General features: G+C 38.1%; 54 protein-coding genes and 1 pseudogene (1 of these 55 running past the window's edge). 28 read left to right on the forward strand and 27 right to left on the reverse strand.

The window, feature by feature from the left end; translation table 11 throughout:
• On the forward strand, positions 1-287 hold a 287-nt coding region (locus EYS08_RS25840), incomplete at its 5' end, for a hypothetical protein (protein WP_208745908.1).
• A 52-nt stretch (positions 288-339) separates the two neighbouring features.
• Here EYS08_RS25840 and EYS08_RS19045 read toward each other — a convergent pair.
• A complete protein-coding gene (locus EYS08_RS19045; protein ID WP_165456513.1) occupies positions 340-861 on the reverse strand; it encodes a 5' nucleotidase, NT5C type in 522 nt (173 codons plus the stop codon).
• A gap of 143 nt (positions 862-1004) precedes the next feature.
• Here EYS08_RS19045 and EYS08_RS19050 point away from each other — a divergent pair, with 143 nt between their 5' ends.
• From EYS08_RS19050 to EYS08_RS19100, 11 genes are all read left to right on the forward strand, one after another.
• Positions 1005-1577, forward strand: a complete 573-nt coding sequence (locus tag EYS08_RS19050; RefSeq protein ID WP_029274896.1) for a 30S ribosomal protein S16 — start codon at positions 1005-1007, stop codon at positions 1575-1577.
• A gap of 139 nt (positions 1578-1716) precedes the next feature.
• Positions 1717-2244 carry a ribosome maturation factor RimM gene (rimM, locus tag EYS08_RS19055; protein WP_131031609.1) on the forward strand — a complete coding sequence of 176 codons (528 nt, stop codon included), beginning with the start codon at positions 1717-1719 and terminating at the stop codon, positions 2242-2244.
• Positions 2245-2290: 46 nt separating this feature from the next.
• Positions 2291-2902 (forward strand): hypothetical protein, encoded by a 612-nt coding sequence (locus EYS08_RS19060; protein WP_131031610.1) that lies wholly within the window; start codon positions 2291-2293, stop codon positions 2900-2902.
• A 58-nt stretch (positions 2903-2960) separates the two neighbouring features.
• Entirely contained in the window at positions 2961-3635 is a 675-nt protein-coding gene (gene trmD, locus EYS08_RS19065) for a tRNA (guanosine(37)-N1)-methyltransferase TrmD (RefSeq protein WP_131031611.1), read from the forward strand.
• Positions 3636-3698: 63 nt separating this feature from the next.
• Positions 3699-4334: a response regulator gene (locus tag EYS08_RS19070; protein ID WP_131031612.1), complete on the forward strand. Its 636-nt coding sequence runs from the start codon at positions 3699-3701 to the stop codon at positions 4332-4334.
• Positions 4312-6093 (forward strand): sensor histidine kinase, encoded by a 1782-nt coding sequence (locus EYS08_RS19075; protein ID WP_131031613.1) that lies wholly within the window; start codon positions 4312-4314, stop codon positions 6091-6093. The genes EYS08_RS19070 and EYS08_RS19075 overlap by 23 nt, the downstream gene beginning before the upstream one ends.
• A gap of 119 nt (positions 6094-6212) precedes the next feature.
• Positions 6213-7061 carry a WG repeat-containing protein gene (locus EYS08_RS19080; RefSeq protein WP_165456514.1) on the forward strand — a complete coding sequence of 283 codons (849 nt, stop codon included), beginning with the start codon at positions 6213-6215 and terminating at the stop codon, positions 7059-7061.
• 12 nt (positions 7062-7073) lie between these two features.
• Positions 7074-7547 (forward strand): hypothetical protein, encoded by a 474-nt coding sequence (locus tag EYS08_RS19085; protein WP_131031615.1) that lies wholly within the window; start codon positions 7074-7076, stop codon positions 7545-7547.
• Positions 7548-7585: 38 nt separating this feature from the next.
• Positions 7586-8074, forward strand: a complete 489-nt coding sequence (locus EYS08_RS19090) for a hypothetical protein (RefSeq protein ID WP_131031616.1) — start codon at positions 7586-7588, stop codon at positions 8072-8074.
• 231 nt (positions 8075-8305) lie between these two features.
• Complete coding sequence (rplS, locus tag EYS08_RS19095; RefSeq protein WP_029274890.1) at positions 8306-8653, forward strand: 50S ribosomal protein L19; 348 nt, start codon at positions 8306-8308, stop codon at positions 8651-8653.
• A gap of 70 nt (positions 8654-8723) precedes the next feature.
• On the forward strand, positions 8724-9899 hold the full coding sequence (locus EYS08_RS19100; protein WP_131031617.1) for a mechanosensitive ion channel family protein: 1176 nt from the start codon (positions 8724-8726) through the stop codon (positions 9897-9899).
• 449 nt (positions 9900-10348) lie between these two features.
• On the opposite strand, the gene EYS08_RS19105 is transcribed toward EYS08_RS19100, so the two are convergent.
• The 3 genes from EYS08_RS19105 to EYS08_RS19115 form a co-directional block, all read right to left on the reverse strand.
• On the reverse strand, positions 10349-11008 hold the full coding sequence (locus tag EYS08_RS19105; RefSeq protein ID WP_086548430.1) for a phosphatidylserine decarboxylase family protein: 660 nt from the start codon (positions 11006-11008) through the stop codon (positions 10349-10351).
• A 55-nt stretch (positions 11009-11063) separates the two neighbouring features.
• Positions 11064-11606: a hypoxanthine phosphoribosyltransferase gene (gene hpt, locus EYS08_RS19110; RefSeq protein ID WP_131031618.1), complete on the reverse strand. Its 543-nt coding sequence runs from the start codon at positions 11604-11606 to the stop codon at positions 11064-11066.
• 229 nt (positions 11607-11835) lie between these two features.
• Positions 11836-13992: a transglycosylase domain-containing protein gene (locus EYS08_RS19115; RefSeq protein ID WP_131031619.1), complete on the reverse strand. Its 2157-nt coding sequence runs from the start codon at positions 13990-13992 to the stop codon at positions 11836-11838.
• Positions 13993-14123: 131 nt separating this feature from the next.
• Here EYS08_RS19115 and EYS08_RS19120 point away from each other — a divergent pair, with 131 nt between their 5' ends.
• The 3 genes from EYS08_RS19120 to EYS08_RS19130 are packed head-to-tail and all read left to right on the forward strand — an operon-like array spanning position 14124 to position 16169.
• Complete coding sequence (locus EYS08_RS19120) at positions 14124-15200, forward strand: Mrp/NBP35 family ATP-binding protein (RefSeq protein WP_131031620.1); 1077 nt, start codon at positions 14124-14126, stop codon at positions 15198-15200.
• A 34-nt stretch (positions 15201-15234) separates the two neighbouring features.
• Positions 15235-15480 (forward strand): NifU family protein, encoded by a 246-nt coding sequence (locus tag EYS08_RS19125; RefSeq protein WP_025141622.1) that lies wholly within the window; start codon positions 15235-15237, stop codon positions 15478-15480.
• Between the two features lie 53 nt (positions 15481-15533).
• Positions 15534-16169, forward strand: coding sequence for a peptidase associated/transthyretin-like domain-containing protein (locus EYS08_RS19130; protein WP_057930958.1), 636 nt, complete (start codon positions 15534-15536; stop codon positions 16167-16169).
• Positions 16170-16350: 181 nt separating this feature from the next.
• Here EYS08_RS19130 and def read toward each other — a convergent pair whose 3' ends face one another.
• From def to EYS08_RS19150, 4 genes are all read right to left on the reverse strand, one after another.
• Positions 16351-16911, reverse strand: coding sequence for a peptide deformylase (gene def / locus EYS08_RS19135; protein ID WP_029274882.1), 561 nt, complete (start codon positions 16909-16911; stop codon positions 16351-16353).
• Between the two features lie 188 nt (positions 16912-17099).
• On the reverse strand, positions 17100-18332 hold the full coding sequence (locus tag EYS08_RS19140; protein ID WP_131031621.1) for a M16 family metallopeptidase: 1233 nt from the start codon (positions 18330-18332) through the stop codon (positions 17100-17102).
• 26 nt (positions 18333-18358) lie between these two features.
• Positions 18359-18607, reverse strand: coding sequence for a hypothetical protein (locus tag EYS08_RS19145; protein ID WP_131031622.1), 249 nt, complete (start codon positions 18605-18607; stop codon positions 18359-18361).
• 318 nt (positions 18608-18925) lie between these two features.
• Entirely contained in the window at positions 18926-21076 is a 2151-nt protein-coding gene (locus tag EYS08_RS19150) for a S9 family peptidase (protein ID WP_131031623.1), read from the reverse strand.
• Positions 21077-21430: 354 nt separating this feature from the next.
• On the opposite strand from EYS08_RS19150, the gene proB reads away from it, so the two are divergent.
• Both proB and EYS08_RS19160 read left to right on the forward strand, forming a co-directional pair.
• On the forward strand, positions 21431-22510 hold the full coding sequence (proB, locus tag EYS08_RS19155; protein WP_131031624.1) for a glutamate 5-kinase: 1080 nt from the start codon (positions 21431-21433) through the stop codon (positions 22508-22510).
• A 113-nt stretch (positions 22511-22623) separates the two neighbouring features.
• Complete coding sequence (locus tag EYS08_RS19160; RefSeq protein WP_131031625.1) at positions 22624-23871, forward strand: glutamate-5-semialdehyde dehydrogenase; 1248 nt, start codon at positions 22624-22626, stop codon at positions 23869-23871.
• Positions 23872-24011: 140 nt separating this feature from the next.
• Here the strand turns inward: EYS08_RS19160 and EYS08_RS19165 are convergent, their stop codons facing one another.
• On the reverse strand, positions 24012-25394 hold the full coding sequence (locus tag EYS08_RS19165) for an MBL fold metallo-hydrolase RNA specificity domain-containing protein (protein ID WP_131031626.1): 1383 nt from the start codon (positions 25392-25394) through the stop codon (positions 24012-24014).
• Between the two features lie 193 nt (positions 25395-25587).
• A complete protein-coding gene (locus tag EYS08_RS19170) occupies positions 25588-25938 on the reverse strand; it encodes a hypothetical protein (RefSeq protein WP_131031627.1) in 351 nt (116 codons plus the stop codon).
• 74 nt (positions 25939-26012) lie between these two features.
• Here EYS08_RS19170 and EYS08_RS19175 point away from each other — a divergent pair, with 74 nt between their 5' ends.
• A complete protein-coding gene (locus EYS08_RS19175) occupies positions 26013-26282 on the forward strand; it encodes a hypothetical protein (protein WP_394343125.1) in 270 nt (89 codons plus the stop codon).
• A 53-nt stretch (positions 26283-26335) separates the two neighbouring features.
• On the opposite strand, the gene EYS08_RS19180 is transcribed toward EYS08_RS19175, so the two are convergent.
• From EYS08_RS19180 to EYS08_RS19200, 5 genes and pseudogenes are all read right to left on the reverse strand, one after another.
• Entirely contained in the window at positions 26336-27016 is a 681-nt protein-coding gene (locus EYS08_RS19180) for a type 1 glutamine amidotransferase domain-containing protein (protein ID WP_131031629.1), read from the reverse strand.
• 84 nt (positions 27017-27100) lie between these two features.
• Positions 27101-27670 carry a Crp/Fnr family transcriptional regulator gene (locus EYS08_RS19185; protein WP_131031630.1) on the reverse strand — a complete coding sequence of 190 codons (570 nt, stop codon included), beginning with the start codon at positions 27668-27670 and terminating at the stop codon, positions 27101-27103.
• Between the two features lie 116 nt (positions 27671-27786).
• Positions 27787-28158 (reverse strand): hypothetical protein, encoded by a 372-nt coding sequence (locus EYS08_RS19190; RefSeq protein WP_131031631.1) that lies wholly within the window; start codon positions 28156-28158, stop codon positions 27787-27789.
• A 346-nt stretch (positions 28159-28504) separates the two neighbouring features.
• Complete coding sequence (locus EYS08_RS19195) at positions 28505-29161, reverse strand: SanA/YdcF family protein (RefSeq protein WP_131031632.1); 657 nt, start codon at positions 29159-29161, stop codon at positions 28505-28507.
• A 101-nt stretch (positions 29162-29262) separates the two neighbouring features.
• A pseudogene (locus EYS08_RS19200) lies at positions 29263-29732 on the reverse strand (magnesium chelatase subunit ChlI family protein); the annotation flags it as partial.
• 47 nt (positions 29733-29779) lie between these two features.
• Here EYS08_RS19200 and EYS08_RS19205 point away from each other — a divergent pair.
• Complete coding sequence (locus EYS08_RS19205) at positions 29780-30160, forward strand: helix-turn-helix transcriptional regulator (RefSeq protein ID WP_165456515.1); 381 nt, start codon at positions 29780-29782, stop codon at positions 30158-30160.
• A gap of 205 nt (positions 30161-30365) precedes the next feature.
• On the opposite strand, the gene EYS08_RS19210 is transcribed toward EYS08_RS19205, so the two are convergent.
• Positions 30366-31196, reverse strand: a complete 831-nt coding sequence (locus tag EYS08_RS19210) for an alpha/beta fold hydrolase (protein ID WP_165456516.1) — start codon at positions 31194-31196, stop codon at positions 30366-30368.
• A gap of 52 nt (positions 31197-31248) precedes the next feature.
• On the reverse strand, positions 31249-32403 hold the full coding sequence (locus EYS08_RS19215) for a TlpA family protein disulfide reductase (RefSeq protein ID WP_131031634.1): 1155 nt from the start codon (positions 32401-32403) through the stop codon (positions 31249-31251).
• 294 nt (positions 32404-32697) lie between these two features.
• On the opposite strand from EYS08_RS19215, the gene EYS08_RS19220 reads away from it, so the two are divergent.
• A complete protein-coding gene (locus EYS08_RS19220; RefSeq protein ID WP_131031635.1) occupies positions 32698-33585 on the forward strand; it encodes a DUF2268 domain-containing putative Zn-dependent protease in 888 nt (295 codons plus the stop codon).
• 663 nt (positions 33586-34248) lie between these two features.
• Here the strand turns inward: EYS08_RS19220 and ffh are convergent.
• Positions 34249-35586 carry a signal recognition particle protein gene (ffh, locus tag EYS08_RS19230; RefSeq protein WP_131031637.1) on the reverse strand — a complete coding sequence of 446 codons (1338 nt, stop codon included), beginning with the start codon at positions 35584-35586 and terminating at the stop codon, positions 34249-34251.
• 192 nt (positions 35587-35778) lie between these two features.
• Between ffh and EYS08_RS19235 the strand changes: the two genes are divergently transcribed.
• Positions 35779-38202, forward strand: a complete 2424-nt coding sequence (locus tag EYS08_RS19235; RefSeq protein WP_131031638.1) for a DUF5916 domain-containing protein — start codon at positions 35779-35781, stop codon at positions 38200-38202.
• An 83-nt stretch (positions 38203-38285) separates the two neighbouring features.
• Here EYS08_RS19235 and EYS08_RS19240 read toward each other — a convergent pair whose 3' ends face one another.
• Positions 38286-39275 (reverse strand): helix-turn-helix transcriptional regulator, encoded by a 990-nt coding sequence (locus EYS08_RS19240; RefSeq protein WP_131031639.1) that lies wholly within the window; start codon positions 39273-39275, stop codon positions 38286-38288.
• 96 nt (positions 39276-39371) lie between these two features.
• Between EYS08_RS19240 and EYS08_RS19245 the strand changes: the two genes are divergently transcribed.
• The gene (locus tag EYS08_RS19245) at positions 39372-40103 is read left to right on the forward strand and encodes an SIP domain-containing protein (protein WP_131031640.1); all 732 of its coding nucleotides are present in this window, start codon (positions 39372-39374) and stop codon (positions 40101-40103) included.
• Positions 40104-40105: 2 nt separating this feature from the next.
• Here EYS08_RS19245 and EYS08_RS19250 read toward each other — a convergent pair whose 3' ends face one another.
• The 7 genes from EYS08_RS19250 to ruvX all read right to left on the reverse strand — a co-directional run bounded on the left by EYS08_RS19250 (position 40106) and on the right by ruvX (position 45090).
• Positions 40106-41131 (reverse strand): DUF3078 domain-containing protein, encoded by a 1026-nt coding sequence (locus EYS08_RS19250; RefSeq protein WP_131031641.1) that lies wholly within the window; start codon positions 41129-41131, stop codon positions 40106-40108.
• A gap of 94 nt (positions 41132-41225) precedes the next feature.
• Positions 41226-41549, reverse strand: a complete 324-nt coding sequence (locus EYS08_RS19255) for a hypothetical protein (protein WP_208745909.1) — start codon at positions 41547-41549, stop codon at positions 41226-41228.
• The gene (locus EYS08_RS19260; protein WP_131031642.1) at positions 41546-42298 is read right to left on the reverse strand and encodes a hypothetical protein; all 753 of its coding nucleotides are present in this window, start codon (positions 42296-42298) and stop codon (positions 41546-41548) included. The genes EYS08_RS19255 and EYS08_RS19260 overlap by 4 nt, the downstream gene beginning before the upstream one ends.
• A 48-nt stretch (positions 42299-42346) precedes the next feature.
• On the reverse strand, positions 42347-43189 hold the full coding sequence (locus EYS08_RS19265) for a glucosaminidase domain-containing protein (RefSeq protein ID WP_131031643.1): 843 nt from the start codon (positions 43187-43189) through the stop codon (positions 42347-42349).
• A gap of 82 nt (positions 43190-43271) precedes the next feature.
• Positions 43272-43949 (reverse strand): glucosaminidase domain and LysM peptidoglycan-binding domain-containing protein, encoded by a 678-nt coding sequence (locus EYS08_RS19270; protein WP_131031644.1) that lies wholly within the window; start codon positions 43947-43949, stop codon positions 43272-43274.
• A 78-nt stretch (positions 43950-44027) separates the two neighbouring features.
• Positions 44028-44666: an O-methyltransferase gene (locus tag EYS08_RS19275; RefSeq protein ID WP_131031645.1), complete on the reverse strand. Its 639-nt coding sequence runs from the start codon at positions 44664-44666 to the stop codon at positions 44028-44030.
• A 7-nt stretch (positions 44667-44673) separates the two neighbouring features.
• Positions 44674-45090, reverse strand: coding sequence for a Holliday junction resolvase RuvX (gene ruvX / locus EYS08_RS19280; protein ID WP_057930933.1), 417 nt, complete (start codon positions 45088-45090; stop codon positions 44674-44676).
• Between the two features lie 563 nt (positions 45091-45653).
• Between ruvX and EYS08_RS19285 the strand changes: the two genes are divergently transcribed.
• The 4 genes from EYS08_RS19285 (at position 45654) to EYS08_RS19300 (ending at position 51817) form a co-directional block, all read left to right on the forward strand.
• Positions 45654-46802 (forward strand): DNA polymerase III subunit, encoded by a 1149-nt coding sequence (locus EYS08_RS19285; protein ID WP_131031646.1) that lies wholly within the window; start codon positions 45654-45656, stop codon positions 46800-46802.
• A 1-nt stretch (position 46803) separates the two neighbouring features.
• Complete coding sequence (ricT, locus tag EYS08_RS19290; protein ID WP_131031647.1) at positions 46804-48345, forward strand: PSP1 domain-containing protein; 1542 nt, start codon at positions 46804-46806, stop codon at positions 48343-48345.
• A complete protein-coding gene (locus EYS08_RS19295) occupies positions 48314-48805 on the forward strand; it encodes a gliding motility lipoprotein GldH (RefSeq protein WP_131031648.1) in 492 nt (163 codons plus the stop codon). Before ricT ends, EYS08_RS19295 begins: the two co-directional genes overlap by 32 nt.
• Positions 48806-48958: 153 nt before the next feature.
• Positions 48959-51817: a TonB-dependent receptor gene (locus EYS08_RS19300; RefSeq protein WP_131031649.1), complete on the forward strand. Its 2859-nt coding sequence runs from the start codon at positions 48959-48961 to the stop codon at positions 51815-51817.
• Positions 51818-52031: 214 nt separating this feature from the next.
• Here EYS08_RS19300 and EYS08_RS19305 read toward each other — a convergent pair whose 3' ends face one another.
• On the reverse strand, positions 52032-53333 hold the full coding sequence (locus tag EYS08_RS19305) for a UDP-N-acetylmuramoyl-tripeptide--D-alanyl-D-alanine ligase (RefSeq protein WP_208745910.1): 1302 nt from the start codon (positions 53331-53333) through the stop codon (positions 52032-52034).
• Positions 53334-53417: 84 nt separating this feature from the next.
• Between EYS08_RS19305 and EYS08_RS19310 the strand changes: the two genes are divergently transcribed.
• Entirely contained in the window at positions 53418-55913 is a 2496-nt protein-coding gene (locus EYS08_RS19310; protein ID WP_131031650.1) for a M14 family metallopeptidase, read from the forward strand.
• 429 nt (positions 55914-56342) lie between these two features.
• A protein-coding gene (locus EYS08_RS19315; protein WP_131031651.1) for a SusC/RagA family TonB-linked outer membrane protein crosses the window boundary here: on the forward strand, positions 56343-57671 show its 5' end (the start). 1842 nt of this gene lie beyond the right edge of the window; the window shows 1329 of its 3171 coding nt (coding positions 1-1329); the start codon lies at positions 56343-56345; its stop codon lies off the right edge, out of view.

The raw sequence follows: 57671 nt of genomic DNA on the forward strand, positions 1-57671 counted from the left end.
TGGAAAAAGTACCCGCGTTTATTTCAGCCTGCTATGGGATGATGCTATTGGCAGCGCACGAAACCAACCTGGCCGAAAAGGTTTCTCTGCCTGGAACAAAATGGTATAAGAATGCGTTGAGGACAAGAACAACAACAGGCGATATACTAAACAGATTCAGAGCAGAAAAATGGCTGGAAAGTATCAGAATCAATTTTTCCGACTTCGTGAACATAGAGAAAAAAATGGCAAAGTTGGAAAAATTAGCCAATCCTATCCTGTCTTCACTTTTTTACATGAGAAATTAGCCAAACTCAAGATTCATGGGCGTCGACTTAAGTCGACGCCCATGAATTAATATTATAGTAATAAGCCCGCTACTTCTTCCCAGGTATTTACACGTTCATATTCTGTTACAAGTAAATTGTGGGGTGAAGAAAATAATAACGGACGGCCGGCAAAATTCACAAAGTTTTTAATACGGTCGTCGATTATAATATCAACATTCACAATTTTATTTCCGCAAAACATAATGTGTTGCCAATCGATGAAAGGAAAATGTTCGGTCATCCAATCGTACTTATCAATTAATGAATTTCGGAACTCCATCGCCGCCGAAACGATATAAACATCATATTTCTCCTGTAAGGCCTTAATTACCCGTTGGCTATCTGCAATAACCTCAAGATCGCGAAAAAAACCCGGTTCATTTATATATTCGAACCATTTCTGGTTAACATCTTGCGGAACATGGTGGTAGATTTCGTTTCCAGCGTCAATTTTTAAATCTAAAGGAACGTTAAAATCTCTGTTATAGAGTTTAATAAATTTTCCAAGGGCATCGGCAATTACCTCGTCCATATCAATCGCAATTCTTTCCATTTATACCTGTAAATATTTCGGCGCAAATATCCTGAAAACAAAGAAATTAAAGTATGTTTTTAATTTACAGTATTTTAGTTATCTTTGCAGCCCCGCAGCATGAAGCTCCGGGAACTATGTTGAATACATAAATACAAAAAGAAATGGCAACTAAAATCAGATTGCAAAGATTCGGTAAAAAAGGAAAACCTTTTTTCCACGTTGTGGTAGCAGATTCTCGCTCTCCACGTGATGGTAAATTTATTGAGCGTTTAGGTTCTTACAACCCAAACACCAATCCTGCAACCATCGAAATTAACTTCGAAAAAACTTTAGCTTGGGTAAACAGTGGTGCACAACCAACTGATACTGCTCGCGCTATCCTTTCTTACAAAGGCGTTTTGTACAAAAAACACTTAGAAGGTGGTGTTAAAAAAGGAGCTTTAACCCAAGAACAAGCAGATGAAAAATTTGCAGCTTGGTTAGATGCTAAAGCAGGTAAAATTTCTGGTAAATCAGAAGGTTTAGCCACTTCTAAAGCAGATGCGCGTAAAGCGGCATTAGCAGCAGAAGCTAAGAAAAAAGAGGATAAAGCAGCAGCTATCGCAGCTAAAAATGCACCAGTTGCAGAAGAAGTTGTTGAGGAAGAAGTTACTGAAGAAGCACCAGCTGTTGAAGCTGAAGCAACTGAAGAGGCTCCTGCAGCAGAAGCTACTAAAGAAGAAGGAGCAGAATAATTTTAATTATTTTGTCTCATAAAATAGCGTTCCGAATTTCGGAACGCTATTTTTTTAACTAAAAATGTCATCCTGAGGCACGAAGGATCTGCCTTATTGTTGTAGATCCTTCGTGCCCCAGGGTGACAAATGCAATTATATGAAACACGAAGAAGCATTTTATATAGGTTACGTTACCAAAACGAGGGGTTTAAAGGGAGAAGTTCAGGTATTTTTCGAATTTGATGAATACGAACAACTCGAATTTGATGTGGTATTTGCTGATATGAACGGTAAGCTTGTGCCGTATTTTGTGGCTTCGGCAAAATTGCAGGCCAATAAAACAGGCTATTTTAACTTTGATGATGCTGATCATATCGATAAAGTGCAGCCGCTATTAAAAAAGAAATTATACCTGCCCCTATCGCAAATGCCAGAACGAGAAGAAGGAGAATTTTTCTATACCGATTTTAAAGGCTATTTAGCTATAGATGAAACTTTGGGCGAATTGGGCGAAATTTTGGAAGTAAACGAATATCCACAACAATTTGTGGCTACAGTGATGTATAAAGAAACCGAAATCCTATTCCCGCTAAATGAAGATTTTATTGTGGAATATGACGAGGATGAAAAAACACTTACCCTCGATTTACCTGAAGGTTTGCTAGATATTTATTTAGCGCAATAGTAGCTTTAACCAGAAACTTTTTTTCTGGTTTTTCGTTCTACCTGTTATGAGGTATTTACTTATCATCGCAGTAGTTCTTTTTTCTGGCTGCAATCAAGCCGAACAAAGTGATCAGGCCGGAAATAAAACCGCTTTAAATAAAGTACGAAAGATAACCCAAAAGGATTCGATCCAAAAAGTTGCTTCCGTAGCATTAAAGGCGTTAAAGGCGAAAGATTACAATCGTTTTGCCTCCTGCTTTCACCCTGTTGAAGGCGTGCGCTTTTCTCCTTACGGTTTTATAGACTTTACGCATAAACAAATCCTGGCCAAAGATTTTTTAGAAGCCATTGATAAACATTGGATATTGACCTGGGGACATTACGATGGATCGGGCGAAGCCATTAAGCTAAGGGTTAAACCTTACATCGATCGCTATATTTACAATGCCGATTATGTGGCCGCCGAGAAAGAAGACTACGATTCTTTTATCGGTAATGGCAATTCTATCAATAACCTCAAAGAAATTTATCCTCAGCTCCACTTTACTGAATATTATTTTAGTGGTTTTGATCAAAAATATAACGGTTTAGACTGGAGCAGTTTGAGGCTTGTTTTTAAAAAATATCAGAACGATTATTATTTAGTTGCTGTTATACACGATCAATGGACAACTTAGTAGCAGCAAAATTCTCCTTCAGACTAAAGACTTCAGACTAAAGGCTTACCTTTGCACTATGCGTTTCGATATTATAACAGTTTTGCCCGCTTTATTAGAAAGTCCGTTTGCTCATTCTATTTTGCAACGTGCGCAAAAAAAAGGCATAGCCGAAATTGTTGTTCATAACCTGAGGGATTATGCCACCAACAAACAAAAAAGTGTAGACGATTACCAATATGGCGGTGGGAGCGGTATGGTAATGAGTATTGAGCCTTTTGCAGCCTGTATCGAAATGCTTCAGGCAGAAAGAGAATACGATGAAATTATTTTCATGAGCCCAGATGGTGTTACTTTAAACCAGAGCACAGCTAACGAATTATCGATTAAAAAGAATATCATTATTTTGTGCGGACACTACAAGGGCATTGATCAGCGTATACGCGATATCTTTGTAACAAGGGAGATCTCGGTTGGTGATTATGTTTTAAGCGGTGGCGAGCTTCCTGCAGCGATTGTGGTAGATGCTGTTGTACGTTTAATCCCGGGTGTTTTAAATGATGAGACCTCTGCATTATCTGATAGTTTTCAGGGGGAACTGCTTGATGCACCGGTTTATACGCGTCCTGCAGACTGGCGTGGACATAAAGTACCCGATGTTTTATTAAGCGGTCATGAAGCTAAGGTAAATGAATGGAGGCACGAACAGGCATTGGAGCGAACTAAAACACGCCGTCCTGACCTTTTGGAATAAAATTCCTTGTAAATTATAAAGGTAAATTCTATTTTAGGAGAAACGCTTCTAGTTCCCGATAATATGCCCAAACAGATCGTTATTTGTGATGACCATTTACTTTTTTTAAACGGCATTTCCGAACTACTTAAAAATACCGGGAATAACTATGGCATTTTTAAATTCAGCGATGTACATTCCTGCAGAAACCATTTAATGCATAACATTGCTGATGTTTTCATCTGTGATTTAAATATTAACCACTTTGATGGGTTTGTATTGATTGAAGAACTCAGATCCCAACTAAAAAATACCAAAATAATTGTTCTCACTGCTTATTACGAAGATTTTCTGATTCAAAAGGCAAAGAAACTGGGTGTGAATGCTTTCCTGAAAAAAGAAACACCTGCCGAAGAGCTTATCAGTATTATCGAATCAAATAAAGACACAACGTTTTATACCAATAAGAGTTATAAAAAAGGCGAGAGTGTATATAGTGCCATTGATGGTTCAATCGTCAATAAATTCCGGATATCCAGACAGGAAAAAGAGATTATTAAATTAATCATCAAAGGATTAACCAGTAAAGAAATTGCTGAAGTACTATTTATCAGCATAACAACCGTAACTACCCACAGGAAGAACATCCACCGGAAGTTGGAAATCAATAACAGTAGTTCGCTCATTAAGTTTGCTCATGAGAATAATCTACTTGATTAGCTTTCTGCTATTCCCGCTATTCTCTTGTGCACAAACCACAAACAAATCAATATCGGTAGTATCCAGCTATGCTGTAGACCAAAATTCATCGTGGACGAGCGGGGTGCTCCAACGACAAAAATTTAAGCCGTTTAAGCAGAATAGCAAGGTTAATATTGGCTATAACAAAGATGCGGCGGTATGGTGCAGATTTATTGTAAAAAACATAAACACTTCACAAAGCACTAAAACATGGTTATGTTTTAACAATAACCATATCGATAGCCTTAGCCTTTATGATGGTGAAGTAATTAAAACCATTGGCGATAGAACTGTTGGCCAGAGTCCGTTTATTGAAACCCTGGCATTTGAACTTAATCTGCAGCCTGGCGAAGAAAAATTACTTTGGCTGCGGGTTAAAAAAGAGACTTCCTTTTTAGATTTTTCTTATAGTTTGGAAGATCAGGCTTATTTAGAAAGCAAATCATCTCAAAAAACAGCACTGACTTCTTTTTTTATCGGTATGGTGTTTTTGTTGCTTATGATCAATGGGATATTGTTTTTCATGACCAAAAACAGGTTATATGTTTATTACATTGGCTATTCTATACTAACTGCGTTTTACACGGCAATTACAACCAATTTTGCAAAGCATGTTTTATTTCCTGAGTTTAGGTTTTTTAGCGAAGGCCGGGTTTACACCGGAGCACTATGGTATATTGCCTTGAGTATTTTTCTTGGGCATTTTTTAAAATTAAAAGAGAACCAGCCCGTTAAGCATAAATTAATTATAACCCTGGGAGGCATAAACTTTTTGCTGATTTTAATTTCGATTTCCTTATTAGTGTTTTATAAGGACTTTGAATTTCGCTACTTTTTTGTGTTAGGCTACATCGTATTCCTGGCTTCTATCGTCGTACTTTTCTGGGCGGCTTTAACACATCTAAAAATTGAAAAAACCCAGGCTATTTATGCGCTTCTTGCCTTTGCTCCACAGTTTGTATGGGGCGCTTGCTTAATTTTAAAGACATTTGAAATTATTCCAAAATCACTGGGCGATAATTGGATGTTGTTTATCGGCCTTTATGAAGTGTTTTTGTTCGGATACGTTTTATCAAGAAATTATATCGATATCTTTTTGAAGAACAACGAGCTGATGCAGCAGGTTATTTTTGAAAAAGAAAGTTCGTTGAGGGCCATTAGTGAAGTTCAGCTACGTGAGCGGAGAAACATCGCTAACATTATTCACGACAATGTAGGGAGCAAAATTGCCCATATTATTCATCTTTTTGACATGAAGAATGCCGAGCTTGCCAAGCAAACCATAAACGAACTGGCTGAGGATATTAGAGAGATCTCTCACAAAATACTGCCAAAAGCACTTGATGAAGGCGCTTTGATATCTAGCCTGCAAAGTCAGATCTCAAGCCTGAACGCAGGTTTAACAGATGCAAAAATTGAGCTTTTCTGTTATGATTTTCCTGATAAAATTGATGAAAAATGGATTTATGACTTATATCTTATCGCACTTGAGGTTATAAACAATGCCATTAAGCATGGTAACGCTGAGTTAATTACCATCGAACTTTACAAATATCCCAAAAATTACCATTTTCAATTTACAGATGATGGGCTTGGCTTCGATCTGCAGAAAACAAGCAAGGGCTTTGGGCTCGAAAACATCGAAAAGAGAGCAAAGTACTACAAAGGTAATTTCGAAATCAGTAGTGTTAAAAACGAAGGCACTATTATTCAGATCAATATCCCATCCAATCGCTAGTCTGTAACTGTTTTGTGAATTCTGTACATGTAAATATACCCTTTATTGGGTATTTCTGCCAGGGTATCTTTAGTATACTTTAGCTTAATAAAAGCAATACACCCTTTAAATTGATGGAAATGAAACAATTACTTACGGCAGTACTAAGTGTGCTGGCTATTGCGGGTTATGCGCAAGACTTAAGTCCAAAAAAGAACGAAAGTGGAAAATACGGATTTGTAAACAAGGCGGGAAAAGAAGTGATTCCTTTTAAGTATGAAAAGACTGGATACAGTTTCCATGAAGGATTAATTGCGGTTAAATTAGATGGAAAATACGGATTTATAGATGAAACAGGAAAGGTGGTTATCCCATTCAAATATGATGATGCCATTTACTTTAAAGATGGCTTTGCACAGGTTGAGCTAAATAAGAAATCGGGTTATATCGATAAAAAGGGCAAGGAAATCACAGCCCTAAAATACGATGTTGCCTTTGATTTTTATGAAGGTATTGCCAAGGTGAGACTAGATGAGAAGTATGGTTTTATTGATGTTAGTGGCAGAGAAATTACTCCTTTAAAGTATGAAGACGGAAATAACTTTAAAAATGGTTATGCAAGTGTGAAACTAAAGAACAAATGGGGTTTCATCGATAAAACGGGCAAAGAATTTACAAAGTTTAAATACGATTACGCAAAAGATTTTAATGATGGGGTTGCTCCTGTTGAAAAGAATAAGCTCTATGGCGCCATTGATAAAAACGGAAATGAAATCATCCCTTTCAAGTATAGGTTCATTGCTGATTTTGAGGATGGTTTAGCTAAAGTTGGGCTTAATGGAAGAGAGGGCTTTATAAACAGAACAGGCGAAGAAGTTATACCGATTAAATACGATGCGGTTGGCAGCTTTGAGAATGGAGTGGCCAGGTTTAGATTAAACGGCAGATGGGGAGCAATGGATAAAACAGGTAAAGAAATTACACGATAAATAAACATTGACATGAAAAAAGTAACAGTATTGTTTTTTTTACTTTACGGATCTTTCGCCTTTGGCCAGGAGACTTATGAGAACAAGAAATTAGCCTTGATTAATGATATTTTTTATAAAACAACAAGGCAAAACATCAACTCCTTTATGAAGGATAAAGGTTTTGAAAAAGGTGATGTTGAAGAAGGGGAAGATGAGGTTAAAGAAATATTGGCCTTCGACTCCAAATTTGATATGATGGAGGTGTCTTATGCGAAAAATGATAAAATTTCGACTATAGTTTGCATTTTTTCAGGTGCGATTAATGTGGCATTTATCGACATGGAGCTGAAAAACAAGGGATATACAGCTAAAGTTGTTAAACAATCTATAGATGGACAGCCGGTTAATAAAAGTATCTGGAGTAAATCCGGAACGAAGTACAATTTTGTTACCTATGCCGATGAAAAGGAAAAAATAGGCGTTTTAGGCTATGGGGTATATTAGGAATTGTTGTTAAAACCGGATCGGGTTACTTGAATAAAATGAAACTCAAAGGCGCAGAAAAACAGTTTTGGTGGCATTTTGGACATATTACCGAAGCTAAAAACATCCCTACAGAACTGCCTGGTTTTGCCAGCATCGATTCGTTGGTTGATGATGAGTATTTAGCCATGCTTTTTGCAAAAGTTTCGGTTATGGGGAGTATTTATTTGAAAGAAACAAGGATAACAGATGAAGGGGTGAAATTGATCAGCAATGTCAGGCAACTTAAAGATTTAACCCTGATGAAGCATGAAAATATTACCAAAGCGTGTTTGCCTTATCTGAACAAACTAACCGATTTGGAATACCTCGATATTTGGAAAACTAAAATCAGGTTAGAAGATATAACGGTTTTAAAAGATTTAAAGAACCTTAAAGAGCTGCATATATCGCCTAACGATGAAGGTGTAGAAGAAAGTTGGGATGCTATTTTGGAAAAGATAATTAAAGCGGAAGAAACGTTGCCCAATTGTATTATTCACACTTGATATCATCAATTGTTAAATAATTTAGCTCAGAATATTGAATGCTGAATTTCGTGATATATTCGCGAATAGTGCCCTCCTGACCTTTTGGAATAGAAGCATTTAACGCAATAGAATGTGGAATTCGTAAAGATTGTGGAAAAAATTAAAATAGGTTTTTTTTTCTCAAAAATAATCCCTAATATTGCAATCCGATTTTCACGGGATGAAATATCGATTTAATAGCTTAAAATCATGGATTTAGTAAAATTTGTTGAAGAGCAGGCCATCGCAAAAAAAGATTTTCCTGCGTTCAAGTCTGGCGATACAGTGAGCGTACACTATAAAATTCGCGAAGGTAATAAGGAACGTATCCAAATTTACCAAGGTGTTGTAATACAACGTAACAGTGCAGGTGCTAATGAAACCTTCACCGTTCGTAAAATGAGCAACGGCGTTGGTGTTGAGCGTATTTTCCCTTTTAGTTCTCCAAATATTGAGAAAGTAGAAGTGAATAGCTATGGGAAAGTTCGTAGAGCGAAATTGTTCTATTTACGTGCTTTAACTGGTAAAGCTGCTCGTATCAAATCTTTGAGAAAATAATATTCTTTATTATAAGATATAGCCTTCACGATTAATTTCGTGGAGGTTTTTTTGTTTGTACCTTTGTTAAATGTTAGATTCTGCTTTTTTCGACCAAGTGTTTTGGGGTAATACCGTAAAAGCCTATTTCCTTTTCGGAGGCATACTTTTTTTAGGCTTAGTTTTTAAGAACATTGTTTCTAAGCTGTTAAGTAGGTTACTGTTTAAGCTTTTCAGAAACTTTTCAAATCAATCGCATAACGATGCTTTTGTTGCTTTACTGGTAAAACCCATCGAGGTTTTTATTCTGTTAACCACACTTTATCTATCCATCAACCAGTTAAAACACCCGCTGGAGGTAGCTGTATTCCATTACAGCAAATTAATAGGTAAGGTTAAAGAGTTAATACCCGTAACAATTGGAGATTGTATTGACCGGATATTTTTGTTTGGGATCATCCTATCTATTTTTTGGATTATTTTAAGGATCATCGACTTCATTAGCCACGTTTTGCTATTTAAAGCCTCACTTACCAATAACAAATCAGACGATCAATTGGTTCCTTTCTTGAAGGAGCTGTTTAAAACGATCGTAATCTTTATCGGTTTTTTCACTTTGTTGGGTTTTGTTTTTGAGGTTAATGTATTAACGCTGATTACAGGATTGGGTATTGGTGGTATTGCCATTGCTTTGGCGGCTAAAGAGAGCTTAGAGAACTTAATAGGTTCATTCACCATCTTTTTAGATAAACCATTTACGGTTGGCGATCTGGTAAAGGTTGATGGTGTTGAAGGAACGGTTGAAAAAGTTGGTTTCAGGAGCACAAGGATCAGAACATCAGAAAAAACCATGGCTACGATACCCAATAGAGGTATGATTGATGGTGTTTTAGAAAACCTGTCGCTGAGGAATTCGCGCAAGGTATCTTTTATTATCGGGCTTACCTACGAAACCAATTCAGCATCACTCAGAGAAATCATTAGCGAAATAGAAAGTTACATCAACAACCATCAAGGTACCAGCGACGATGGAAATGCCTCTTTTAAAAGCTTCGGCGATTCGGGTTTGAATGTAGAGGTTAATTATTTTGTAACCGTGCTGGAATATGCCGAATTCCTTAAAATCAGGCAGGAAATCAATCTCGAAATTATGGATATCGTTATCCGCAACAAATCAGATTTTGCTTATCCTACGCAGCGTTTAATTAGCGATAGGCCAGCTCCTGCAGGTAATAATGAAGAGGTAGGTAATGATGCTATGGATTAAATAGCGGCAGATTTAGTGGTCTGTGTAACTAAATGCTATTATTTAGTAGAAAAACAAAAAGGATGTCATCCTGAGCCTGTCGAAGGACAATCTTTTTTAGGTTTTTCGCATTTAAGGTCTTCGACAAGCTCAGACTGACAACGAGTGGATGTTTAATTTAATAACATTGGTGTCTCACAGATAATAGGAATATGTAATTATTTTTCTTTTTTGGAAAGCAAGGGCATAGCTACTATTGAGGTTTGTTCCTGCTATTCACTTCAAGTCTCCACTGCGTTTCGAGCTTTCCGTTACTATCAGGTTTATGTGGCAGCCTTTGTATTTCAAATCTTTTCAAATGCTCTGGTCTGTGTCCCCACAGACCAGAGGGTTAATTCTTGTTTGTGATATAACAAAAAAGCCGTCCGATTTTACATCGGGACGGCTTTTCTATATTTATATATACGACTTTAGCTTAAGGTAGCTAGGGTAGTTATTCCACCCTTTACAACCTGGTTAAGTTCTACGTTAACCTTTGTCCCTACGGGTAAAAATACATCAACTCTTGAGCCGAATTTGATGAAACCAAATTGTTCGGCTTGTACCACCTGATCTCCTTCTTTAACATACCACACAATCCTGCGGGCCAATGCACCAGCAATTTGACGGAATAGTACAGGAGTACCGTTTTTATGCTCTACAACAGTTGTAGTACGTTCATTCTCTGTTGATGATTTTGGATTCCATGCAGCAAGGTATTTTCCTGGGTGATATTTGAAGAACTTCACCACGCCCGAAATCGGATTACGGTTAATGTGAACATTTATTGGCGACATAAAAATCGAAACCTGTAAACGTTTATCTTTAAAATATTCACCTTCTTCTGTTTCTTCAATTACCACTACTTTGCCATCTGCCGGGCAGATAACCAGATTTTCGCCCGAAGAAAAGCTGCGGCTTGGGTTGCGGAAAAACTGCAATACAATGATAAATAATGCAGCTGAAAAGATATAAATGAACCAGCGCAACCAGGTTATGTCGTGATATTTATAATCAACTACCGCATTGATTACGAAGATAAACAATATGCTTAAGGCAATGGTGGTGTAGCCTTCTTTATGTATGGTCATTGTTTTAGAAATTATTGGGCAAAGGTGCGAAAAATAAATTAATCCAATCTAAAAATTATGCCTCTGTTGCTCTGTAAATATCGGTCAGGTTTCTGCCAAGGCCATTATAATCTAATCCGTAACCCACCACAAATTCGTTAGGTATTTCAAAACCAACGTATTCTAGCTCTTCAATTTCATATTTTAAAGCACTTGGTTTAAGCAAAAGAGACGCTACTTTAATTGAAGCAGGATTTTTTTCTTTTATTGTTTTTAAAATATGCGTTAAGGTTAAGCCTGTATCGACAATATCTTCCACAATGATAATATCTCTGCCCTCGATGTTATCCGGCAGTCCGATTAATTCTTTTACGTTTCCCGAACTCGACGTTCCTTCGTAAGATGCTACGCGCATAAAAGCGACTTCGCAAGGCACGTTAATTTCTTTGATTAAATCGGCCATAAACAAAAAACTACCACTTAATACGCCAATAAATAGCGGGCATTTACCCTCATAATCAACATTGATCTGGATGCCCAGTAAACGGATCCGTTTGTTTAAGGTATCGTTTTCTAAAAATATCTCGAACTCTTTATCCTCTACTTTTATTTTGTGCATGCTGCTGTTGAAAGGTTATTGTTGGTTAATTGCATAAATCGGTTAACTGGTTAATCGTGGGTTTTAACTAAGAACTGTAAACTACCAATTGCAAACTTGGTCATGGTTAATTGTTTAAATCTGCTAATCATCTCCAAACGCCCAACGCTAAACTCCAAACTAATTTTGGTTAATTGTTTAATCGTGTGGCTCAACGGGTAAATGCCAATTGGCAACTGCAAACTGATTACTATTGAGCCTTTTCCAGTTCCTTTTGCCTTCTTCGTTCTTCTCTTCGCTCTTGTCTAAGCTGTTTTTTGGTTTTACCAGTATCGGCAGGATTGGTTATCTGTTTGCTTGAAGTATCTTTTTTAGCTCCTCCGCCAAAAATACGATCGAATAAACTTTTGTTTTTATCCTGTACAATTATGGGTGGCAACCCGTCTTCATCATCATCAAATATGGTTGTGTCAATGACCGCGGTATCAGGTGCTAAATATTGGCGGAGACCCTCTCTTAAACGTACGTTATAGAAACCATAACCAGAAGTATCGCTCGCCACTAAACCTCTTCTCGCCATAATATTTCCCATAAACCTAAAATAGTTGAACATATAAGGTTTTAAACTACCATCAGCCATGAATTTATACATCGATGCCTTTGGTTTAGGAACAATACTCGCCAGGAACAATCCATCACCGATGGTTAAATCGGCAGGTTGTTTTCCAAAATAATAGCGCGAAGCCTCACCTATTCCATAAATATTTTGGCCTAGTTCCATAATGTTGAAATATACCTCGAGCATCCGTTGTTTGCTTACCAGATGGTTATGCTCAATAAGCCAAACAATTAATATCTCCTCGGCTTTACGGGCCAAGGTTTTTTGACGGCTTAAATAAACATTTTTAACCAGCTGCATACTGATGGTACTGCCACCGCGTTTAAATTTCTTTTCTTTAAAGTTTACTGCGATTGATTTACGGATCGATTCTTCAACAAAGCCGTTGTGCGTAAAAAATGATGGATCTTCTGCCGTTAAAACCGCATTGATAAAGTTTTTTGATATTGACGATAAAGGTGTAAAATTTGGGTTTGATGGGCCTATGGTAATATCACGCATCGGTTTGCCATACTCATAAGGCGTATAAACAAATGGGCTGTTGATTTTTTGCAGATTGGTTTTGCCCCATTGTACAATTTTGAAATCTACCGGGGTTAAGGTAGAGCTAAAGCGCACACTGTCTGGCACTTTAGTGTCTAAATAAAAATTTAGGTTATACTTCACCTTGCCCTGTACTTTTAATCCTTCCAGCGATTCGAACAAGCCTTGCGGAAAAGCATCTAAAACCCCTTGTGCATCCTGTTCTTCGGCGTTTAGTTTTAACTCATATATTTTGTTCTTTCCTAAAGTATATTTAACAAAAGGGCGGATCTGTGCATTTTTTAGGTAGGCTGTTGAAGTGCTGTCTAAAGCAATGAAATTAGGTCCAACTAAAATATCGGCATCCAGTTTGGCGCTTTGTACTATGATATCGTTTGAAGCAATGCGTGGCTGGTTAATTAGCATGTTTTTTACCGACCAGGAGCCAGATATTTTATAATCTTCGCCGCTGTATTTTGCATTTTTAAGTTCGGTTTGTAAGGTATCAAAACTGATTTTTGCATGTAGCTTGTTGTTTAAGTAAGGTAATTCCAGTTTTTTTCCATCGGCATAAGCGGTAAAGCTCAATTCTTTGCTGCCTGGGTTTACATAACCATTTACATGCCAGGTAGATTCGTTATTGTTTACATCAATGGTTGATTTTAAATCACCACCATCAATTGTAGCGGTTGTTGCAAAACTTAACTTGGCTGTATCGTGATCGTTTAATTTAAAAACCATGTTCTTCACATCCATATCGTCAGGGATTTTGTATAAAACCTGATTTAAGATGTTACTGGCTATTTCTGGTAAGTTGGCTTTTCCATTGGTTTGTGTGCTATCTTTTTTCTTGCGTTTTAAGATGAAATCGATATTTGTGGTCGAATCTTTAAGTACAACACTTACAAAACCATTGTTCAATTTTACTTCTGAGAGTTTTACTTTACCAAAAATGAGTGGGAAAAGTTTAACACCAACACTGAGTTCGCCAATATTAGAAAGCGTATCCCTATCTTTAGGAACAACAGAAATATTGGTCATTTTTACGGTGCTAAGCCCTGTAAAACCGGTCGATCCGATTTTAACTTCCAAACCATAATCCTTGTCGGCCTTGGCAATTGCTTTGGCCACCATTTTTTTAAGAAGCGCTTCCCTTTTGCTATAGGCTACCGCGCCCAATGCAATACAAACAACTAAAAAAACACCTAAAACCCAGGCTCCGATTTTTAAATATTTTTTGGGGATCTTAATTTTTGGTATTCGCATATAGTCGTTAAAATGGTTAATTGCTTAAACGTAACAATTAAATGTTTATTTCGTGTTAAAATTACAGTTAAAAAGCCTAAATAAAAGTATTTATGGCTATGTTTTGTTAATTTTGAATTTAAATTAATACAATGCAGATTAGCCCGCAACAAGTTTTAGATGCACTTAAAAATGTTGAAGATCCCGATCTTAAAAAAGATCTGGTTACTTTAAACATGATTAAAGATTTACAGATAACAGATAACCAGGTCAATTTTACATTAGAGCTTACTACGCCGGCATGTCCAATGAAAGAGATGCTAAAAAATGCCTGTACAAATGCCATCAAGCATTTTGTATCGCCAACGGCAGAGGTAATCATCAATGTAACTTCGAGGGTTACCCAACCAAGCAATTCCTCCTCGTTAGATAACATCAAAAACATCATTTTGGTTTCATCCGGAAAAGGAGGAGTTGGTAAATCTACCGTAGCAAGTAACCTGGCGGTTGTATTGGCTAAAGATGGTGCCAAAGTTGGCCTCATCGATGCCGATATTTACGGCCCATCGGTACCCACCATGTTCGATCTGGTTGACGCTAAACCGGGCGCTGAAGAAACTACCGATGGTAAAACCAAAATTTTACCGATCGAAAAATACGGGATCAAATTATTGTCGTTAGGCTTTTTTGCGGATCCTGGTCAACCGGTGCCGTGGCGCGGACCAATGGCATCGAATGCTGTAAAACAATTGTTTAACGATACCAACTGGGGAGAACTGGATTATCTGATTGTAGACCTTCCTCCGGGAACTGGCGATATTCACATCACCATTACGCAGAGTTTCCCGATTTCGGGGGCGGTGGTAGTTACAACACCTCAACAGGTTGCTCTGGCCGATACGCACAAAGGTTTGGCGATGTTCAGGATGCCAGGAATTAATATCCCAATTTTAGGCGTTATAGAAAACATGTCGTATTTTACACCTGCAGAACTGCCAGACAATAAATATTATATCTTCGGAAAAGGTGGCGGTACCGAACTTGCAGCACGTTTTGATGTACCGTTTTTAGGCGAAATTCCAATTATCCAGAGTATTTCGGAGGCTGGAGATAAAGGGAAGCCGGTTGCATTAAACGAGAATCCTTTACTGGATGTTATATTTGGAGATATTGCAAGTAAAATTGCACAACAGATATCCATCAACAATGCGCAAATGGTGAATTGCTAAAAAATTACTATTTTTATAAATTAAAATATATATAATGAATTTAACAGAACAAGTAGAACAGGCATTGGAAACTATCAGGCCATATTTAAAGGCTGATGGAGGTGATGTTTCTGTTGAAGAAATTACATCTGAAGGAACGGTAAAGCTTAAGCTTTTAGGCAACTGCGGTTCTTGCCCGATGAGTTTCATGACTATGAAATCTGGTATCGAACAGGCAATTATGAAAGCTGTTCCTCAGATCACGTCAGTAGTTGCCGTTAACATGGCCGAGCAAGAATAAGCTTTAACACTATTTAACAAGGAAGTTTTATTAATAAAATTACTTTTGTCTTAATGAGATATTGTGTTGCCCTAATTTGCCTTATTTTTTCTGTAACCGCTTTTGCACAACAAAAGCCGGCACAGGATAAACTCATCCAATTTTCAGGGATTATTACCGATATCGATAGCTCAAATGTGATACCTTACGTTACCATCACCAATCTTTCTGCGAAGAGTAAAAGGGTTGGTGCTGATTATAGAGGATATTTTACCTTCATTGTAAATCCTGGCGATACCATCTTGTTCACCGCCATTGGTTACAAGAAATTTTCTACGGTAATTCCAGAAAGTACACCAGATAGCAAGTACACCATTATGGTTAAACTGAAAGCCAATGTGATCGATTTACCATCGGTGCGTGTTTTTCCATGGGCAACAACAGAAGAATTTACCCGCGAGTTTTTATCAATGAAACTGGCGGATGATGATATGGCCATAGCCAAAAAGAATCTCTCACGTTCCTCAATTGATGGCTTGATTCAAACGCTACCGCGTGATGGACAGGAAATCGGAAGTCAGAATTACCGATATAATTTTGATAGGATGGTCAATAAAAACATGGTGCAAACCAATCCCCTTCTTAATCCTTTCGCCTGGGGCAAGCTGATGCAGCAGATTTTTGATGGGGATAAGAGTAGGACGAATTAGTTTGGAGTCTTGAGTTCGGAGTCCTGAGTCTTGGATGCAGAACAGTTTCTTTCAGTAAACAAATTAGTCTCATGGGGTCGTCATCTCCGATAGCTATCATCGGATGAAGCGAAGCGAAAATTGCGGGGAATAAAAAAAGGGAAAACGTTTCCATTTTCCCTCCGACATCTTACATCAAAACTTATCTTTTTTTGCTTTTATTCGGAAACTTCATTTTGTAATCTGTTTTGATATTTCCTTTCGAAATCGCATCCAGTTTGCTTTTAAGCATGGTTTTACGGAGCACACTTACTTTGTCGGTGAATAATTTTCCTTCGATATGATCGTATTCATGTTGGATTACACGTGCTGGCATTCCGTCTACATCTTCAGTATGCTCTACCCAATTTTCATCGAAATAAGTGATTTTGACATTAGGCTTGCGCATGATGTTTTCACGGATATCAGGAATACTTAAGCAGCCTTCGTTAAAACTCCAGGCTTCGCCCGTTTCTTCCAAAATTTCGGCATTGATAAATACCTTTTTGTAGCCGGGTGTGCCATCTTCATCTTCACCTGTATCAACAATAAACAAACGGATAGGCAAACCAATTTGAGGGGCAGCTAAGCCTACACCATTTGCGTAATACATGGTGTCGAACATGTCGCTGATTAATTGTTTTAATCCTGGATAATCTTTATCGATATCGGTTCCTACCTTTTTTAAAACAGGATCGCCGTAAGCTACTATTGGTAATTTCATTGTATTATATTTTTTCAGATCTCAATCTGAGCTTGTTAATCGCAAAATTGTCATTCTGAGTGCAATGAAGAATCTCTAACATCTTAATTACTGTCCAAACAAGTTGCTACTATGTTTAATTGAACTGCTCATCGGTTTGAGATACTGCGTGCCTCAGTATGATAGCAAGTTTTGTACAAAAATAAGAATTATTCCTCTATTGGGCAGAAAGTAAAGATATTCAGTTGTTCAATATCTAAAATCTCGTTGGCAACATCTGCCATTTGCTTGGTAGTAACGGCATTTATTTTCTCAAAAACAGTTTCCAGAGAATCGATTTTGTTGTGATCGATCAGGCTTTTGGCCATCGAAATGATTAAACCGATCCTGTTTTCCTCGCCTAAGGCAATCTGTCCGATAAATTTGTTCTTGGCTTTTTGTAACTGCAGTTCATTTAAAGGATGTTCTCTGAGCTTTTTGATCTCCTTAAAGATTAAAGAGAGTGCTTTGGCTTGTTTTTCTTTATCTGTTCCGAAATAAATGGAAAAAATACCTGTATCGCTTAATGGAGAAAAATTGGACTCGATGGTATAGGCAATCCCATATTTTTCCCTGATCTGTAGATTTAATACCGAACTCATTCCATTGCCGCCAAAGTAATTATTCAACAGCATTAAAGGCACCTTTTGCGATTGGTGTGTAGAATATGCCTGCCTGCCTAAAATACAGTGTGCCTGCATAATCGGCTTGTAGATAGTAGTATTGTTTTGTGGAAGTGTACCTGGTTTAATCCTTTCTTTGTTTGGATTATTCTCTTCAACATCAGCAAAATGTTTGCTCCCTTTATTAACAACACTGTTTAAGGTGTAATTACCTAAAACGGCCACCACAATTTCGTTTGTGCGGTAATTGGCCTTTCTGAAATTGATTACATCCTCGCGGGTAAAATGCTGAACGGATTCAGTTGTGCCCAAAATGTTGTTGCCCAGTGCATGGCCAGCGAAAAGCATATCCTCAAAGTCATCATTAATGGCCTCTTCCGGTTGATCTAAATAAGAAGAAATTTCATCCAGGATTACACTTTTTTCTTTATCCATTTCCTCTTCAGGAAAGGTGGAGTGGAACAGAATGTCGTTGAAAAGATCTAATGTTCTATCTAAATATGGATTTAAAAAAGAAGCGTGGACGCAGGTGTATTCTTTTGTAGTATAGGCATTTAAGTCTGCTCCAACACTCTCCAAGCGGTTTAAAATCTGGTTGGTGCTGCGTTTTTCGGTACGCTTGAAAATCAGATGCTCAATAAAATGCGCTAAACCCGCTTTGTTTTCAGGCTCGTCGCGCGATCCTGTGTTGACGATGATGCATGCGTGAGAGATGGCAGAGGGCGAGGGCACATGCAATAAGCGTATGCCGTTTGGCAAAGTGTGAACATTGTATTCCATTGGGGGGCAAAGATAAGGCTAATTGCTTACAAAGCCTCGGTATCTGGATATTGCAATTGTAAAGCGGAAATCAATTTATTCTTGTTAGGCCTTTTGAGTATCAAAAAAATAAAATTAGCTGCACCGAATATCAAAAAGAATGAATTATGCGTCATAAAAAACCCAACTATATTGAAAAGAGCACCCCCTTCCAGCATTGCCGAACTGATGATAAACGCACTTTGATACATATTAATCTTTGTATCGGCAGGAGCATTTTTGTCGATTTTTGCCATTAAGTTTCTGTAAAAAAAGATGCTCGCTGAGATGGTGATCAATCCCATAATCGGAAATATTGGGTTAAAAGGTGAAGTGGTTTTAGGGTTCGCATCAAAAAACATCATCTCGCGGTTGAGAAATATGGTTACTAATGCAAAGAGGAAAACACCAGCGCATAAAGCAAGGTGAATAGTTTGGAGTGTTTTTAGTTTGGTATTCATTTCAAGTTTTAAGATAATACTTTATGGTTGGTTTAAAGAGATTGTCATGTTGAGCTTATCGAAACACTATCGAAATGTTCTTCGACAAGCTCAGAATGACAAAGCAACTAAAAATTATTTCGTAATCCCCTCCAACGAGAATAAAAACGCCCAGCGTAACGAAACATCTTTTAAATAATCGAAACGGCCTGATGCGCCGCCATGGCCAAATTCCATATTGGTTTTAAGCAGTAATACATTCTTATCAGTTTTGGTTGCCCTTAATTTGGCAACCCATTTGGCTGGCTCGAAATATTGAACCTGGCTATCGTGTAAGCCCGTAGTAACCAGCATATTCGGGTAAGCTTTTTTCTCTACATTTTCATATGGAGAATAGCTTTTCATATAATCGTAAGCTGCTTTTTGTTTCGGATTTCCCCACTCGTCGAACTCATTCGTGGTTAATGGAATGCTTTCATCTAGCATGGTATTAATTACATCTACAAAAGGAACATCAGCAATAATACCATTCCATAAATCGGGAGCCATATTAGCCACAGCGCCCATTAATAAACCGCCAGCACTTCCGCCATGTGCATACAAATGGCCTTTTGAAGTATATTTCTGATCAACAAGATATTCTCCTGCTGAAATAAAATCGGTAAAAGTGTTTTTCTTTTTCATCAATTTACCATCTTCATACCATTGGCGACCCATTTCCTGTCCACCGCGGATGTTGGCAATGGCGAAAACAAAGCCACGGTTTAACAAGCTTAATCTTGGTGAAGAGAAGTTTGCATCAGTGCTCGATCCATAAGATCCATACGCATAGAGCAGTAAGGGTGCATGCCCATTTTTTTCGAAGCCTTTTTTGTGAACCAAAGCGATTGGGATTTTTGTGCCATCTTTTGCTGTAGCGAAAACGCGCTCCGTTACATAATCTCTAGGATCGTAACCGCCAACAACCTCCTGTTGTTTCATCAGTTTTTTATCCTTTTTCTCGAGATCGTAATCGTAAACTGAGTTTGGTGTGGTTAAAGAGGTGTAAGAATAACGCAGTGTTTTGCTGTTATATTCTGGATTTGCTCCAACACCAGCAGCGTAAACAGGTTCATCAAACTTGATATAATAATCGCTACCATCCTTTTTCAGTACGCGTAACTCGGTCAGACCATTTTTACGTTCTGATAACACCAGATGGTCTTTAAATTCTTCTCCATATTCCAATAATACATCTTTACGGTTTGGAATAACCTCTTTCCAGTTTTCTTTTTCTGTTTTATCCAAAGGGCATTGCATCAAACGGAAATTTTTAGCGTTCCAATTGGTTATGATGTAAAACTTATCATCTACGGTTAAAATATCGTATAAAACATCTTTTGAGCGTGGTGAAAATACTTTAAACGCTGCTTCCGGATGATCGGCATCAATCATTCTATATTCGGTAGTTAGTGTTCCCTGCGACGCAATGAAAATAAAACGGCCATTTTTCGATTTCATTACACCAATATAATTGCTATTGTCTTTTTCATCATAAACTACGGCATCTGTTTTAGCATCGGTACCAAGGGTGTGCTTTTTGATTTTTTCGCTTAATAGTGTAACGGGATTTTTCGAAGTATAGAAAAGTGTTTTATTGTCATTCGCCCATGCTACCCCGCCTTCAGTGTTGGTAATGGCATCCTTTAACATTTCGCCAGTTTCTAAATTTTTAACATTGATGGTGTATTGGCGGCGCGAAACCTGATCTACGCCAAAAGCTAAAAGTTTATTATCGGGACTAACACTAAATCCGGTTGCGCTGTAATAGGCATGGCCCTTTGCCAGCTTATCCACATCCAAGAGTATTTCCTCTGTGGCTGACAAGCTCCCTTTTTTACGGCAATACTTAAAATATTGCTGCCCATCTTCGGTTCTGGTGTAATAGAAATAGCCATTTTTGAAAACAGGAACAGTTTCGTCTTTTTCTTTAATCCTACCTTTCATTTCTTTAAACAGATCAGCCTGAAATTGATCTGTACTTTTCATCATCGTGTTGAGGTAGGTGTTTTCGGCTTTTAAATAATCGACAACTTTTGTACTATCAGGGCCTTTTTTAAAGTAATCAATCATCCAATAGTAGTTATCTACCACGGTATCGCCGTGTATAACTCTTTGGTGCGGAATAATTTCTGCTACTGGAGCTTTGGCATCGGGCCACTTAATCGCTTTCATTTCTTTCTTTTGAGGGTTATTGCAAGCCGTAAATGCACTAAGTACGATTAGGGCAGGTAAGATACGTTTCATAGTGGTTTGAATTTAGGTTGAATGCAATTTAATAATTTAGTTCAATAGTTCAGTTGCCATTAGTTCATTAGTGGCATGGAGGTTAACTGGTTAATCGCTTAAATCGGTTAACTTGTAATAACCAAGCGGTACTTCTGACCTTCGTCACCAAACTTCGGACTTATAAAATAGTTCATTTGTGATTGGTTAGCGGCATGGAGGTTAATTGTTTAAATCGGTTAATCGACTCCAAACGCCAAACTCCCAACCCCAAACTAATTACCATTTTTGTAAAAATCCATTATGCCTATAGATAATCATCTGAATTAGAAAAATTGATGGTAAATTGCCACATCAAATTGCTTGAAAATAATAATGAAATTAGGGTACAAAAAAATAGTTGTTAAAGTTGGTTCGAATGTAATTACACAGGCGAATGGTTTGCCCGATGAAGCAAGAATTAAACACCTTGTGAATCAACTGGCCGATATAAAAAAACTTGGTATTGAAGTTATTTTGGTTTCTTCAGGTGCGGTAGCATCAGGCAGAAGTTTGATCAAGGTATCTGAAAAACAAGACGCCGTAACTACCCGACAGCTATTGGCTGCCATTGGTCAGGTTAAACTGATTAATACCTATGCTAATTTTTTTGCAGCGCATGAAATTCAGTGTGCACAGGTTTTGGTTACCAAGGAAGATTTCCGCGACCGGGCACATTATTTAAACATGAAAAACTGCTTACAGATTTTGCTTCAAAATGAGGTAATCCCTGTGGTGAATGAAAATGATGTAGTTTCGGTTACTGAACTGATGTTTACCGATAATGATGAATTGGCTGGATTAATTGCTTCGATGTTAAATGCCGATGCCTTAATTATCCTGTCGAATGTAAACGGCATCTACAACGGCGATCCGAAAATTGAAGGATCGGCTGTTATTGAGGAAATTAATGGTTCGGTTGCTAACCTGGCTTCTTTTATACAAACGGGCAAATCCCAATTTGGCCGTGGTGGAATGATCACCAAATCGACCATGGCACAGAAAGTAGCAAAACTGGGCATCACAGTCCATATTGCCAACGGAACGCAAGATGATGTGCTCACTTCTTTGCTAAACAACGAACTGGTGCATACACGCTTTGTTCCCGAAAAAAGCAAATCAGGCAAGAAAAAATGGATTGCTCACTCCGAAACTGCCGCAACAGGCGTGGTGAAATTAAATGATGGGGCAAAAACGGTATTAACATCTGGTAAAGCCACCAGTTTATTGCCCGTAGGGATCGTCGAGATACAAACGGACTTTTTAAAAGGTGATATTATTAAAATCATAGACGAAAAAAACAATCTCATAGGGCTCGGGATAGCAGAATATGGATCAGATAAAGCCAGAGAACGTATCGGGCAAAAGAAACAGAAAGCGCTGGTGCATTACGATTATTTTTACTCGGCGATTTAAAGGTTTAACCACAGAACACACAGAGAAAATCACGGAGTGATACAGAGTTAAGCAAATTCTCTCTTTTTCCTCTGTGTAAAACTCGGTAACCTCTGTGGTAGAAAAACAAAACAATGGATTACAAACAATACTTCGAAAAAACAAAACAAGCAAGTCGTACCTTGGTTAGCCTTGGTAAAGAAACGACAGATGCAGTTCTAACAGATCTGGCTGCGGCTTTAGTTGCAAATATAGATGAGATTCTTGCCGAGAACGTCAAAGATTTAGCTAAGATGCCGATCGAAGATCCCAAATACGACAGGTTGAAGTTGAGTGCAGCACGTATTGCTGATATTGCGAATGATCTTAAAAATGTTGCTGGCTTAAGCAGTCCGTTGGGTAAAATTCTCTCAGATAAAACGCTGGAAAACCAGCTTCATATCCAAAAAGTTAGTGTGCCTTTAGGTGTTGTAGGTGTGATTTACGAAGCGCGCCCAAATGTTACTGCTGATGTATTTTCACTCTGTTTTAAAACCGGAAATGTTGCTGTGCTAAAAGGAGGCAGTGATGCTGAATTTTCGAATCTGGCTATTGCAAAAGTGATACACGAGGTTTTGGATAAGTATAAAATCAATCGCCATGTTTTAACCCTATTGCCAGCCGAAAGAGCCGCAACCGAAGCTTTATTGAACGCAAGAGGTTTTGTCGATGTGCTGATCCCGAGAGGAAGTCAATCGTTAATTAATTACGTTCGCGAAAACAGTAAAATCCCCGTTATTGAAACCGGAGCTGGGATAGTACATACTTATTTTGATGAATCTGGAGATTTAGAGAAAGGGAAAGCAATTATTTTTAATGCAAAAACCAGAAGGGTAAGTGTTTGTAATTCGCTTGACTGTGTACTAATTAATCAAAATCGGCTTAATGATCTGGCTGCGCTTTTATCTCCCCTGGCTGATGGCGATGTTGAGTTATATGCTGATGAAAAAAGTTTTGAGTTATTAAAAGCTTCTTTTCCTGAGCAATTGTTAAATCAGGCTAAACCTGAACATTTTGGTACAGAGTTTTTATCTTTAAAGTTAGCTGTTAAAGTAGTGGCTGATTTAGCTGAAGCTTTGAACCACATTGCCGATTATGGCTCTAAACATAGCGAAGCCATTATTTCTGAAGATGCTGCGAATATTGCCCAATTTTTAAACGAAGTAGATGCTGCTGCGGTTTATGCCAATGCCTCCACTGGATTTACGGATGGTGCACAGTTTGGTCTAGGTGCTGAAATTGGTATCAGCACACAAAAACTCCACGCCCGTGGACCAATGGGTTTAGAGGAATTAACCAGTTATAAATGGGTGGTGAGAGGTGATGGGCAAGTACGTGGATGATAGATTTATTGTCATTCTGAGCGTAGCGAAGAATCTGCATACGATAGAAAACAATCATTAGATTTGTCGCCTTCAGCAAATGTTAGCGCAGTGTAACTTACTTAAAGATTCTTCGCTACGCTCAGAATGACAGCATAATGTTATAATTCAAAAAACTCTCCTCTTTCAGGTACGGCTACGTTAAAACCATCTTCTTGCAAAGCTAAAGAAAGACTTTGTAGACTTTTATCTTCACCGTGAACCAAGAAAACTTTTTTAGGCTGTCCTGTCTGTTTAATTGTCTTCACTAAATCGTTATGATCGCCGTGGCCACTGAGCAGATCGGTTTGGTGTATTGTGGCGTAGACCATCATTTCCCGGTCTTTAATGCGGACAATAGGTGCTCCGCTTAGTAGCTTGTAACCGAGTGTTCCTTTGGCACAATAACCAATAAAAAGAATGGTGCAATAATAGTTCTGAATGTTGTAGTACAAGTGATCCTGAATCCGCCCGCCTTCTAACATGCCTGCCGATGAAATGATAATACAAGGATCAAAATAATTAGAAACGTCTTTACTTTCTTTCATCGTTTGAACATAAGCAAGATGCTCAAATTCAAACTCATCACCCATGGTCTGGTAAAAATCTTTTGCTTCCTGATTCACCAGGTTGTGGTGTTTGCGGTAAACCTCCGTGGCTTGAATCGCCATTGGGCTATCTACAAAAATCTGAACAGGTGGCAGCAGTTTTTTGGTAAATATCTGGTTTAAGGCAAATACCAGAGATTGTGTACGACCAATACTAAAGGCCGGAATAATCAACCGTCCAGGACTTTTGATACAGGCTTCTGTAATTTCCTGAACTAATCTTTCTTCCAGTGTCTGATCTTTGGTGTGCACTCTGCCTCCATAAGTGGCTTCACTTATCAGATAGTCAACCTCTGGTAAGGGCTCTGGATCAACCAAAACCGGGTAGTTCTCTCTGCCGATATCGCCTGTAAAGGCAATTTTCTTCTCTATGCCATTATCATTTATGGTTAAAATGGCAGCAGCAGCGCCAAGTAGATGGCCAACCGGCACAAAGGTTAGGCTAATATCACCGTTGATCTTAAAAGCTTTATTAAAAGCAATGGTTACAAAACGATCGATTGTATCCATTACATGTTTGTGCAGGTACAACGGTTTGGGTCCACTGAAGTTACCACGTTTAGTTCTGGGTTTGCGACTTGCCTTTCTTAAGAAAAGTTCAACGGAATCGAATAATAATATCGAAGTAAGATCTGCTGTGGGCGGTGTACAAAGCACCTGGCCCTCAAAACCAAATCGAACCAATGTTGGCAAATTACCTGAGTGATCGATATGCGCATGAGTTAAAATTACCAGGTTTATACTCGCCGGATCGAAGGGGAATTGTTGGTTTTCTTCCTGGTAGGTTTCCTTCTCGTAATCTAATCCACAATCTATCAGTATTTTATAATGCCCAATTTCGAGCAGGTGCATACTTCCTGTTACTTGTTGTGCTGCGCCCCAAAACGTTAACTTCATCTTCTTATCTATCGCGTAAAATCTTTAGCCGTAAAGTAGTATAAATGATGGGATTTTTAAACAATCATGCGTAATTTTTTAATTATCATTTACCATAGGGGTCACAGAGAAAAACCACAGCGCACACTGAATTGATAGTAATTCCTTTACGATGTTAAAATCATGCCTCTACCTTTCCTGAATTTGGCCTTATTTATAGTTGATTAACTTCTCTGAATTTAAGGCTCTTTGATATTTCACTTTTTGCCTCTTCCGAAAAATCTTCTAAATCAGCTGTAGTAATGGTTTTATCTACAAGCATAGCAATCACCGTATCAAAAAACCATGAATTTCTAAGTCCGTCGTATCTTCTGGCAATGTGTTTATCAAAATCTGTTACTGCAGTAAAAATTTTATAATAATCGGCTTTGTTGTCTTGAGGTTGTTGTGTTTTCCATTGGTCTAAAATTTCAGAAAATGCCTGCATTTCTTTTTTTAGTTCCCGTTGTAAAGCTACCTCGAATAATTTTCGGGCAACTTTGTTGTCTGCTTTTGAAAAATCCATATGTAAACTTATACCATAAAGATAAGGATGTCATCATATATAACTGGCTTAACCCCAAGAAAGATTTTTTATCTTTGAAGAAAATATCCGCTATGCAAGAACCTTTTGATATAGAAATAGGACCAATTAATTATTCAGTTTTCCCGGAGGGAAATGATTCGTATACCATTTTTAAAGATGGAAGAGAATACATTCAGATTCAAAAAGATACTTCATCTATCTGGTTAAAAATGGATTACAAAACAGAACTTCCCATTTTTGAGGAAGATGAAGAGGTGAATGCAATTGGCCAGGCGATTGAAAAATATGTACCTGAAGAAGATAATGAAGAAGACGAGCTATAACGAGAAATCCTCAACAAGGTTTGGCTAAACCAATCCGTGTTGAGGATTTAAATTTAGGCAAGGAGCTTTAATAATTCTTCTGCAACTTTTTCTGATGAGGCAGGATTTTGTCCGGTAATCAATAAGCCGTCAACTACAGCATAGGGACTCCAATCAGCTATCTTGCTGTAATACCCACCATTTTTTATCAACATATCCTCTACTAAGAAAGGCACTACGTTTGTTAATTGTACAGCTTCTTCTTCAGTATTGGTAAATCCGGTTACATTTTTTCCGTTCACCAGGTATTCACCATTTATCTTTACATCCTTAAGCACTCCCGGAGCATGACATACAAAAGCAACAGGCTTTTTGGCAGTATAGAATTCGATAATGAGCTGTTGTGAAGTTGCGCTTTCTGCTAAATCCCAAAGTGGTCCATGGCCACCAGGATAAAAAACTGCATCATAATCATCCATTATTATATCGGTCAATGGAATGGTATTTTTTAATTTGGCCAAAAGAGCAGTGTCTTTGTCCATTCTTTTCGTCGTTTCGGTTTGAAAGGAAGGATCTTCACTTTTAGGGTCAATTGGTGGCTGACCACCTTTTGGTGAGGCCAATACAATATCAATACCTTTGTCGGCTAAGGCATAATATGGCGCTGCCAATTCTTCTGACCAAAAACCTGTTTTTAAACCTGTATTTCCTAATTCGTCGTGGCTTGTAAGCACGAATAAAACTTTCTTATTCATATTTTTATGTTAAGTGTATCACAAAATTAGTGCTCTTGAATAGGGCAGCAAAGGACTTCAATCACAAATTTAATGTGCGCAAAATCACACTTTTGCGGAAAGCCTGCTTAAGGTTTCTCTAGAAATGCCCAAGTACGCTGCGATTATTGTTTTAGAAACCCGTTGCATCAATTGCGGATACTGTTGAGCGAGTTGTTCAAAACGCTCTTTCGGGCTGGTAGTTAAAAGTGATAAAATCCTTTGCTGCAAAGCAACATAACCCAAACTGTTTTTTATCCTGAAAAAATGCTCCATTTTATGGCTTTCGCGGCAAAGCTGATCTAAATCATCTTTGCTGATGGAGAGTAGTTCGGAGTTTTCTAAGCAACTGATGTTGGTAATGGATTTAACATGACCATAAAAAGCCCTAAAATCGGAAAGCCACCAGTTTTCCATCGCAAACTGGATAATATACGCTTTACCATTGGCATCTGTAAATGTAGCCTTTAGTAAACCTTTAACTACAAAATAAATGTGATTGACAAATTCGTCTTCCTGGATCAGGTACTGGTGTTTTTTAAGTGTTTTAGGTTTGAAATGTGCTGCTATATGCTCAAACTCCTGATCGGTGAGGGAAATGATTTCTTCGAGGTGTGTTTTTAATTCAAAACTCATGCTATAAATTTAAATAAATTAAGCATGAAACTCATTTTATTGATTTTTGGAATGAGGTAAGGCGAAAAAATAAGGCCCGATTTTTTACTGATCGGGCCTTCTGTCTTTTAAATGGTTTATCTTGTGCAATTTGCTGTCCAGGTACCTTTCGAATTGGTTACCAAAATTTTTAATGTACTTGCGTTAACGCTTATGCCAGTTAATCCGTCGCCAATACTGGTATAAGTATCACCCGAACCCTGGAATTTTACGCCTGTAATATCAGGGATACCCGTACCAAAAATAAAATTATAGGTATCGCCGGCTTTAACTACCCTTACCTTGCCATCATCATCGCTAATGTCTTTGGAGCCATCGTTATAAGTAATGGTTCCGGAATAAGTACCCACGAAGAAATCCCTATCTGCAGGATCGGTATCTTTTTTACACGATACCATTACGGTTAATGCTATTAAAAGCATGCTGAAAATTTGAACTGTCTTTTTCATCTCTTTCACTTTTTTATTTTAAATAGGTAATAAATGTAACATGACTATGACAATGACTATGCCAAACGAGTCATTTGTACCTAAAAAACAGTGAGATAACAAAATGAAAACAACAAAATATTCTTATTTAAAATGCTGTTTAATAGTTCTTTATGGGTGTGTATAGTCGCATTTTTCATTCGTGCTGGCCATAACAGATTTTTTACAGGTGCTAGCGCTCATAAACAAATAAAACTGTTCAGTTTAGAAGAACATCGCTTATTTATTGAAATTGAAATAGAGTGATATTTGAAGAAAAAAGAAATTTTTTACCGCTGCAAGCAATCGAAAATCGATATATTTCACATTATTCTTTGGTATAATTTGAAGATCCGTTAATGTCTACTGTTTTGCCCAAAAAGTGCGGTTTTCTGCCAATTAAAATATCAATTGTAGATTTTACAACGGCAAAATACTCTCTAAAAGAAGCATATTTGTAACCCTGATACGTTCCTTGATCGGCAGCAAAGCCATATGATTTAATGCCCAATTTATTCCCGATATTGATACACCGGTTTAAATGATATTTTTGTGAAACCAGAATGGCTGTATCAATATTAAAGATATATTTAGATCTATATAAGGTAGAGTAGCTATCAAAGCCGGCATAATCAAGATAAATCTTATTGGTATCAACACCGTGCTGATAACAGTAAAGTTTCATCACCGTTAACTCGTCATGCTCATCGCTACCGTTATCGCCAGATAACAGAATTTTATCAATTTTATTGTTTTTATAAAGTTCGATGCCAGCATCAAGCCTATCTTTTAAATATTTGCTAGGTTTATTATTGTTAATGCCTGCTCCGAAAATAATACCTACTTTGGTTTCTGGTGTGTCTTTTTCTTTTGAAAAAATTACCGGCTCGGTTTGAGATTTTACAAATAAATTTATACCCAACACTACTATAACGCCCAATAAGGAGGCATAGATTAACAATTTTATGATTTTTTTAGTCTTCATGGATTAAACGGTAGTAATTATTTATCTCTTAAAGATAGTTAAAGGCAAAACGGATTATCACAGGTATTTAAAAATTGATTTTCTGCAAATCGTTTTACCCCGCCCAGCCATTCCCTATCCAAACTCCTATAATTAATCGATTCGGCCAAATGCTCGAGCTCTACATTTTCACTTCCGGCTAAATCGGCAATGGTTCTGGCTACTTTTAAAATCCTATCGTAAGCACGTGCAGATAAGCCTAACCTTTCCATTGCAGTTTTTAATAAATAGTGCCTGCTTCGCTGATCTGACATACTTTACGCACCATTTTCGGGCTCATTTGGGCATTGCAGTGCAGTTCTTCTTTATCAAGAAAACGTTTGTCCTGAATTTCCCTGGCTTTAATTACACGTTCCCTAATGAGATTGTTTCTTTCTGTGGAGGCTAATTCTGTAAAATTAACCAGCGTTACTTCTACATGAAGATCAATCCGGTCTAGAAGTGGTCCAGATATTTTATTCAGGTACTTTTGAACCACGCCCGGTGCGCAAACACAATCTTTCTCCGGATGGTTGTAAAAACCACATGGGCATTCCTGCGTTGCCTTGTTTGCGTTTTGAAAGCCAAACCTGAAAACCAATGCCTATTTCCTATACTGAAAACCCTGTATCTATAGGTGATCATATAAGAAAGAAAAGAATGGAACTAAAGTTACGTCAAACAGAGCTGGCAGTGATTTGTGGAGTTAGTGAAGATTGCGTTAGAAATTGGGAAAAAAACAGGAGTACTCCTCAAATTCAATTTTTTCCTCGCGTTATAAATTTTTTGAATTACATACCATTTGAGGTTAATTTGACTACTCTTTCAGGGAAACTAAAAGCACATAGGCACATTAATGGGCTTAGCCAAAAACAATTTGGAAAAATTCTTGGAGTTGATGGAGCTACAGTTTGTAGCTGGGAATTAGAAGAAAACAAACCGCATAAGGAAATAATGGAAAAGCTAGATTCGATGTTGTAATCACTATCATTATTCCACCGTTTAATGATAATCATAGGACCGGTCTAATAATTCTATAACGTCTTTCGTAAACCTTGCAGGATGCGCATAATGGATATTGTGTTAGGATAAACTTTATAAGTTATGTAGTCTGGATGGATATTTTTCAATACTTCATTCTCTTTTTCGAATGGCATCGGATCATCTTGACTAACAGGGTCAAGAATCAAAACCGTATGTGGAGATTCCGGAAAATAATCTCGAGTTCCATTGTTACCATAGATCTGGCAAAAAGCGGCACTTTTGATGTACGTAAGACCAAATCAGTAAATTGCCCGCTGTTTTCAAGATTAAAGAGTTTCATCATATCTGAATAATTGATTCCCCAATCTCCAGTTTTGTTTTCTTTTAATAAGGCAAAAATTGGAAATTGATTACTTACTTCGGTAGAATCGTACAGTGAGTTAAATGCTTCAAGTTGTGTGGGGTAAGTTTTATCCCAGGGAGTAGCTTGTTTTAAATCAAACTTCTTTGATATCTGTTCTAGTTTGTTGGTGTCTAACTTATGATAGTATGTATTAGCGGCAACTGAGCCTCCATCCTCAAGTATCAAACCCAATACATTTTCAGGATATGAATTATAAAATGCTGTGGCAACATATCCTCCCCTGGAGAAACCACCAACGAAAGCTTTTTCGATTGAAAGTTTATCCATTAGGAATTTGATGTCATCAGCTATATGGTAAATAGATCCTTCATGATCATCAGGCATGGCGATTTGACCGTGTCCATAATAATCAATGTCGATTACATGATATCCAGCCTTGACAAGGCTATCAGCTATATCCAAAAGTTCGTACCCATTATTTAAGCTCCCATGGGCCCAAATTATAAAAGGGTTGTCAGGATTTCCCCAACTTAAATAATGCATGTTTACATTTCTAGTTTGTACAAATGCGCCATGGCTTTGTTCGAAAGATAAAAACTCTTTCGTCGCATTATTATAAATCTGAATAGTCGAACTTTCTTTTTTAGATTGGGCATTTACTGGTGCCAATTGCGAGAGGAATGTGATTAAGAGTAGAAGACGTCCTATAGAAAACATAAACTTATAACTTCAGTGAAAATAGTTTTTTTTGATTTTCCAAATCCCGAACATCCATCCTTTCCATGCGACCATCAGGATAAACTAATATAGTCAACGGGATGCCATCTATAGAGAATAGATCTGTAACCCTATCTAGATCCTTATATGCATATAAGGTTCGCCATGTAATTTCATTCTTACTTAGAAGGTTTTGGAACGCCTTTACTTTTGTTTCATAATCCATGGAAATGGTTGTGAAATTTATCCTTCCTTTTAGCTGCTGATGAAGTTTGTTAAGAAGAGGCATTTCCTCAATACATGGTCCGCACCAAGAAGCACTAAATATTAATAAACTGTGTTTGGATGAATCTTGAACAAGCTCTTCAGCCTTTTTCGAATTTAAGTTAATAAGCTTTACATCTTTAAAATTAGAAATATATTGTTCAATCCTTCTGGCCCATTTCGATTTTTTAAATCTGTCTGATAATTTTTCATAAATCTTTTTTACATCCACTCTCGTTTCGAATTTGAGCAGATTTTGTGACAGGTAGGTCATCAAGTACCTTGAATCGGGGTACTTTACAGCTAAATTGATGTAGAATTGTAAGTTGTCTTTATAAGACAGATTGTTATCTCCCTTATCAAACCAAGTGTAATATGAATCTTGAGAACGCACTGTAATATCAGAACTATCATTTTTTACAAGCAACTCAAAATCATCTAGAATCAAAGTACCGTATACAACGGAATCGGCTAACCCTAAGATGTACGCCACATTTTCGTTTTCGATAGATTTGCTCTCTCTATATTTGGCCTCTATGTAATTATTTTCATCCTGAATACCAATATTGGTGATTGAAGTATTTGTATTTCCATGCGCTCGAATAAAACGCACCTGACGATAACCGTTTGCAGCTGTGTCTTTATCCGGAATAATTAGCTCCATAAATTCAGAATTAACAGCAATAGAATCTGGAATCTTAAAGTGCCATTTGAATTCTCCCACGTGCTCGCCCTTGATGATCAGGCTGTGCGAGTCTCTGTAGTCCCTAAGTGCTAAATTCTTAAATGGAGCATTATGTAAGGTTACCGAAAGAGTATAATTCTGGGAATTGACTTGAGGGTAAAGATGTTGAGATAAAACTAAGAATATAATGGTGAATAAAAGCTTCTGCATATTTCAGAAATTAATGTATATATCTGACCGTGCTGACAAGTTAGGTTTTTAAACATAACCTTAAAGCCCATAAAAGTTTTGTAAACTGTTAATTACCTAGATATGACACGAGTGGCTCTTTAGGATTCAAAAAGACTGCTGGATCCAGAATCGCGATAGTCACCTAATTTGCTATCGTTATTTCATCGTTTAACGATAGTATGGCTGTATTGCAATACCAGTATGTTTAGTGATCATTGCAACCTATTTTAGGTTTATATCGTCTTATCTTAGATTAAGATTTACTCAATTAATATGAAAAATGCTTTATTAACACTTTTTGCCATCATCATTCTTTTCGATTTTTCCTCTGCGCAATCTGTTTCTGATCCGCTGAAGGCATCATTTGTAACAAGGGATATAACTAACTTTTGGAAAGCATTTGATAAGATTGATGCAGAGCCGCAGACTAACCCTTTTGAAAATATCTATCTAAAACCAGGCTCCACTGGTGTGCAAGCATTTACAAAAGGCAGAATAGAAAATGCAACTTCTCTGCTTAGCACAGTTCGGGAACGGAAGAATGACTATGAAAAAGCCAGGCTAAATAGCCTAAGAATGTTGGACAATGAGAAGCAATGCCGGGCGGCATTCATGGCGTTAAAATATCTTTATCCTATAGCAGTCTACCCTAATGTATATTTTGTGATTGGTAGATTTAATTCTGGAGGGCACTCCAATCCAAAAGGCTTAATCATAGGAGCCGAAATGATTCAATCAGCAGCAGTTCCCTATATGGTTGCTCATGAACTTATCCACTATCAACAGGATAGTATTCCGAAGAAAAGCCTAGATCTACTCGCTGCTTGTATTAATGAAGGTAGTGCTGATTTTATAGGGGAGCTTATTTCTGGTGGAGGTCCAAATAAACAAACACATAGCTATGGCAATGCTAATGAAGCTAAATTGTGGTTGGAGTTCAAGGAAATCATGGACGATAGGGAGGATAGCCATGATTGGATGTATAATTACAAACCTAAAAATGGATATCCACCTGATCTAGGTTATTGGATTGGATATAAAATTACAGAAGCCTATTATGAAAAGGCAACTGATAAGAAAAAAGCTATATCAGATATCCTTCACATAAGAGACTTTAGAAAGTTCTTATACGAAAGTGGATATGCGTCAAAGTTTAGATAGGTTATATATTCAAAATCCCCTTGTTTCTCAATAATTAAGTTGGATCAATACCAGTACGCTGTACAATCAAACCTATTCCCCATTAACTCTGGAATATCTTTTTTCTTTTAGTTGATTATCATAAACTCATTCCATTATTCAAATCGAAATTTTAGGTTTTGATGATGAGTTTTTGATAATTTGCATTACAGAACATATACTGTTAATTGTTGTCTCAGAATAGCCACAATTAAAGACAGGCTGGCCTACCATATAGTATTTTGTACCCGTGCTAATATTCACTTCGATTGTTATGGTAAGTGCATTTACGCCATAAACAGCACTCCCGTATGTTTTTACAAGCATTGATTTTAATTAAAATAAATTCGGATGTAAATTATTTGGGATGAATATTGATTCTAATATACAGATTATTTAAAAAAGATCAAGTTTTAGTATCTATTAGCGAGTCGGTTTCACCAACCGCTGTTAAATAAACTGATTGGACGAATGCCGATTCCTTCTATCGGCAGCAGGGAAAGCAGGGCTGAACCCTCCTATGAAATACTGAGCCCGCATTTCCAAAATCTATAAAACAAAAATCCCAACCATTACTGATCGGGATTATATTTTCATGAGGTAACTGGCCTTACGCCCTAAACCCTCTACCCTAAACCTTCTAAATTATCTGCCAAATGGCATTTTAGGCATACCTTTCATCATTGCTGCTGCTGCTGCCGGATTAGAAAACTGCTTCATCATTTTACGCATATCTTCAAACTGTTTAATTAGCTTGGTTACTTCTTCTACCTTGCTTCCCGATCCTTTTGCAATACGTAAGCGGCGGCTTTGCTGGATGCTATCTGGGTTTTCTTTCTCAAACGGGGTCATCGAATTGATGATGGCTTCGATTGATTTGAAAGCATCATCCTGAATATCTACATTCTTCATCATTTTGCCTACACCCGGAATCATACCCATCAAATCTTTCATGTTACCCATTTTTTTGATCTGCTGAATCTGGTTGTAGAAATCGTTGAAATCGAATTTATTCTTGCGGATTTTTTTCTGAAGTTCTGCTGCTTCTTTCTCGTCGAACTGCATTTGTGCACGTTCAACAAGCGAAACCACGTCACCCATGCCCAAAATACGCGATGCCATACGGTCTGGATAGAATACATCAAGCGCTTCCATTTTCTCGCCGGTACCGATAAATTTAATCGGCTTGTTTACTACCGATTTAATTGAAAGCGCTGCCCCACCGCGGGTATCGCCATCTAATTTGGTTAAAACAACGCCCGTAAAATCAAGTCTGTCATTAAATACTTTGGCTGTATTTACCGCATCCTGACCGGTCATCGAATCCACCACGAATAAAATCTCGTGTGGCTGGGTTTTGGCCTTAACTTCAGATATTTCGTTCATTAAAGATTCGTCGATCGCTAAACGACCTGCGGTATCGATAATGATTACGTTATTTCCATTTTGTTTACCGTGTTCAATACCTTCTAAAGCTATGCCAACAGGATCGTTTGATGCGCGGTTAGCATAAACTGAAACACCAACCGAGGTTCCTAAAACCTCTAATTGATCTACAGCCGCCGGGCGGTACATATCGCCGGCAACCAATAAAGGTTTTTTCCCCTTGCCTTTTAAATGCAAAGCCAGTTTACCTGCGAAAGTAGTTTTACCCGCACCGTTTAAACCAGCAATTAAGATAATGGTAGGGTTTGCTTTAGTATCTAACTCTGTAACTTCGCCACCCATTAAGGCTGCAAGTTCATCGTTCATTATTTTGGTAAGCAATTGACCTGGAGAAACGGCTGTAAGCACGTTTTGCCCCAAAGCTTTTTGCCTCACATCATCGGTAAATGCTTTTGCTGTTTTATAGTTAACATCGGCATCTAATAATGCTTTACGGATCTCTTTCATGGTTTCTGCCACGTTGATTTCCGTAATGCTGCCTTGTCCTTTTAGTACTTTAAATGCTCTGTCTAGCTTGTCCTGTAAATTATCAAACATCTTTTTTTAAGCTAAAAGCTTCATGCCGAAAGGCAAAAAGCTAGTTGTTTTTAATAAAAGGCAAATGTATCAAATTTTGCTTGTAAATCTTAGCAACTCAAAGTCAAAACTTTAGGAAGATGAATATTAAATTTTTCTTTTGGTGCAACATTTTGTTTAAGGCATGGTCTTATACCTAACTAACCTAAACAAATGAAACGCTGTATCCTCCTTTTTTTTATATTTATTTGTGCTTTTTCCCAAGCTCAGGATATTTCGAAACAGCGCCAGCTGGAAGCAAAAAGAACGCTGCAAAGCCCCAAGATAGACGGTATTTTAGATGATGAGTGTTGGAATAATGTTCCAATCGCTACTGATTTTATTCAGATCAGGCCAAATCCGGGAAAGATAGAAACTCATGACCGGCGCACCGAAATGAAAGTGCTTTATGATGATGTTGCGATTTATGTTTATGCCCGGATGTACGATCACCCCGACAGTGTTTCGCACGAATTGGTTTCGAGGGATAATATTGGCAACGCCGATTTCATTTCGATTATTGTCGATCCCTTTTACGATAAAATGAACGGAAATGGCTTTTTTGTTACGGCTGCAGGTGTTCAGTTTGATGCCAAATACTCGCAGGTTGGTGATGAAGATGCAAATTGGAACGCGGTGTGGGAAAGTGCTGTTAAAATTGATGATAAAGGCTGGACCTGCGAGATGAAAATCCCTTATTCGGCCCTGCGTTTCTCTGGTAAGGATATCCAGAACTGGGGTTTGAATTTTAGCCGCAGGATACAGCGGAGCAATACGCAGACATTTTGGAATTTTGTAGATCCTAAAGTAAACGGCTTTATCAATCAGGAAGGGTTGTGGATGGGCATAAAAGATGTTAAACCTCCGTTAAGATTATCTTTTTCGCCATATATTTCGGCCTACGTAAATCATTATCCGGTTAATTTACCAGGTGTAAAAAATACAACCTCGCGGTTTAATGGGGGGATGGATGTTAAATACGGAATCAACAACAGTTTTACGCTGGATATGACCTTAGTGCCCGATTTTGGGCAGGTACAATCCGATAACCGGATATTAAACCTCACTCCTTTTGAAGTGAAATTTAATGAAAACCGACAATTTTTTACCGAAGGAACAGAATTGTTTAACAAAGGCGATTTGTTTTATTCGAAGCGGATCGGTTCTATTCCATCCTATTATAATTACAGCGGGGTGGGCAGCAGTGATAAAATTGTAAAAGATCAAACTGAAGCCAAGGTATTAAACGCCACAAAAATTTCAGGACGGACAGCCAAAGGTCTCGGTATTGGTGTTTTTAATGCAATTACCAATAGCATGGAAACCGAAGTAGAAGATGCTCAGGGTAACCTTCGTATGGTTGAAACTCAGCCGCTCACTAATTATAATATTTTGGTTTTCGATCAGTCGTTAAAAAATAACAGTTCGGCTACGTTTATCAACACAAATGTACTTAGGCAAGGTTCTGCTTACGATGCTAATGTAAGTGCCCTGCTTTTCAATTTAAACAATAAAGGCAATAAATATTTCGTAAATGGCGGGGGCAAAATGAGCTATTTACAGGGTGAAGAATCGAGCATGGGTTATAGCTACACCTTACGGTTTGGAAAACAGAGTGGCAATTTTACCTGGAGCTATAATCAGGCATATGCAGATGATAAATTTGATCCATCAGATATGGGTTTCTTTACCAATAACAACTTTTTAGATCAGCGGATTGGTATTGGTTATAATGTATACAAGCCAAGCAAATGGTATAATCAATTTGAAAGTTGGCTTAATCTAAATTATTCCCGCAGGGCAATACCGAGTGCTTATCAAAAAATAGGTACGAATGTAGGGTATTGGGTTCAATTTAAAAATCAATGGTCGGCAGAGTTTGATTTAAGTGTAGATAGAAAAGGGAACGACTTTTACGAAGCCCGAAATGGACAAATGTATCATGCGCCAGGAAATTTTGGTGTTGCCTTGTATATAAATCCCAACCGTGCTAAAGCCTATAATTTTGGTGGAAATGTGCGCTATTTTGAGCAAAAACTTTTCGGTGGCAAACAGTACAACTTTTACTTTTTCCAGAACCTGAGGTTGAATGATAAGATTGCTTTTGGTTTAGACCTGAACTTTAACCCGAACTACGATTATGTAAACTGGGTGACCGCACAAGGTGATCGAGCTATTTTCTCTAAATACGACCGCAGAACGGTAGAAAACTCATTTGATGCTAAATACACCTTTACCAACTTAATGGGACTAACCATTGTACTAAGACATTATTGGAGTGATAGAAGAAATAAAGAATTTTATCTGCTTCAGTCTGATGGACATTTAACCGATTATCAAGGACCAACATTAACCGGGATGGATAGAAACTATAATGTGTTTAATATTGATTTGATTTATACCTGGCAATTTGCACCAGGTAGCACCCTTTCTGTTTCATACAAGGATGCGGCCGAAACTTATGATACTTTTTATACGCAGCGTTACAACAGAAACCTAAGCGGAATTTTAAATGCTCCTCAGAATAACAGCCTTTCGGTAAAGGTTTTATATTATGTTGATTATCTCGATTTAAAGAAGAAAAGGAAAAAGGTTTAAGTTTTATCGTTCCTAGCCTTGGGTTTAAACCCAAGGCCAGGAAATGTGCACCTAAGACTAAAGACTGTGAACTAAGGACTAGCCTACCTTGCTTTACCAGGGCTTACGCCGAATTTTTTACTAAAAGCACTGCTGAAATGCTGTACCGAAGAATAGCCCAATTCTTCGGAAATATTCTTGATATTTTTGCTGCTATCGGCCAGGAGTTCTTTGGCACGCATCAGTTTGTAATCGCTTAAATAGCCAAAAACGGTATTCTGGAAAACCTCTTTAAAGCCTTGTTTCAGTTTAAATTCGTTTATGCCTGCAACCTTTGCCAGTTCGGTTAAACATGGGGGATGGCTGGCATTGGCTAACAAATATTCGCGTGCATAATAAATGCGGTCTTTATCGTAGGCCGATTTAATGGTAGGGGTGTCGGTTTTTTTTGCTGCAAGTTCAAAAGCCTGGGCTTGTAATGCCAAAAGTTCAAGGCATTTAGACTGAAGGAACAAGAGCTTTAATCCACCGGTAAAATGACAGTTCATAATATCGCTGATGCAGCTGTGCATTGCCAGACTGATAGGCAAGTTTTCTGATGAAAGCTCTACCGAACGGTTGTTCATGATTTTTTCGGCAAAGTTTTTTAGTAAAGTGCTGCTTTCACCAGTTAAATCAACAAAACGTGATCTTTCGAAATTTACCTCGAAAAATTTATGCGGACCCCCTACCGAAAATTCTGCCATCCCATCAAAATCAGGGCTATAAATAATATTGTGCTGATTGGCTTTGATATCCAGGCGTTTGTTGGTGAGGTAATTTTCCATAATGCCGCCGCCTGTAATTGAAAAATGAAGCTCAACCATATCGGGCTCATCAAAAGATTTAATGCGCAGGCGGCTCTTTTTCACGAGCATATCGCCGTAAACAATGTAAATACCCGAAAAAGCGATCTCCACAATCTCTGCATCACCAAAGGGGAAGCTGTATTTGTCTCTTCTTTCGGTTACCAGTGCCTGATTAAATTCGTTATTGTCGAACTTGTTACCAACAATATAATATTTATCGTCACCATCGTAAATGTTTAAAGCCATAAAATCCTTTTGATATAAACTTTAATCCTTTTGGTATAAAAAGATGCGTTTGTTAGACAATTACTTTTGTTCAAAGTTACTAAACAAAAGAATACGATGCCAAAATTACCATCATGGCTGGCCAACACAATGGAAAAAGTGATCAGCAATAAAATATATCAGGTAGAAGTTGTAGAAACTAAAATGTTGAGCAGCAACTTAAAGTGCGTTACCTTTAAAGGCGATTTTTTCGATGCCAAATTTATTCCTGGAATGGAAGTGTTGTTTAGGGTTAATGCCAATGAATATAGACATTATACTTTATCTAGCTTTGATGAAGCGCGCGAAACCTGCGAAGTTATTTTTTACTTAAACAGACAAGGGCCGGGCCATAGCTTAGCTGTGAACATCCAAAAAGGAGACACTTTAAAGCTTATTCTAGATCGTGCAAGAATTAAATATAAGGAAGAATCTAATCAGCATTTCTTTTTTGGCGATGAAACCAGCCTGGGTCTGTACGAATCGCTTGGGAAAAAAGTGGTAGATGAGGATGTGGAATATTTTGGCATTTTAGAGCTGCAGGAAGAAAACCTGAGTTCTGTTGATCACCTTAAGTTATTGATCGATACCGTGCCTTCTGATATGGATACTCCAGCTAAAAATGCGATCAACTGGATGGAAAATATGCACCCGATGTGCTGGGAAATGTGGCAAAATGCTACTTTTTACCTAACAGGAAGAGCAAAATCGATACAGCTGTTTAAAAGGTACCTAAAGCAAAGGGGAGTAAGCTTTAGGCAGATAGTTACGATGCCATATTGGGAAATAGGTAAGGTTGGTGGCGCCTAAACCTATCTGGGAAAGGTAAAGCCAAAACCCAGTGCTAAAATTTGGTTCGCCTGTATTTTGTTTGTGCCTGTATCATCATCGAATAAGAGCACGCCTGTTAAACTGGTGTTCATAAAACGGTTAATCTTTGCAGTTAATGCAACATCTAACCTATGGTCTATTTTACTTGCCTTAAAATCTTTATAGGGAATGAACATCTGGTAACGTGCCTTAAGATTTGTATTGGTAAATATATCCTTATCAAATGCACTTACAATCTGAAATGCCAACTCATTCCGTACTTTTTTGCCATACTCTACACCATAAACACTGGCTTTTGGTGGCTTGGTATTATCAACCGGATCAAGAAAAAGCTTTTCGTCTAAAACAAAAGTTTGGCGCGCTGTACCGGTACCTATACGGGTAGAAAAATATTTAACCGGTTTGTACTCGAAACCGATAGATTCGGTTAAATAACCCGGACCCATAAATTTTGAGATCAAGGTTGATTCTTCAACACCATTTGTAATTTTATATGAGTAACCATTATCAAATTGGGACTCAAAACTTAACGATCCGAAGAAGAACCAGCTTTTAGAGAGTTGGAAAGAAGCTTTATTATCCCAAAAAATACGGTCGTTGGTTTTCTTTTGCAGCTGATCTTTATTCTTGATTTTACCATATTGCAAAACAAGCTCGCTGATATAGCTATAGCTATTTTTATTGTATTCTGCTTTCCAGTTTAGCAAGCCACCAACTGCCACAGAGTTGGTACCCCCACCTTTCCAGTTGTTACTAAACTGGGCCTGGTTAACATTAATGCCGATGTTGGTTCTTGTTTTCCAATAATTAATCTTGGCGTTTACCACCAAAGGCTTAATTTTTACGGGTTCGAAGTTTAATGGTCCTTGTCTGCTCGGCAAAGGACTACGCTTTAACTTTATATTCAGGTCTTTTGTATTGATCGGAATAGTATCAATTTCCTGTGCATATAATTTTGTAGAGCAGAAACTTAGAATCAGGATTATGGCAGCTAAACAGTTCTTCATTACCTACAAAGAAAAAGAAAAATTTTAGAGATAAAAAGCATTTAACAAAATGATTGTCAGATTGACAATTGAATTGGAGACGAAAACTATTGTTTCAGATCTTTTTAAACCAGCCGTACCAATTACCCTTTTTTAGATATTTTAGATCATTTTCATGCTCATAGGCTTCCTTTTCAAAAACGATGTTACGATAGGCTAAATCGTGGTTTCGGCATTTAATAAAATTAAGCAGGTAGTTAACCAGGTATAAAATATAAAAAGGGAAAATAAGCAGTTCTAATTGCTGCCGTAAATGGATTTTTTCGTGGTTAATAATGATTGGATCGTTTTTAAACCGCGGCGATTTTAACAGGATAAATGGAAAGATTGCCATGCCTGCTGCCGGAAGTTTTTTAACAATCAGAATTGGCGCTTTCACAACTTATCGATCGTTATTTTGGGCAATGCAGGTAACTGTAAGGCTTTAGGATTTAGCCTGTAGCTTCTATAGGCATTCCGGATGAAAAGATTAAAGGCATAATCTGTTGCATCTAATACAAATTGATAAGTAGGGCGATACTGTTGCATAAAATCTGTCAGTTCAGCATCTTTTATGCCTAATACCTGGCTAACCAGACTGGCACTGAAACGGTAATCGATCAAGTCTTCGCGATAATCTTTTTCGAGGATTTTTTGAAGGTGACGGGCATTTCTTCCTTGTCTGCTTAACAGATTATAGATTGCATCAATACCTAAACCGACACCGCCGTTGCCTAAATTCAATAAATCTTTACTACTTCCTTTCATGGTTTGGTAACGATATTCCTGAACATTTTTTTCATATTGCTGCTGCGGACTTAATCTTTTTTGTTGAATAACTACGTCTCGCAGTCTTATGCCCAACGATCTGAGTTGAAAGTATGCTGCAGTTTGTCCCTTAAAAACAATAGTATCTACTCCATAGCCCGATAAAGCCGCAACTAGGGTGTCGCCTGGCAGCGCAAAGGTGCTAAACTCACCTTTCGTATTGTTATATAAACCATCACCCGTACGGATGTTATAAATATAAACCTTGGCCAAACGCTGCTTCGTTTCTTTATCAATAACAATGCCCTGCACAGGTTTATTTTGTGCATGAAGCAGCGTAGAGATGCCGAAAGCAAGTATAAAGGGAAGAAAAAATTTCATTAAGCTACAAAACTACAAATATCTGGCAGGCTATGTTTGTACTTAACATTATTTAACCTTAAGTATCTGACCTAGTTTAATGGCATCGGTACTCATCTCGTTCAGCATTTTTAACTGATCAACCGTTAAATTAAAACGTTTTGCAATATTATAGAGTGTATCTCCTTTAACAACGGTATAAGTACCATCGGCAATAATGGGTTTAGCTCCAGCAGGTGGAGGGGGCACTGGTGTAAATTTAGCCTTTTCCTGCGGGATATTCTGATTGATTTCTGAAAAGACACGATCCTCCCTGGCAATCTTTTGTTTTTCGCTTTCCGGTTGATCGTATTGGTAAAGCTGGTATTTCTCGATGGTATTGATCAATAAATCAGGATATTTTGGATTGGTGGCATATCCGGCTGTTTTTAATCCCTGCGCCCAACTTTTGTAGTCATTTTTATCCAACTGGAAAAGGAAACTGTAACGTTTGCGCTTTAAAAACTCAGAGTGGTCCCTGAAAGATTCGCGGGCATCCTTATACACCCTAAAACAGTCGTTTTTTTGATCATCGTCCCGGAAGTAGTTTTTTCCCTTCCAGTCTAATGTACATTTAATACCAAAATGATTGTTTGCGTATTTGGCCAGGTCGCTATTTCCACTGCCCGATTCTAAAATTCCCTGCGCCAATGTAATACTTGCAGGAATTCCGTTTGCATTCATTTCTTCAACTGCCACTCCTTTAAACTCATCAATGTAACTTAAGGTATTGTAACTTTTGTACGAATTGTTGTTGGCTTTGTTGGCTGCCTTTTCGATCTGTTTGTTGTTTTTAGAAAATTTCCGCGTACCGCAAGAACTAAAAAATATGAGGATTGCTGCAATAAGGATGTAATGACTGTATGAACGCATTGATGTTATGATTATGTTTAATCGGTTAATTGTTAGAATTGCTTAACGGGGCTTTATCGACTTTGGACTCATGACTCCGGGCTCAAAACTTTAACTTCTGTCCTGGTTTTAAGTTCGCCTTTTTCATGCCGTTTTTCTGCATGAGGGCCTTAACCGTAGTGCCTTTCTTTTTGGCAATTATACTCAGGTTATCTCCAGATTTTACAGTATAAGTTTTTGTAGCTCTTTTGCTTTTTGTACGATAGCGAACTGGTGCTGCATAAACAGGTTCTTCGTAGCCTTCTGGCCTTTCATCGTATTGATAGAGCTCATATTTTTTTATTAAGCCAATTACCTGACTTGCCCAGCTTCTACTGGTAGCATAACCACAACGGCGGATTCCATAAGCCCAACCTTTGTAATCGTATTGATCGTATTTTTCGAAAAGATTATTAAAAGGCCTGCGGGTCTCCATAATTTCTACAAAATGGCTGTAAGATTCATCCACATTTAAATAATCGCGATAGGATGAACGGATTTCGGTATTGTTATTAGGGCCTTTTACCCCAAAATGATTATTAAGGTGTTGTGCGATTTTACTGTTTCCAGAAGCCGATTCATGTATGGCAACAGCTAAAATAACGCTGGCTGGAATTTTATGATCGTGCATTAAACCCTGTGCATATTCTACGTGCTCAGCAATATATTCTTCCGTATCTTGCGCTCTTGCAATAATCCCTGTTAAGAGGAGCACACAAAAAGTAAAGATTTTTTTAGTCATGGTTAATCGATTAATTGTTTTAATTGGTTAACTGTACGATTAACCGATTAAAACAATTAATCGATTAACCACTATATGTTAAGCTTTCTTCCTAATCACAAACAAACCATCCCGAACAGGTAATATCAATTTCTCAACCCGTTCATCTGCAGCTATTTTATCATTAAAGCTAGTAATATTTCTGGTGTCTTTATCCTGTTTCTCCTGCAGTACTTTTCCACTCCATAACACATTATCCACAATGATAACCCCGCCCGGGCGAACGCGATCAAAAATCAGATCATAGTAGGTACCATTATTTTTCTTATCTGCATCGATAAAAACAATATCGAAAACTTCATCTAAGCCCGCTATTGTGGTGATGGCATCGCCAAGGATATAGTTGATCTGATCGTTAAATGCGGATTGGGCAAAATTACGGCGAACCATATCTTCCAATTCCTCATTAATATCAAGCGTATACAGTAGGCCGTCTTTCGATAAGCCCTCAGCAAGACATAAAGTGGCATAACCTGTAAAAGTGCCGATTTCTAAAATCCTTTTAGGAGAAATCATTTTGCTAAGCATGCTCAAAACCCGTCCCTGATAGTGTCCGGATAGCATACGGGGCATTAAAACTTTAAGGTTGGTTTCGCGGTCTATCTGTTGAAGCAATTCGCTTTCAGGTTCGCAATAGGTAATTAGTAAATCCTGTAAATCGTCGTTTATTAGGTTCATTTGTTGGTTATAAACGGTTACTTTCCATAAAATATTGTAAAATGATGGTTGCAGCAATGGTATCAACCCTGTCTTTGTCTCTTCTGTCCATTTTTTTTAAGCCACTTTGCATAATAGCCTGATGTGCGAGTTTAGAAGTAAAACGTTCATCAACCCAGTGCCTTGGGATATCAGGAAATGACTTTTTTAACAATGTGGCAAAACCCTTTACATGTTGGGCCGAATCGGATGGTGAACCATCCATTTGCTTTGGGTCGCCGAGCACAAAGGCCTCCACCTGCTCGCTGAGCATGTATTTTTTAACATATTCGATCACATCTTTCGGATGCACCGTATCAAGACCTGTTGCAATAATCTGCAAGGGATCGGTTACTGCAATGCCGATGCGTTTTGTTCCATAATCAAATGCGAGGATCCTTGCCATAGTTAAGCGTTAGGTGTTTGGCGCAAAGCGTTGGCCACCGTTAAAAAATAAAAGCCAAAGGTAAGGTTTTTGAAATAATAGGTAAATCTAAGAGGTAATACTTTGGTAACCTGTGTGTTATTGGTTTAAAATTGATTTCTTCTATTTTTTTGGAAAGCAACACCCGTCGTGCTTGGGTATGTCCGGTCCTGCTGTATGCTTTAGCCCTCATGCTTCGGGGCTGCCGCTCCCATCAGTTTAGTTGATGCAGGCCGGTACGGTTTAGGGAAAGTTGCGTAGTGCGCTATTTGATGTTCCCGAAGAATTACTGATTTAGTTAAATAAACCTGAAAGCGTAAAGCCCACAGCGTTGGACTTGAAGCGATAGCAGGACTTTCGGAACCCAAACGCACAAGACCTTGCTTTTCAAAATAATGTAAGCCATCAATTAACAGAAAAAATCTATTGAAACGATTCCGACAATATAAACTCAACAGGTTTTTACAACATCAAAAGTATGTTCCAAAAGTAAGATCGTAATGACTAATGTGTGAATCTCATATCTATTTCTTATTTTGCACCAAATGCAGTTTAAAGAAATCATAGGACAGGAAAGAGTGAAGCAACAATTGGTGCAAACGGTTAAAGAAAACCGCATTAGCCATGCGCAACTATTTTTGTCGCCTGCTGGTTCTGGCGCTGTACCGCTGGCTATTGCCTACGCACAATACATTAATTGCCTTGACAAAGGCGAAAATGATAGTTGTGGCGAATGTTCGAGCTGTAGAAAATACGAACGTTTAATTCATCCCGACCTGCATTTCTCCTATCCTTTTTTTGCTTCTGCGAATATAAAAACAGCTGTAGATGTATTGGAAGAATGGCGGGGCATGTTAATGCAGGATCCTTATTTTGATATGGATATCTGGCGTTCTAAACTCGATGCAGCCAATAAGCAAGCCAATATTAACATTGCCGAATGCCACGATATTATTAAAAAACTAAGTTATAAAGCCTTCGAAGCCGAAACCAAGGTTTTAATTATGTGGTTGCCCGAATATTTGGATAAAGCCGGAAATGCGCTGCTTAAATTAATTGAAGAGCCACCCGCAAACACCTTATTTATTTTAATCGCACAAAGTCAGGATCAGATTTTAACCACTATTTTATCCCGGACACAAATTGTGAAGATTCCGAAGCTTTCTTCGGAAGAGGTGACCGGATATTTATTAAATGCGGGCGGATTAACGGAGCATCAGGCCATTGATTATTCATTTTTGGCCGACGGAAATTTAATTGAGGCAAAAGCGCTTGCAGCAGATACGCAAAGCGACAGTTCGGGTACATTTACGGCCTGGTTGAGGATGGGGTTTGGCAATAAAGTGCCCGATCTGATCGAGTTTACCGATGAAGCGGCGAAGTGGGGAAGAGAAAACCAGAAGAATTTTTTAAAGTATGGCGTAAATTATTTACGCGAATGCTGTTTAATTTTAAGCGGGGCTGAAGAATTGGTGAAATTACCCCCACTGACCTTTGAAACCGCAAAAAAACTCAGCACACACGTGCTTACCTTACCTATGGCAGAGGCCATAATTGGCGAACTGGAAAAGGCACATTACCACATTGAAAGAAACGCAAACCCGAAAATTCTGTTTTTAGATGTATCTTTACAATTGGTGAAAATTATCAAGTTTAAAACGCTCCCTGCGGGGACTCAATATATATACAATTAATATGGGATGTGGAAGTTGTTCAACAGGTGGTGGTTGCACCCCTAATGGATGCAAAAGTAATGGCTCATGCGGCACCGGTGGTTGCCAAACAATGGAAGTTCACGATTGGCTATCTAATTTGGATATGCCTTCTAATTATAAACCTTTTCAGGTTACAGAAATCAAATTTAAAGGCTCACGCAAAGAGTTTTTCCTCAATAACGATAACATTTACCTCGAAATTGGGGAACTTGTTGCCGTTGAAGGGCCAACTGGTGGTTTTGATGTGGGGCATGTTTCGCTTACAGGCGAGCTGGTAAGGATCCAGATGAAACGCCGTAAAACGGCACTCGATCAGGTAACCAAAAAAATCTACCGTAAGGCTACAGAAGCTGACGTAGAAAAATGGAATGCCGCTAAAGGGATGGAGTGGGAAACTATGCACAAAGCCCGTAAACTAGCCTTGGATCTTCGTTTACAGATGAAAATCAGTGATGTAGATTATCAGGCCGATAAAACCAAAGCTACATTCTTTTATACAGCAGATGGACGTGTGGATTTCCGTGAGCTCATTAAAAAAATGGCAGAGAGTTTCCGTATCAGGATTGAAATGCGCCAGATTGGGATGCGTCAGGAAGCTGGCCGTTTAGGTGGGATTGGCTCTTGCGGTCGCGAATTATGCTGTTCTACCTGGTTAACCAACTTCAAAACAGTTTCTACTGCTGCGGCACGTTATCAAAATTTATCATTAAATACTTTAAAGCTTGCTGGTCAATGCGGTAAATTAAAATGCTGCTTAAACTATGAGCTGGATACCTATCTGGATGCTTTAAAAGATATTCCAGATAGAATTGAAAACCTGGATACTGAAGCTGGTTATGCCCGTCACCAAAAAACTGACATTTTCAAAAAAATCATGTGGTTTAGTTACATGGGTGATGAAAACTGGATTCCTGTTAAAGCTGCGCGTGTAAAAGAGATCATGGCGATGAACAAGGCGGGCAAAAAAGCGCCTAACTTAAAAGAAGAGGCTGTTCAGATTGCTGCACCGGTTGTAGTAGAAAAATCTTTCGATTACGAAAATGTAGTTGGTCAGGATAGTTTAACCCGCTTGGATGAACGTTCGCGTGGCAAAAACAATCAGAACAAAAACAATAATCAGAAAAACAACCGCAACAATAATCAAAATAGAAGAGAAAGAGTACCTACCGGAGAGAAGAATGCTGGGCCTAATAATAAGCAACAGCAGCCGCAACAAGCTGGCCAAAAGAACCAGCAAGGTGGGAAACCGCAGCCTAACGGACCAAAGCCACAACAAAATGGGGGGCAGAAACCACAGCAACAGGCAGTACCTAAACCACAGCATGTTAATGGGCCAAAACCTCAAAACAACAAGCCAAAACAGCCACAGGTACAAAAACCTGAAGTAAAAGCCGAAGGAAATGTAGCGGCAGATGGTGTTAAGCCAGAACATAGCAAAAACAAGAATAGAAATAACCGTAGGAAAAATAATAACCGCCGAAACAACAATAATGGCTCAGAAAATAAACCTGCTGCTGAATAAAAAGCAAATAATTTTGCTTGGCTTTTTATTAATGGTTACACTGTTTGTGGGCTGTACAGCCGGCGTAATTGATAGTAATATAGAAATTGCCAACCGCAGGTGGACCTACCGGAACCATATTTCGACACCGTTTGAAATTAAGGATAATACCAAGGCCTACAACATTTATTTTAAGCTTAGACATACCGCTGATTATAAATATGCCAATATTTTTATCCTTGCCCATTTTAAAGATGGCAAGAAGATGATCACCCGGCGTTATCAATACAAACTCGCCAAAAATGATGGCGAATGGCTAGGCAGTGGTTCTGGAAATGTGTTTAGTTATACCCTGCCGATGTTAACCAGCTATCATTTTCCCCAAAATGGTAAGTTTGAGATCGAAATTGAGCAGAATATGCGCGATAATCCACTTTTAGAAATAAGTGATGTTGGTTTATTGATCGAAGAGGCAAAATAAGCTTGTTTTCACTTAGGGTTTTATTGATTACTTAACCTATTGTCACAATTATTTGTCTTTGGATGTGTTTTTCGAAATTTTATTTGGAAAACTTAGGTCTCGCACTAGATATTTGTAATAAAATTGTTATTATTGTTTATAAACCTATGAACTATGATACGAATTTTACTCAAAAACATCCTTCCCCTTCTCCTCTTTTTAGTTTCTACTCAATTATTTGCTCAAGGCTTAAAAGGTAAGGTAACCGATTCTGCAGGCTTAGCTATTCCAGGTGCTACTGTTCAGGTAGTTGGCTCAAAAATTGGAACATCTTCTGATGGAAATGGACTCTATACCTTAAAGTTACCTTCACCCGGGGCTTATAAAGTCCGGATTTCTTTTACCGGTTATCAAACTTCCGAAGTAGCTGTTCAGATTGATAATACCGTAAAAACAATGGATTTTGCATTGCAGGATGCGAAAGAATTGTTAAGTGATGTAGTTGTGGTTGGATCAAGATCAACGCCAAGAACAAACATCGAAAGTGTGGTACCTGTTGATCTGATTTCTACAAAAGACGTAAAAGTATTTGCCCAGACAGATTTAACGCAGATTTTGAACTTTGTGGCGCCATCTTTTAGCTCTAACCGGCAAACTGTTTCTGATGGAACCGATCACATCGATCCTGCATCTTTACGCGGTTTAGGGCCAGATCAGGTTTTGGTACTTGTAAACGGAAAACGTAGACATACTACAGCGTTGGTAAACATTAACGGTACTTTCGGTCGGGGTTCTGTCGGAACCGATTTAAACTCCATACCGGTTTCGGCAATAGAACGCATTGAGGTGCTACGTGATGGTGCTGCGGCACAGTACGGTTCGGATGCCATTGCCGGGGTAATCAATATTGTGTTAAAAAAGGTAACACCATATAGTTTTTCTACCTCTTTTGGTCAATCTTCTTCAAGCGCTCTGGGTCGTGATTTTAGTGATGGTAGAACTTTTCAGGTTGATTTTAGCAAGGGATGGGCATTTAAAAATGATAAAGGTTTCATCAATTTTGCGGCACAATACCTCCAAAGGGGGTATACGAATAGAGGCGGTTTAGATACCCGTCCGTTATTATATTCTGCAAACCCAACAAAAGGTTCAACAGAAACCGAAGCTGATTTTCAAGCCCGTTTTGCAAGTTTAAAGGCCACTGATGATGCAAGGGCAAGAGCAAATGGCTTGGATAGAAACAACATGCGTGTGGGTAACTCCGATTCGAAAAACGGTGGTGGTTTCTTAAACGGACAGTTTAATTTTGGTAAAACCACTCAATTGTACTATGCAGCTGGCTTTACACATAAAACCGGAAGTGCCGCGGGTTTTTATCGCCTGCCGACACAAACAACACAGATTGATTTATCCATCTATCCTAATGGATTTTTGCCTTTCATCGATACCAAGATTAATGATTATTCATTTTCTGCCGGATTAAGGGGTAAAATAGGCGCCTGGGATTACGATCTAAGTAATACAAGTGGAGAAAATACCATTGAGTTTAATATTGACAATACGGTAAATGCCTCTTTACCAACAGGCACTAGCCCTACTTCTTTTTATGCAGGAGAATTACTGTTCAGACAAAACACCAGTAATCTTGATTTAAGCAAAAAGCACACTTTTGACGGTGGATTTTTAACTTCATTAAACACGGCATTTGGTGCTGAATTCAGGGTAGATAATTACCAGATCAAAGAAGGCGAACTGTTATCGTATTCAAATGGCGGAAGATTGATCGGAACATCGCCTACGGCATCAGGTGCGCAGGTATTCCCAGGCTTTAAGCCGAGCAACGCACTAAACAAATCGAGGCATAACGTTGGTGCTTATGCCGATCTTGAAGCTGAATTTGGGCCACGGGTAACTTTAGGGGCTGCAGGCCGTTACGAAAATTATAGTGATTTCGGATCTAACTTCTCGTATAAATTTACGGGTAAGGTTAAACTTTTTGGCGATATTTCGATGCGTGGGGCTTATTCCACAGGATTTAGGGCGCCATCCCTACATCAACAATATTTTAACAATGAAAGTACACAGTTTGTGGGTACAAATGCAACGCAGGTTTTAACCGTAAATAATGCTAATCCTATTGTTGCCCAATTTGGTGTTGGCTCCTTAAAACCAGAAATATCTAAATCGGGAAGTTTAGGTTTAGCAGGCAAAATCGCCAAAACCTTTACTTTTACCATGGATGCTTATAACATTGATATCAGCGACCGTATTGTTTTCTCCAGTCAGTATGCCCGCGAACGCTCTGGCGGTGTTTTAGTGCCAACGGGCTTGGTGAATCAGATTTTAAATACGGTAGACCCTACAGCGCAGATTAATAGTGTACAGTTTTTTACCAATGCCATTACCACCAATACTGCCGGGATCGATGTGGTTTTAACCAACAGGTTTAATTTAGGCACAAAAAGCAGCTTAATTTTAAGTGTTGCCGGAAATGTAAACAAAACCGTGGTGAGAAGTATCCAGGGTTCTGATAAAATTGAAAGTGATCCTACATTAAAGGCTAAACTTTTCGATCGTTTAGAACGCTCCCGTTTCGAAAGCTCTGTGCCTAAAAACAAGTTAAATATCACAGCAACCTATAATGTAAATAAACTATCGTTTGTTGCCAGAACAGTTCGTTTTGGTGAGGTTACCTATTTAAATGCTATCGATCCTAATGTTGCTGCCAATGGCTTACCAACACAATTGGATCAGACTTTTGCGCCAAAATGGATAACTGATTTTTCTGTAAGTTATGCGGCAAATAAAACCTGGTCTGCTACGGTTGGAGCCAATAATATTTTTGATATTTACCCTGATAAGTTATATATCGATCCGCGTAATAATGAAAATAATTTGAGCGGAAACGCTGCCAGTAATTATTCAGGGGGATTAGACAATACCTCGAATGGTAGATTTTTGTACTCAAGAGCGGTTAGCCAGTTTGGTTTTAGTGGTAGGTATGTATATGGAAAAATTGCCTGTACATTTTAATAATATTTAAATTAATCAGCTGTCTCGAATAAATTTAATTGTTCTAGTGAAAAATTATATTTAGACGTATCGTCATTCCCAACTTGATTGGGAATCTTAATGCTAATGGAAACACGCTTTAAGATTCCCGCATTCGCGAGAATGACCTAAGGTGAATGAAGTTTTGATAAGAATACGATTCAATTTGAGACAGCTTTTTTTCAATATCGAAAACCTACAGATACTGCAGCAAACTCTCCAATTTCATCCCTCTTGATCCTTTAAGTAATACTAAATGATCCTGAACAGGATTTTCTTGCAAATACTGAGCAACCTCTGCAGGATTTTCGAAAAATATGCCTTTAAAACTGCCTTTAAATGTATAAAAATCCTTCCCGATAAAAATTAACTGATCCAAGCCACTTTCATTAGCCTGTTTCACAATAAGTTCATGCTGGCCAAGCGATTCTGGCCCAAGCTCAAACATATCGCCCAAAATGGCCGTCTTTTTATCCGCTGATAATACGGCGATATTTTTCAGTGCAGCGGTCATGCTGCTTGGGTTTGCATTATAAAAATCGCAGATTACGGTATTCTTTTCTGTTTTGGTTAATTGAGAACGGTTGTTTTTTGGCTGATAATTAGCAAGGCCGGTATTAATTTCGTTTGGGTTCATATCAAAAAAATCGCCAATACAGATTGCAGCAAGAATGTTTTCGAAATTATAACTTCCTGTTAAATTAGTTTTTACTGAAGAAGAAACGTCATGGTTGGTCCAATCCACTTCGATAAATGGATCGCTGCTTTTTAATTCGCCTTTAATAGTATTGCCATTTTCTGTTCCGTAATAAATAAGTTTGTTTAAGCCTGCCGCGGTGCTCATTTCAAGCAAGTATGGATTGTCTCTATTGATAAAAGTATAACCATGGGTTTCTTTTAAATAGGCATAAAGTTCTGCTTTGCCCTTTTTTACCCCTTCAAATCCGCCGAATCCATCTAAATGTGCCATGCCAACATTGGTAATAATGCCATGGGTGGGCTGAGCAATGGTACAAAGCAGTTCTATTTCCTTTTGGTGGTTTGCTCCCATTTCGATTACCGCAATCTGCACCTCACTGGTGATGGATAAGATAGATAACGGAACACCAATGTGATTGTTTAGATTGCCGAATGTGGCAAAGGTTTTGTATCGCTCCGCTAAAACAGCATTTACCAGTTCTTTGCTGGTTGTTTTGCCGTTACTGCCCGTTAAACCGATTACCGGGATATTTAATTGTTTGCGGTGATGACGTGCCAGATCCTGCAGGGTGCTCAATACATCTTCAACCAATAGGCATTGACTATTTTTAGCATAATCTTCTTCATCTACAACTGCATAAGCTGCGCCCTTTTCAATAGCTTGAGCTGCAAATTCGTTGGCATTAAAAAGATCTCCCTTAAGCGCAAAAAAGATACAACCCGGGATAATGTTTCTTGTATCGGTAGAGATAACAGGGTTTTTGAGGTAGTAATCGTATAATCTTTCGGTTGTAATCATGCCTATGGTAAAAAATATGATGTAAAATTAAGCTTTCGCATCAACAAAAAACAAAATTAGTACATTAGGTAAAATTATTTCCCTATGAAAAGACTCTTAACGTTCTGTCTAATCTCCCTTAGTACGGTTTTGTTTGTGCAAGCACAGTTAAAATCTCCTGATGATTTTTTAGGCTACGAGTTAGGTTCGCACTTTACCCCGCACCATAAAGTAGCCGATTATTTTAGGCAAACTGCTGCAGCTTCTCCTAACAATATGAAGCTTATAGAATATGGAAAAACGAATGAAGGCAGACCGTTAATGGTGGCAATTGTTTCTTCAGCAGAAAATATAGCAAAGCTGGAGAAGATCAGGAATAACAATATAGCTTTGGCAACAGGCACTACTAATAGTGTCGATTTAACAAATCAACCCGCTATACTTTGGTTAAGTTATAATGTTCATGGTAATGAGGCAAACTCAACTGAAACTTCAATGAAGATGCTTTATACCTTAGTTTCGGGTAATAATAAAACAGCTACAGATTGGTTAAAAAATACTGTTGTGGTGATCGATCCTTGTTTAAACCCCGATGGAAGAGATCGTTATGTGAATTATTTTAATAGCGTGGTGGGTAAAACACCCAATTCCGATCCATTATCAAGAGAACACATAGAGCCATGGCCGGGTGGCAGGCCGAATCATTACTATTTCGATTTAAACCGAGATTGGGCCTGGCAAACACAGGTTGAAAGTCAGCAAAGGTTAGCGTTGTATAACCAATGGATGCCACAGGTACATGTCGATTTTCATGAGCAAAGCTATAATGAACCTTACTATTTTGCACCTGCAGCAGAGCCAGTTCACCAGGATGTTACGCCTTGGCAAAAAAGTTTTCAGGTTGTAGTAGGTAAAAATAATGCCAGGTATTTTGATGCAGAAGGTTGGCAGTACTTCACTAAAGAGCGTTTTGATTTGCTATACCCATCTTATGGTGATACTTATCCCCTATACAATGGATCAATTGGCATGACCTATGAGCAGGGGGGAATCAGGGCCGGATTATCTGTGGTAACCAACGATGGTGATACCTTAACCTTAAAAGACCGTATCGTGCACCATTTTACAACAGGAATGTCGACCCTTGAAGTAACTTCCTTAAACAATCAGAAATTATTAGCGGAGTATAAAAAATATTTCCAGCAGGAATTAGCCAATAGCCCAGGTATTTATAAAAGTTATATCATAAAAGCGACTAATTTGTCGCGTTTAAAAAAATTAGCCGAATTGTTGACCAAAAATAAAATCGAATTTGCTTTTGGTGGCGATAAAGCTGGAAGAGGTTATGACTATGATACCCAAAAGGAAGAAAATTTTAATATAACCCGTAACGATTTAATTGTTAATATCCAGCAGCCGAGGGCAGTTTTGGCTAACGTTTTATTAGAGCCTCAAACCCTCGTAACCGACTCTAATACTTATGATATTACAGCATGGGCCCTGCCTTATGTGTATGGGTTGAAGGGCTATGCCAGTAAAGAAAATATTAAAGGAAAATATTCTGTAATTGAAGAGCCAAAAGTAATCAATAATGAGCTTGAAAAGCCGCTAGCCTGGTTGTTTAGCTGGGGATCAAGTGAAGATATTCAGGTTTTAACTGCGCTGCAAAAAGAAAATATAAAAGTTAGACAGGCCGATCAGCCATTTTCCGTAAATGGTAAAGACTATCCTGCCGGAACCCTAATTGTGTTGAGGGCGGAAAACGAAAGGCTCATAAAAGGGATGAAAGATAAGGTTACATCGATCGCCAAAACCTTGAACAGGCCAATCCAGGCCATTAGCAGTGGTTTTGTAGAAAAGGGGAAAGATTTTGGCTCTAACGTTTATCCATTGCTAAAACGACCTAAAATTGCCATTGTATCCGGTACGGAGGTTTCTTCTCTCGCTTTTGGCGAAGCCTGGTTTTTTCTTGAACACGATCTAAATCTTTCACCAATTATTATTAATGCCAAGGATCTGAATAACCTGGATATTAATAAAGTAAACACTTTGATTTTACCGGATGGAAGTTATAGTGCTTTTATAGGTGATGGTTTAATTGCATGGCTAAATAAAGGAGGAAGATTGATTTTGATGGAAGATGCTATAGAAAGTGTATCCGAGAAAAAAGGATTTGATATTAAAAAGAAGGAAGCGGTTGTGAAAAAAGATGAAAAGCCAGGGGCAAACAAACTTCTTTTCAAGGATAAGAACAGAGATGATTTCGAAACCGCAATACCAGGTGCAATTTATCGGATCAATCTAGATGCTAGTCACCCGTTTTCCTATGGTTTGGGTAAAACTTACTATAGTTTAAAAACAGACCGTAAAATTTATGAGCCTTTTGTTAAAGGTTGGAATGTAGGTTTAGTTAACGAAAAAAGCCTAATGGCAGGTGTAGTGGGCAAAAAAGCAAGGGAAGAGCTTAAAACAGGGCTTTTAATTGGTGTACAAGATTTTGGGCATGGGCAGGTAGTTTATTTGGCTAGTGATCCGCTTTTCAGGAATTTTTGGGAAGGTGGGAAGACTCTATTTGGGAATATCGTGTTTTGTGGTTATTAGTACATGCAATATGTTAGTATGTTTTTTCCAATGGGTAAGGGTTTTCTTCTAGTTTTTATAATATTACTGCGAAATTCTATATGTTTTGAAGAAATTGTAGGGTATTGATTCCTTGAGGTTATTTGTTTCATCAAAAAGAAGGGGTTTTAGAGGTTGTTAAGTGAAATTAATATGCTTACTGAGCTAAACTTGCATTTTTATGTAAAAAAAAGAGCTCTATTTTATAAGGAATCTCATAAAGAAAGCATTATTTAACTGTTTGTAATCCAGTAAGAAAGAAAATTTAACACTTATTAATTATCTGAATATCAGTAGTTTAATTGTTATTTGCATTGATTTGTTAAAATTTGTTAAAAAAAGTTTTTTAACCTGAATCTCAACGCTTAAATTAGGCCAATCATTAATCATTAACTAACCTATTATCACATTATGAAAAAACTTCTACAAAGTTTGTTCATTCTTATGTGCGTTGCTATAACGGCAATTGCTCAAGAAAGAACAATTACTGGTACGGTTATCGCTGCGGATGACAAATTACCTATTCCCGGTGTAAGCGTAAAAATTTCAGGTGCCTCAGGAGGTACCGTTACAAGTGCAGATGGTAAATACTCTTTAAGAGTTCCGGCTTCTGCTACAGCATTAGTATTTAGTTCTATAGGGTTTGCTACGCAAACTAAAACAATTGGTTCTTCAACAACAATAAATGTTGTTCTAGCTTCCGATGCTACTTCGTTATCTGAAATTGTTGTAACAGCATTAGGTGAAAAAAGAGAAGCTAGAGCTTTAGGTTATGCCGCTACTGAAATAAAGGGGGAGAAACTTACTATTGCAAAAAACACAGACATCAGTACGGCATTAGCAGGTAAGGTTGCTGGTGTTCAATTAAATGGATCACCAAGTTCATCATTTGATAACGCTTCAGTTATTGTTCGTGGGATTAATGGTTTTACGGTAGGATCTCCATTGTTTGTTGTGGATGGAACGCCTGCCGATCAAGCCAACGTAAACATGGATAATATCGAAAGTATTACCGTGCTTAAAGGTGCTGCTGCTACAGCATTGTATGGCCAACGCGCTTATAATGGTGTTGTAATTGTAACAAGTAAAAAAGGGAGCAGAAAAGCCGGTACCTCAATAGAAATTAATTCTGGATTAGCAATCGAAAAAACTTCTTTGTTGCCTGATTATCAAAATGAATATGCAGGTGGTTATACAGGTCAATTTGTGAAATTTGAGTATGATCCTGCTATCCATCCAGCTTCTTGGGCAGCCTTTAATGGACAAAATATGTTGGATTATGGGGCGGATGCAAGTTTTGGTCCAAAAATTGACGGCACAACCCTCTATCGTCCTTATTACAGTTGGTATGCTGGTGAAGATTTTGGTAAGCTAGTTCCTTTGACAGCGCAACCAGATAACATTAAAGATTACTTAAAAACAGGAGGCTCTTATAACAACAGTATCGCATTCTCAACAGGGGGAGAAGGTTATAATTTGCGTGTTGGATATACCAATCAAACTAGATCTCTTGTTCAAGAGAATGCTAACCGATCAATGAATATTTTAAATGTTAACGGATCATATGATGTTAGTAAAAGATTAACTGTATCTACCGATTTTCAATTTGCTAAAGAAAATAGAATTGGACAGCCTTACGAAACTTATCGCAACGATGGTTTAAATGTGGTTCAAGGTTTTAACCAATGGTTTCAGCGTCAATTGGATATGAATTACATGAGAGATCATCAGGTTTTGGCT

The sequence above is a fragment of the Pedobacter kyonggii genome, assembly GCF_004310665.1.
Lineage (GTDB): Bacteria > Bacteroidota > Bacteroidia > Sphingobacteriales > Sphingobacteriaceae > Pedobacter > Pedobacter kyonggii.

Excerpts from the sequence above, each read along its gene's own strand:
- EYS08_RS19045 (WP_165456513.1), bottom strand. The coding sequence starts at position 861 with ATGGAAAGAATTGCGATTGATATGGACGAGGTAATTGCCGATGCCCTT.
- EYS08_RS19050 (WP_029274896.1), top strand. The coding sequence starts at position 1,005 with ATGGCAACTAAAATCAGATTGCAAAGATTCGGTAAAAAAGGAAAACCT.
- rimM (WP_131031609.1), top strand. The coding sequence starts at position 1,717 with ATGAAACACGAAGAAGCATTTTATATAGGTTACGTTACCAAAACGAGG.
- EYS08_RS19060 (WP_131031610.1), top strand. The coding sequence starts at position 2,291 with ATGAGGTATTTACTTATCATCGCAGTAGTTCTTTTTTCTGGCTGCAAT.
- trmD (WP_131031611.1), top strand. The coding sequence starts at position 2,961 with ATGCGTTTCGATATTATAACAGTTTTGCCCGCTTTATTAGAAAGTCCG.
- EYS08_RS19070 (WP_131031612.1), top strand. The coding sequence starts at position 3,699 with ATGCCCAAACAGATCGTTATTTGTGATGACCATTTACTTTTTTTAAAC.
- EYS08_RS19075 (WP_131031613.1), top strand. The coding sequence starts at position 4,312 with ATGAGAATAATCTACTTGATTAGCTTTCTGCTATTCCCGCTATTCTCT.
- EYS08_RS19080 (WP_165456514.1), top strand. The coding sequence starts at position 6,213 with ATGAAACAATTACTTACGGCAGTACTAAGTGTGCTGGCTATTGCGGGT.
- EYS08_RS19085 (WP_131031615.1), top strand. The coding sequence starts at position 7,074 with ATGAAAAAAGTAACAGTATTGTTTTTTTTACTTTACGGATCTTTCGCC.
- EYS08_RS19090 (WP_131031616.1), top strand. The coding sequence starts at position 7,586 with ATGAAACTCAAAGGCGCAGAAAAACAGTTTTGGTGGCATTTTGGACAT.
- rplS (WP_029274890.1), top strand. The coding sequence starts at position 8,306 with ATGGATTTAGTAAAATTTGTTGAAGAGCAGGCCATCGCAAAAAAAGAT.
- EYS08_RS19100 (WP_131031617.1), top strand. The coding sequence starts at position 8,724 with ATGTTAGATTCTGCTTTTTTCGACCAAGTGTTTTGGGGTAATACCGTA.
- EYS08_RS19105 (WP_086548430.1), bottom strand. The coding sequence starts at position 11,008 with ATGACCATACATAAAGAAGGCTACACCACCATTGCCTTAAGCATATTG.
- hpt (WP_131031618.1), bottom strand. The coding sequence starts at position 11,606 with ATGCACAAAATAAAAGTAGAGGATAAAGAGTTCGAGATATTTTTAGAA.
- EYS08_RS19115 (WP_131031619.1), bottom strand. The coding sequence starts at position 13,992 with ATGCGAATACCAAAAATTAAGATCCCCAAAAAATATTTAAAAATCGGA.
- EYS08_RS19120 (WP_131031620.1), top strand. The coding sequence starts at position 14,124 with ATGCAGATTAGCCCGCAACAAGTTTTAGATGCACTTAAAAATGTTGAA.
- EYS08_RS19125 (WP_025141622.1), top strand. The coding sequence starts at position 15,235 with ATGAATTTAACAGAACAAGTAGAACAGGCATTGGAAACTATCAGGCCA.
- EYS08_RS19130 (WP_057930958.1), top strand. The coding sequence starts at position 15,534 with ATGAGATATTGTGTTGCCCTAATTTGCCTTATTTTTTCTGTAACCGCT.
- def (WP_029274882.1), bottom strand. The coding sequence starts at position 16,911 with ATGAAATTACCAATAGTAGCTTACGGCGATCCTGTTTTAAAAAAGGTA.
- EYS08_RS19140 (WP_131031621.1), bottom strand. The coding sequence starts at position 18,332 with ATGGAATACAATGTTCACACTTTGCCAAACGGCATACGCTTATTGCAT.
- EYS08_RS19145 (WP_131031622.1), bottom strand. The coding sequence starts at position 18,607 with ATGGCAAAAATCGACAAAAATGCTCCTGCCGATACAAAGATTAATATG.
- EYS08_RS19150 (WP_131031623.1), bottom strand. The coding sequence starts at position 21,076 with ATGAAACGTATCTTACCTGCCCTAATCGTACTTAGTGCATTTACGGCT.
- proB (WP_131031624.1), top strand. The coding sequence starts at position 21,431 with ATGAAATTAGGGTACAAAAAAATAGTTGTTAAAGTTGGTTCGAATGTA.
- EYS08_RS19160 (WP_131031625.1), top strand. The coding sequence starts at position 22,624 with ATGGATTACAAACAATACTTCGAAAAAACAAAACAAGCAAGTCGTACC.
- EYS08_RS19165 (WP_131031626.1), bottom strand. The coding sequence starts at position 25,394 with ATGAAGTTAACGTTTTGGGGCGCAGCACAACAAGTAACAGGAAGTATG.
- EYS08_RS19170 (WP_131031627.1), bottom strand. The coding sequence starts at position 25,938 with ATGGATTTTTCAAAAGCAGACAACAAAGTTGCCCGAAAATTATTCGAG.
- EYS08_RS19180 (WP_131031629.1), bottom strand. The coding sequence starts at position 27,016 with ATGAATAAGAAAGTTTTATTCGTGCTTACAAGCCACGACGAATTAGGA.
- EYS08_RS19185 (WP_131031630.1), bottom strand. The coding sequence starts at position 27,670 with ATGAGTTTTGAATTAAAAACACACCTCGAAGAAATCATTTCCCTCACC.
- EYS08_RS19190 (WP_131031631.1), bottom strand. The coding sequence starts at position 28,158 with ATGAAAAAGACAGTTCAAATTTTCAGCATGCTTTTAATAGCATTAACC.
- EYS08_RS19195 (WP_131031632.1), bottom strand. The coding sequence starts at position 29,161 with ATGAAGACTAAAAAAATCATAAAATTGTTAATCTATGCCTCCTTATTG.
- EYS08_RS19205 (WP_165456515.1), top strand. The coding sequence starts at position 29,780 with ATGCCTATTTCCTATACTGAAAACCCTGTATCTATAGGTGATCATATA.
- EYS08_RS19215 (WP_131031634.1), bottom strand. The coding sequence starts at position 32,403 with ATGCAGAAGCTTTTATTCACCATTATATTCTTAGTTTTATCTCAACAT.
- EYS08_RS19220 (WP_131031635.1), top strand. The coding sequence starts at position 32,698 with ATGAAAAATGCTTTATTAACACTTTTTGCCATCATCATTCTTTTCGAT.
- ffh (WP_131031637.1), bottom strand. The coding sequence starts at position 35,586 with ATGTTTGATAATTTACAGGACAAGCTAGACAGAGCATTTAAAGTACTA.
- EYS08_RS19235 (WP_131031638.1), top strand. The coding sequence starts at position 35,779 with ATGAAACGCTGTATCCTCCTTTTTTTTATATTTATTTGTGCTTTTTCC.
- EYS08_RS19240 (WP_131031639.1), bottom strand. The coding sequence starts at position 39,275 with ATGGCTTTAAACATTTACGATGGTGACGATAAATATTATATTGTTGGT.
- EYS08_RS19245 (WP_131031640.1), top strand. The coding sequence starts at position 39,372 with ATGCCAAAATTACCATCATGGCTGGCCAACACAATGGAAAAAGTGATC.
- EYS08_RS19250 (WP_131031641.1), bottom strand. The coding sequence starts at position 41,131 with ATGAAGAACTGTTTAGCTGCCATAATCCTGATTCTAAGTTTCTGCTCT.
- EYS08_RS19260 (WP_131031642.1), bottom strand. The coding sequence starts at position 42,298 with ATGAAATTTTTTCTTCCCTTTATACTTGCTTTCGGCATCTCTACGCTG.
- EYS08_RS19265 (WP_131031643.1), bottom strand. The coding sequence starts at position 43,189 with ATGCGTTCATACAGTCATTACATCCTTATTGCAGCAATCCTCATATTT.
- EYS08_RS19270 (WP_131031644.1), bottom strand. The coding sequence starts at position 43,949 with ATGACTAAAAAAATCTTTACTTTTTGTGTGCTCCTCTTAACAGGGATT.
- EYS08_RS19275 (WP_131031645.1), bottom strand. The coding sequence starts at position 44,666 with ATGAACCTAATAAACGACGATTTACAGGATTTACTAATTACCTATTGC.
- ruvX (WP_057930933.1), bottom strand. The coding sequence starts at position 45,090 with ATGGCAAGGATCCTCGCATTTGATTATGGAACAAAACGCATCGGCATT.
- EYS08_RS19285 (WP_131031646.1), top strand. The coding sequence starts at position 45,654 with ATGCAGTTTAAAGAAATCATAGGACAGGAAAGAGTGAAGCAACAATTG.
- ricT (WP_131031647.1), top strand. The coding sequence starts at position 46,804 with ATGGGATGTGGAAGTTGTTCAACAGGTGGTGGTTGCACCCCTAATGGA.
- EYS08_RS19295 (WP_131031648.1), top strand. The coding sequence starts at position 48,314 with ATGGCTCAGAAAATAAACCTGCTGCTGAATAAAAAGCAAATAATTTTG.
- EYS08_RS19300 (WP_131031649.1), top strand. The coding sequence starts at position 48,959 with ATGATACGAATTTTACTCAAAAACATCCTTCCCCTTCTCCTCTTTTTA.
- EYS08_RS19305 (WP_208745910.1), bottom strand. The coding sequence starts at position 53,333 with ATGATTACAACCGAAAGATTATACGATTACTACCTCAAAAACCCTGTT.
- EYS08_RS19310 (WP_131031650.1), top strand. The coding sequence starts at position 53,418 with ATGAAAAGACTCTTAACGTTCTGTCTAATCTCCCTTAGTACGGTTTTG.